The 57,671-nt window shown below is 72.5% G+C and carries 41 protein-coding genes and 2 pseudogenes (1 of these 43 only partly in view); 19 read left to right on the top strand and 24 right to left on the bottom strand.

The window, feature by feature from the left end:
- Positions 1–1,058, top strand: partial view of a GH92 family glycosyl hydrolase gene (locus tag ACZ6KF_RS05005; protein WP_469237585.1) — the final stretch only. The gene continues 2,698 nt to the left of window position 1, outside the view; the window shows 1,058 of its 3,756 coding nt (coding positions 2,699–3,756); the start codon falls outside the window, past its left edge; the stop codon is at positions 1,056–1,058.
- A gap of 88 nt (positions 1,059–1,146) precedes the next feature.
- Here ACZ6KF_RS05005 and ACZ6KF_RS05000 read toward each other — a convergent pair whose 3' ends face one another.
- Entirely contained in the window at positions 1,147–3,942 is a 2,796-nt protein-coding gene (locus tag ACZ6KF_RS05000) for an aconitate hydratase (RefSeq protein ID WP_469237335.1), read from the bottom strand.
- Between the two features lie 270 nt (positions 3,943–4,212).
- On the opposite strand from ACZ6KF_RS05000, the gene ACZ6KF_RS04995 reads away from it, so the two are divergent.
- Both ACZ6KF_RS04995 and ACZ6KF_RS04990 read left to right on the top strand, forming a co-directional pair.
- Complete coding sequence (locus ACZ6KF_RS04995) at positions 4,213–4,410, top strand: DUF4236 domain-containing protein (protein ID WP_356634604.1); 198 nt, start codon at positions 4,213–4,215, stop codon at positions 4,408–4,410.
- A gap of 64 nt (positions 4,411–4,474) precedes the next feature.
- Positions 4,475–6,004: a helix-turn-helix domain-containing protein gene (locus tag ACZ6KF_RS04990; protein WP_356634602.1), complete on the top strand. Its 1,530-nt coding sequence runs from the start codon at positions 4,475–4,477 to the stop codon at positions 6,002–6,004.
- Positions 6,005–6,510: 506 nt separating this feature from the next.
- On the opposite strand, the gene ACZ6KF_RS04985 is transcribed toward ACZ6KF_RS04990, so the two are convergent.
- From ACZ6KF_RS04985 to ACZ6KF_RS04935, 11 genes are all read right to left on the bottom strand, one after another.
- Complete coding sequence (locus tag ACZ6KF_RS04985) at positions 6,511–8,856, bottom strand: penicillin acylase family protein (RefSeq protein WP_469237333.1); 2,346 nt, start codon at positions 8,854–8,856, stop codon at positions 6,511–6,513.
- A complete protein-coding gene (locus ACZ6KF_RS04980; RefSeq protein ID WP_356634598.1) occupies positions 8,843–10,129 on the bottom strand; it encodes an MDR family MFS transporter in 1,287 nt (428 codons plus the stop codon). The genes ACZ6KF_RS04985 and ACZ6KF_RS04980 overlap by 14 nt, the downstream gene beginning before the upstream one ends.
- Complete coding sequence (locus ACZ6KF_RS04975; protein WP_469237330.1) at positions 10,126–13,095, bottom strand: amino acid adenylation domain-containing protein; 2,970 nt, start codon at positions 13,093–13,095, stop codon at positions 10,126–10,128. The genes ACZ6KF_RS04980 and ACZ6KF_RS04975 overlap by 4 nt, the downstream gene beginning before the upstream one ends.
- Before the next feature lie 36 nt (positions 13,096–13,131).
- Complete coding sequence (locus ACZ6KF_RS04970; RefSeq protein ID WP_469237328.1) at positions 13,132–19,905, bottom strand: amino acid adenylation domain-containing protein; 6,774 nt, start codon at positions 19,903–19,905, stop codon at positions 13,132–13,134.
- A 22-nt stretch (positions 19,906–19,927) separates the two neighbouring features.
- Positions 19,928–23,338 (bottom strand): fatty acyl-AMP ligase, encoded by a 3,411-nt coding sequence (locus tag ACZ6KF_RS04965; protein WP_469237326.1) that lies wholly within the window; start codon positions 23,336–23,338, stop codon positions 19,928–19,930.
- A complete protein-coding gene (locus tag ACZ6KF_RS04960) occupies positions 23,335–25,644 on the bottom strand; it encodes a pyridoxal-phosphate dependent enzyme (protein ID WP_469237324.1) in 2,310 nt (769 codons plus the stop codon). The genes ACZ6KF_RS04965 and ACZ6KF_RS04960 overlap by 4 nt, the downstream gene beginning before the upstream one ends.
- 2 nt (positions 25,645–25,646) lie before the next feature.
- Positions 25,647–26,672, bottom strand: coding sequence for a GHMP family kinase ATP-binding protein (locus ACZ6KF_RS04955; protein ID WP_469237322.1), 1,026 nt, complete (start codon positions 26,670–26,672; stop codon positions 25,647–25,649).
- 36 nt (positions 26,673–26,708) lie between these two features.
- The gene (locus ACZ6KF_RS04950) at positions 26,709–28,211 is read right to left on the bottom strand and encodes a lyase family protein (protein WP_469237320.1); all 1,503 of its coding nucleotides are present in this window, start codon (positions 28,209–28,211) and stop codon (positions 26,709–26,711) included.
- Positions 28,208–29,137, bottom strand: a complete 930-nt coding sequence (locus tag ACZ6KF_RS04945) for an isopenicillin N synthase family dioxygenase (RefSeq protein WP_356634584.1) — start codon at positions 29,135–29,137, stop codon at positions 28,208–28,210. The genes ACZ6KF_RS04950 and ACZ6KF_RS04945 overlap by 4 nt, the downstream gene beginning before the upstream one ends.
- A 364-nt stretch (positions 29,138–29,501) precedes the next feature.
- Entirely contained in the window at positions 29,502–30,941 is a 1,440-nt protein-coding gene (locus ACZ6KF_RS04940; protein ID WP_469175284.1) for a sensor histidine kinase, read from the bottom strand.
- 13 nt (positions 30,942–30,954) lie between these two features.
- The gene (locus tag ACZ6KF_RS04935) at positions 30,955–31,641 is read right to left on the bottom strand and encodes a response regulator transcription factor (protein WP_469237318.1); all 687 of its coding nucleotides are present in this window, start codon (positions 31,639–31,641) and stop codon (positions 30,955–30,957) included.
- 311 nt (positions 31,642–31,952) lie between these two features.
- Here ACZ6KF_RS04935 and ACZ6KF_RS04930 point away from each other — a divergent pair, with 311 nt between their 5' ends.
- The 11 genes from ACZ6KF_RS04930 (at position 31,953) to ACZ6KF_RS04880 (ending at position 44,446) form a co-directional block, all read left to right on the top strand.
- Positions 31,953–32,075, top strand: coding sequence for a hypothetical protein (locus tag ACZ6KF_RS04930; RefSeq protein ID WP_356634578.1), 123 nt, complete (start codon positions 31,953–31,955; stop codon positions 32,073–32,075).
- Positions 32,076–32,206: 131 nt separating this feature from the next.
- Positions 32,207–33,445 (top strand): cytochrome P450 family protein, encoded by a 1,239-nt coding sequence (locus tag ACZ6KF_RS04925; RefSeq protein ID WP_469237316.1) that lies wholly within the window; start codon positions 32,207–32,209, stop codon positions 33,443–33,445.
- Between the two features lie 13 nt (positions 33,446–33,458).
- Entirely contained in the window at positions 33,459–36,491 is a 3,033-nt protein-coding gene (locus ACZ6KF_RS04920; RefSeq protein ID WP_469237314.1) for a non-ribosomal peptide synthetase, read from the top strand.
- 13 nt (positions 36,492–36,504) lie between these two features.
- Positions 36,505–37,314 carry a leucyl/phenylalanyl-tRNA--protein transferase gene (locus ACZ6KF_RS04915; RefSeq protein WP_469237583.1) on the top strand — a complete coding sequence of 270 codons (810 nt, stop codon included), beginning with the start codon at positions 36,505–36,507 and terminating at the stop codon, positions 37,312–37,314.
- Positions 37,315–37,426: 112 nt separating this feature from the next.
- Complete coding sequence (locus ACZ6KF_RS04910) at positions 37,427–38,179, top strand: N-acetyltransferase (RefSeq protein ID WP_356634572.1); 753 nt, start codon at positions 37,427–37,429, stop codon at positions 38,177–38,179.
- A 156-nt stretch (positions 38,180–38,335) separates the two neighbouring features.
- Entirely contained in the window at positions 38,336–39,394 is a 1,059-nt protein-coding gene (locus ACZ6KF_RS04905) for a methyltransferase (protein WP_469158302.1), read from the top strand.
- The gene (locus ACZ6KF_RS04900; protein ID WP_469237312.1) at positions 39,391–41,202 is read left to right on the top strand and encodes an acyl-CoA dehydrogenase family protein; all 1,812 of its coding nucleotides are present in this window, start codon (positions 39,391–39,393) and stop codon (positions 41,200–41,202) included. Before ACZ6KF_RS04905 ends, ACZ6KF_RS04900 begins: the two co-directional genes overlap by 4 nt.
- Entirely contained in the window at positions 41,192–41,899 is a 708-nt protein-coding gene (locus ACZ6KF_RS04895; protein ID WP_356634566.1) for a thiaminase II/PqqC family protein, read from the top strand. The genes ACZ6KF_RS04900 and ACZ6KF_RS04895 overlap by 11 nt, the downstream gene beginning before the upstream one ends.
- The gene (locus ACZ6KF_RS04890) at positions 41,896–42,441 is read left to right on the top strand and encodes a pyridoxamine 5'-phosphate oxidase family protein (protein ID WP_356634564.1); all 546 of its coding nucleotides are present in this window, start codon (positions 41,896–41,898) and stop codon (positions 42,439–42,441) included. The genes ACZ6KF_RS04895 and ACZ6KF_RS04890 overlap by 4 nt, the downstream gene beginning before the upstream one ends.
- 169 nt (positions 42,442–42,610) lie before the next feature.
- A complete protein-coding gene (locus tag ACZ6KF_RS04885; RefSeq protein WP_356634562.1) occupies positions 42,611–42,904 on the top strand; it encodes a heavy-metal-associated domain-containing protein in 294 nt (97 codons plus the stop codon).
- A gap of 183 nt (positions 42,905–43,087) precedes the next feature.
- Positions 43,088–44,446, top strand: coding sequence for an alkaline phosphatase PhoX (locus ACZ6KF_RS04880; protein WP_356636961.1), 1,359 nt, complete (start codon positions 43,088–43,090; stop codon positions 44,444–44,446).
- 116 nt (positions 44,447–44,562) lie between these two features.
- Here ACZ6KF_RS04880 and ACZ6KF_RS04875 read toward each other — a convergent pair whose 3' ends face one another.
- From ACZ6KF_RS04875 to ACZ6KF_RS04865, 3 genes are all read right to left on the bottom strand, one after another.
- Positions 44,563–45,126 carry an RNA polymerase sigma factor gene (locus ACZ6KF_RS04875; protein ID WP_356636963.1) on the bottom strand — a complete coding sequence of 188 codons (564 nt, stop codon included), beginning with the start codon at positions 45,124–45,126 and terminating at the stop codon, positions 44,563–44,565.
- 113 nt (positions 45,127–45,239) lie between these two features.
- On the bottom strand, positions 45,240–45,440 hold the full coding sequence (locus ACZ6KF_RS04870) for a DUF397 domain-containing protein (RefSeq protein WP_469237310.1): 201 nt from the start codon (positions 45,438–45,440) through the stop codon (positions 45,240–45,242).
- Positions 45,437–46,324 (bottom strand): helix-turn-helix domain-containing protein, encoded by an 888-nt coding sequence (locus tag ACZ6KF_RS04865; protein WP_469158307.1) that lies wholly within the window; start codon positions 46,322–46,324, stop codon positions 45,437–45,439. The genes ACZ6KF_RS04870 and ACZ6KF_RS04865 overlap by 4 nt, the downstream gene beginning before the upstream one ends.
- Before the next feature lie 158 nt (positions 46,325–46,482).
- Between ACZ6KF_RS04865 and ACZ6KF_RS04860 the strand changes: the two genes are divergently transcribed.
- On the top strand, positions 46,483–46,935 hold the full coding sequence (locus tag ACZ6KF_RS04860) for an ATP-binding protein (RefSeq protein WP_356636969.1): 453 nt from the start codon (positions 46,483–46,485) through the stop codon (positions 46,933–46,935).
- 38 nt (positions 46,936–46,973) lie between these two features.
- On the opposite strand, the gene ACZ6KF_RS04855 is transcribed toward ACZ6KF_RS04860, so the two are convergent.
- From ACZ6KF_RS04855 to ACZ6KF_RS04845, 3 genes and pseudogenes are all read right to left on the bottom strand, one after another.
- The gene (locus ACZ6KF_RS04855; protein WP_469158308.1) at positions 46,974–47,726 is read right to left on the bottom strand and encodes a DNA alkylation repair protein; all 753 of its coding nucleotides are present in this window, start codon (positions 47,724–47,726) and stop codon (positions 46,974–46,976) included.
- A 17-nt stretch (positions 47,727–47,743) separates the two neighbouring features.
- Positions 47,744–47,884, bottom strand: a pseudogene (locus tag ACZ6KF_RS04850) (TetR family transcriptional regulator); the annotation flags it as partial.
- 168 nt (positions 47,885–48,052) lie between these two features.
- Positions 48,053–48,880 (bottom strand): Rossmann-fold NAD(P)-binding domain-containing protein, encoded by an 828-nt coding sequence (locus ACZ6KF_RS04845; protein WP_469175569.1) that lies wholly within the window; start codon positions 48,878–48,880, stop codon positions 48,053–48,055.
- A gap of 95 nt (positions 48,881–48,975) precedes the next feature.
- On the opposite strand from ACZ6KF_RS04845, the gene ACZ6KF_RS04840 reads away from it, so the two are divergent.
- Positions 48,976–49,404 carry a winged helix-turn-helix transcriptional regulator gene (locus ACZ6KF_RS04840; protein WP_356636976.1) on the top strand — a complete coding sequence of 143 codons (429 nt, stop codon included), beginning with the start codon at positions 48,976–48,978 and terminating at the stop codon, positions 49,402–49,404.
- Between the two features lie 125 nt (positions 49,405–49,529).
- On the opposite strand, the gene ACZ6KF_RS04835 is transcribed toward ACZ6KF_RS04840, so the two are convergent.
- The 3 genes from ACZ6KF_RS04835 to ACZ6KF_RS04825 all read right to left on the bottom strand — a co-directional run bounded on the left by ACZ6KF_RS04835 (position 49,530) and on the right by ACZ6KF_RS04825 (position 51,498).
- Entirely contained in the window at positions 49,530–49,964 is a 435-nt protein-coding gene (locus ACZ6KF_RS04835; RefSeq protein WP_356636978.1) for a VOC family protein, read from the bottom strand.
- Between the two features lie 116 nt (positions 49,965–50,080).
- Positions 50,081–50,821 (bottom strand): DJ-1/PfpI family protein, encoded by a 741-nt coding sequence (locus tag ACZ6KF_RS04830; protein ID WP_356636980.1) that lies wholly within the window; start codon positions 50,819–50,821, stop codon positions 50,081–50,083.
- Between the two features lie 23 nt (positions 50,822–50,844).
- The gene (locus ACZ6KF_RS04825) at positions 50,845–51,498 is read right to left on the bottom strand and encodes an HD domain-containing protein (RefSeq protein ID WP_469237307.1); all 654 of its coding nucleotides are present in this window, start codon (positions 51,496–51,498) and stop codon (positions 50,845–50,847) included.
- An 89-nt stretch (positions 51,499–51,587) separates the two neighbouring features.
- On the opposite strand from ACZ6KF_RS04825, the pseudogene ACZ6KF_RS04820 reads away from it, so the two are divergent.
- Positions 51,588–52,526, top strand: a pseudogene (locus ACZ6KF_RS04820) (GlxA family transcriptional regulator); the annotation flags it as partial.
- A gap of 148 nt (positions 52,527–52,674) precedes the next feature.
- Here ACZ6KF_RS04820 and ACZ6KF_RS04815 read toward each other — a convergent pair.
- Positions 52,675–53,121 carry a DUF6299 family protein gene (locus ACZ6KF_RS04815; protein ID WP_356636986.1) on the bottom strand — a complete coding sequence of 149 codons (447 nt, stop codon included), beginning with the start codon at positions 53,119–53,121 and terminating at the stop codon, positions 52,675–52,677.
- A 202-nt stretch (positions 53,122–53,323) separates the two neighbouring features.
- On the opposite strand from ACZ6KF_RS04815, the gene ACZ6KF_RS04810 reads away from it, so the two are divergent.
- The gene (locus tag ACZ6KF_RS04810; RefSeq protein WP_469237305.1) at positions 53,324–54,136 is read left to right on the top strand and encodes a PaaX family transcriptional regulator; all 813 of its coding nucleotides are present in this window, start codon (positions 53,324–53,326) and stop codon (positions 54,134–54,136) included.
- Between the two features lie 308 nt (positions 54,137–54,444).
- Entirely contained in the window at positions 54,445–54,927 is a 483-nt protein-coding gene (locus ACZ6KF_RS04805; RefSeq protein WP_356636990.1) for an ATP-binding protein, read from the top strand.
- A gap of 48 nt (positions 54,928–54,975) precedes the next feature.
- Here ACZ6KF_RS04805 and argF read toward each other — a convergent pair whose 3' ends face one another.
- Together argF and ACZ6KF_RS04795 are read right to left on the bottom strand one after the other, a co-directional pair.
- Complete coding sequence (argF, locus tag ACZ6KF_RS04800; protein WP_356636992.1) at positions 54,976–55,983, bottom strand: ornithine carbamoyltransferase; 1,008 nt, start codon at positions 55,981–55,983, stop codon at positions 54,976–54,978.
- Between the two features lie 145 nt (positions 55,984–56,128).
- On the bottom strand, positions 56,129–57,352 hold the full coding sequence (locus ACZ6KF_RS04795; protein ID WP_356636994.1) for an arginine deiminase: 1,224 nt from the start codon (positions 57,350–57,352) through the stop codon (positions 56,129–56,131).
- Positions 57,353–57,671: the final 319 nt, after the last annotated feature.

Genomic DNA, 57,671 nt, shown 5'->3' with positions numbered 1-57,671 from the left:
ACGACTACACGGAGACCAACGGCTGGGGCTACGCCTTCACCGCCCCGCAGGACAGCCGGGGTCTGGCCAACCTGTACGGCGGCCGGGCGGGCCTCGCGGACAAGCTGGACGAGTACTTCGCCACGCCGGAGACCGCCTCGCCCGAGTTCGTGGGCTCCTACGGCGGCGTGATCCACGAGATGACCGAGGCGCGGGACGTGCGGATGGGCATGTACGGCCACTCCAACCAGGTCGCCCATCACGCGATCTACATGTACGACGCGGCCGGGCAGCCGTGGAAGGCGCAGGAGAAGGTCCGCGAGGTGCTGTCCCGCCTCTACACCGGCAGCGCGGTGGGTCAGGGGTACCACGGCGACGAGGACAACGGCGAGCAGTCCGCCTGGTATCTGTTCTCCGCGCTGGGCTTCTACCCGCTGGTGATGGGCAGCGGCGAGTACGCCGTCGGCTCACCGCTGTTCACCAAGGCGACCGTCCACCTGGAGAACGGGCGGGATCTGGTGGTGCGGGCCCCGGAGAACAGCGCGAAGAACGTCTACGTGCAGGGCCTGAAGGTCGACGGCCGCACCTGGACGTCGACTTCGCTGCCCCACGCGCTGCTGGCGAAGGGCGCCGAGCTGGAGTTCGCGATGGGCCCGAGGCCCTCGTCGTGGGGCACGGGCGAGGACGCGGCGCCGGTGTCGATCACCAAGGGCGACCGGGTGCCCGAGCCGCGCGAGGACGCGGTACGGGGCGAAGGGGCCCTCTTCGACGACACGTCGGCGACGGAGGCGGAGGTGACGACGGTCGACCTGCCGGTGGAGGGGCGCACCAGGGCGGTGCAGTACACGCTGACGTCGCCGGCGGACCGGACGGCCGCCCCGACGGGCTGGACGCTCCAGGGCTCGGCGGACGGCACGACGTGGCGGACGCTGGACGAGCGGGCGGGTGACACGTTCCGCTGGGACCGGCAGACCCGGGCCTTCTCGATACGGAAACCGGGCGCGTACGCGCACTACCGGCTGGTGTTCGCGCAGGCCGGCGGCGCGGCGCGGCTCGCTGAGGTGGAGCTGCTGGCGTAGGCGGGGTCTCGCCGGCAACGCCGAGGGCCGCACCCCCGTCGCCGGGGGTGCGGCCCTTTGTCCGGTGCCGGCTGCCGTGCCGGACCGCCTACTTGCGGATCAGGCTGCGCAGCACGTACTGCATGATGCCGCCGTTGCGGTAGTAGTCGGCCTCACCGGGGGTGTCGATGCGGACGACCGCGTCGAACTCGACGCCCGTGTCGGTGCCGACCTTGACCGTGCGCGGCGTCCGGCCCTCGTTCAGCTCGGTGACGCCGGTGATGGAGAAGGTCTCCTCGCCGGTCAGGCCGAGGGACTGCGCCGAGGCGCCCTCCGGGAACTGCAGCGGGAGCACGCCCATGCCGATGAGGTTGGAGCGGTGGATGCGCTCGTAGGACTCGGCGATGACGGCCTTGACGCCGAGGAGCGCGGTGCCCTTGGCCGCCCAGTCGCGGGACGAGCCGGAGCCGTACTCCTTGCCGGCCAGGACGACCAGCGGGATGCCGGCGGCCTGGTAGTTCTGCGAGGCGTCGTAGATGAAGGCGACCGGGCCGCCGTCCTGGGTGAAGTCGCGGGTGTAGCCGCCCTCGGTGCCCGGCGCGATCTGGTTGCGCAGGCGGATGTTGGCGAACGTGCCGCGGATCATGACCTCGTGGTTGCCGCGGCGCGAGCCGTAGCTGTTGAAGTCACGGCGCTCCACACCGTGCTCGGTGAGGTACTTGCCGGCCGGGGTGTCGGCCTTGATGGCGCCGGCCGGGGAGATGTGGTCGGTGGTGACCGAGTCGCCCAGCTTGGCCAGGACACGCGCGCCGGTGATGTCCTCGACCGGCGTGGTCTCCATGGTCATGCCCTCGAAGTACGGGGGCTTGCGGACGTAGGTGGACTGCGGGTCCCACTCGAAGGTGTCGCCGGTCGGGATCGGCAGCGCCTGCCACTGGGCGTCGCCCGCGAAGACGTCGCTGTAGGACTTGGAGAACATGTCCTCGCCGATGGCGCCCGCGACGACGTCGTTCACCTCGGCCTCGGAGGGCCAGATGTCCTTCAGGTAGACCGGGTTGCCGTCCTGGTCGGTGCCCAGGGCGTCCTTGGTGATGTCCACCTTCATGGAGCCGGCGATCGCGTAGGCGACGACCAGCGGCGGGGACGCCAGGTAGTTCATCTTGACGTCGGGGTTGATGCGGCCCTCGAAGTTCCGGTTGCCGGACAGGACCGAGGTGACCGCGAGGTCGTGGTCGTTGACGGCCTTGGAGACCTCCTCCGGCAGCGGGCCGGAGTTGCCGATGCAGGTGGTGCAGCCGTAGCCGACGAGGTTGAAGCCGACCTTGTCGAGGTACGGGGTCAGGCCCGCCTTGTCGAAGTAGTCGGTGACGACCTTCGAACCCGGGGCGAGGGTGGTCTTGACCCACGGCTTGCGGGTCAGGCCCTTCTCGACCGCCTTCTTGGCCACCAGGGCGGCGGCGACCATGACGTACGGGTTGGAGGTGTTGGTGCAGGAGGTGATGGCCGCGACGGTGACCGCGCCGTGGTCGATCTCGTAGGTCGAGCCGTCGGGGGCGGTGACGGTGACCGGGTTGGACGGGACGGCCGCACCGGTGCCCTCGGCGTGCTGCGGGGCGCCCGCGCCGTTCTCCTGGTGGCCATAGGCCGGGGCGTCGGAGGCCGGGAAGGACTCGTCGCTCGCCTCGTCCACCGGGGAGGCGGCGGTGCCGGCCCGGGTCGCCGGGACCTCGACGTAGTTGAGGACGTCCTTGGCGAACTGCTGGGCGGCCTCGGCCAGGACGATGCGGTCCTGCGGGCGCTTCGGGCCGGCGATCGACGGGACGACCGTCGACAGGTCCAGCTCCAGCTTCTCGGAGAAGTCCGGCTCGGCCTTCGGGTCCAGCCAGAGGCCCTGCTCCTTGGCGTACGCCTCGACGAGCGCGACCTGCTGCTCGCTGCGGCCGGTCAGCTTGAGGTAGTTCAGGGTCTCGTCGTCGATCGGGAAGATCGCGGCGGTGGAACCGAACTCCGGCGACATGTTGCCGATGGTGGCGCGGTTGGCGAGCGAGGTGGCGGCGACGCCCTCGCCGTAGAACTCGACGAACTTGCCGACGACGCCGTGCTTGCGCAGCATCTCGGTGATGGTCAGCACGAGGTCGGTGGCGGTGGTGCCGGTGGGCAGCTCGCCGGTCAGCTTGAAGCCGACGACGCGCGGGATGAGCATGGAGACCGGCTGGCCGAGCATCGCGGCCTCGGCCTCGATGCCGCCGACGCCCCAGCCGAGCACGCCGAGGCCGTTGACCATGGTGGTGTGCGAGTCGGTGCCGACGAGGGTGTCGGGGTACGCCTGTCCGCCCCGGACCATGACGGTGCGGGCCAGGTGCTCGATGTTCACCTGGTGGACGATGCCGGTGCCGGGCGGGACGACCTTGAACTCGTCGAAGGCGGTCTGGCCCCAGCGCAGGAACTGGTAACGCTCCTTGTTGCGGCCGTACTCGAGCTCGACGTTCTGCGCGAAGGCCTCGTTCGTGCCGAACTTGTCGGCGATGACGGAGTGGTCGATGACCAGTTCGGCCGGGGCCAGCGGGTTGATCTTCGCCGGGTCGCCGCCCAGCTCCTTGACGGCCTCGCGCATGGTGGCGAGGTCGACGACGCAGGGGACGCCGGTGAAGTCCTGCATGATCACGCGGGCCGGCGTGAACTGGATCTCCTGCGAGGGCTGCGCCTGCGAGTCCCAGCCGCCGAGGGCGCGAATGTGGTCGGCGGTGATGTTCGCGCCGTCCTCGGTGCGGAGCAGGTTCTCCAGCAGGACCTTAAGGCTGTAGGGGAGCCGGGCCGAGCCCTCCACCTTGTCCAGGCGGAAGATCTCGTACGACTCGTCGCCCACCTGCAGCGTGCTGCGGGCGTCGAAGCTGTTCGCCGACACGACAGTCTCCTTCATTCATGTGCGCGTTCCACCGCATCCTGCCGCCACGCCTTCTCGGCCCATCCGCTAAGGTCAGGCTAAGTTAGGTAACCCTTACAGGGCGGGCGACCGCAGTGCGCCTCGGCAGATATCTCGATGTCGAGATAACTCTAGTACATGCGGGCCGACCGGTCATGCCCCGACCCTTCCCCTCATCGTCCGGCCGGAGCCATCGAGCCGCCGGACGGGGGTATACGGCTGCGAAAGGACCCGAACCGGGAAGGTGACCCCATGCCGCTCACGTTTCGTAAGAGTTTTCGCATTTTGCCCGGAGTGCGCCTGAACATAAACCGCCACTCCTGGTCCATCACGACCGGCGGGAAGAACGGCCCGCGGCACACCCACAGCAGCACCGGACGCCGTACGACGTCGATGGACCTGCCCGGACCCTTCGGATGGCGCAGCACCCGTTCGGCCAAGCGGCGCTGACACGGCGTCACCCGAACGGACCCCCCGGGAGGCGCCATCTCATATCTGAGATAACCTCAGCCTCATGGCAGACGACTACCTCGTACGCATCGGCAAGCTCATCCGTGACGCCCGTCAGCACCGGGGCTGGACACAGGCGCAGCTCGCCGAGGCGCTCGGTACCAGCCAGAGCGCCGTCAATCGCATCGAACGCGGCAACCAGAACATCAGCCTTGAGATGATCGCCCGTATCGGTGAGGCCCTGGACAGCGAGATCGTCTCGCTGGGCTACGCGGGCCCCATGCATCTGCGGGTGGTCGGCGGGCGCCGGCTGTCCGGGGCCATCGATGTGAAGACCAGCAAGAACGCGTGCGTGGCCCTGCTGTGCGCCTCGCTGCTCAACCAGGGGCGCACGGTGCTGCGCCGGGTCGCCCGCATCGAGGAGGTGTACCGCCTCCTGGAGGTCCTCGGCTCCGTCGGCGTGCGCACCCGCTGGATCAACGACGGCGTCGACCTGGAGATCGTGCCGCCCGCCGACCTGGAGATGGGCGCGATCGACGAGGACGCGGCCCGCCGCACCCGTTCCATCATCATGTTCCTCGGCCCGCTGCTGCACCGCATGGACCGCTTCCGGCTGCCCTACGCCGGCGGCTGCGACCTCGGCACCCGGACCATCGAACCGCACATGATCGCCCTGCGCCGGTTCGGCCTGGACATCGCGGCGACGGAGGGCCAGTACCACGCGGTGGTCGACCGCTCGGTGCGCCCCGACCGCCCGATCGTGCTGACGGAGCGCGGCGACACGGTGACCGAGAACGCGCTCCTGGCCGCCGCGCGCCACGACGGCGTCACCGTCATCCGCAACGCCTCCTCCAACTACATGGTCCAGGACCTGTGCTTCTTCCTGGAGGCGCTCGGCGTCGAGGTCGAGGGCATCGGCACCACCACCCTCACCGTGCACGGCAGGCCCGTCATCGACGTCGACGTGGACTACTCCCCCTCCGAGGACCCGGTCGAGGCGATGAGCCTGCTGGCCGCCGCGGTGGTCACGGAGTCGGAGCTGACGGTGCGCCGGGTCCCCATCGAGTTCCTGGAGATCGAGCTGGCGGTCCTGGAGGAGATGGGCCTCGACCACGACCGCACGCCCGAGTACGTCGCCGACAACGGCCGCACCCGCCTGGTGGACCTGACCGTCCGGCCCTCCAAGCTGGAGGCGCCGATCGACAAGATCCACCCGATGCCGTTCCCCGGCCTGAACATCGACAACGTCCCGTTCTTCGCGGCGATCGCGGCCGTCGCCCAGGGCAAGACCCTGATCCACGACTGGGTCTACGACAACCGCGCGATCTACCTCACCGACCTCAACCGTCTCGGCGGCCGGCTCCAGCTCCTGGACCCCCACCGCGTCCTGGTCGAGGGCCCGACCCGCTGGCGCGCCGCCGAGATGATGTGCCCGCCGGCCCTGCGCCCGGCGGTGGTCGTCCTCCTGGCGATGATGGCGGCGGAGGGCACGTCGGTGCTGCGCAACGTCTACGTCATCAACCGGGGGTACGAGGACCTGGCGGAGCGGCTGAACTCGATCGGGGCGCAGATCGAGATCTTCCGGGACATCTGATGTGAGGATGCCGCCGCACCCGGCCCGACCTGCTCGGCATCTGCAAGAAGTTGCAGAAGATTGCGGAAGGGTGCGTGGCGTCCTTTGCCGGCGGCAGTGGGTCCGGGCGATGGTCGAAGCCAGACCCCCACAGGGCGAGTGAGCCGCTCGTCCGGCCCGTCGCGAGACCCGTTCCCCGGGCCGGTGGCGCCGTGTTGCTATGAGGGTGCGGCCGCTTGCGCGCTACCGGCCGTCAGCGTCGGGACCGGCCGTTGCGGCGCATGCGTGCCGGCCGATGGCCGACCGTGGAGGCGGACAGGTGACGGCACTGCTCCGGCGGGCTCATGACCCACTGCGAGTCCGGCCGGCGCAAGGCGCGGAGGGCCGGTGATGGGCTCGGTGAAAGCGCTCGACGCAAGGCTCTTCGACGAGACCGTGGCGGCGATCGCGTTGTTCGCGGGTCGGCCCCACGCCCGGCACGCGAGGCCCGCCGGCTCGCACCGGACGGGCCCGGGGTGTCGATCGGGTCACCGGGGCCGCAGGCGCAGCAGGACCGGCGTCGCGTCCGGGGAGGACGGGAGCTGCACCCCGTAGTGCCGTCCCTCGGTGTGGGCCGGGGTCTGGTCGTCGTAGTGCGGGGAAGCCGGGTTGCCCGAGGCGCCGTGGCGGAGCACGTCCCACAATCGCGGTCCGTGCGGGGAGAGTTCGGCCACGAACCGCCACGGTGCTCCGTCGACCACCTTGCCGCTCGGGTCGGAAGAGGTCAGGGCGACCGTGTGGGAGCTGCCGCCGGCCGGGGTCGACGGTGCGCCGAAGAGCGGGGCGAGTGCGGGGACGGCCCTGCCGATCGGATGCTGGTCGGTGATCCGGTGGACCCGGTCGTACCGCCAGCGCGACGGATCCTCGCCCTGCTCCCCGGCGATCCGTCGCGCCGTCGCGGTCAGCGCGCGTCGCGCCACGGCCGGCAGCGTCTCCCGCTCTCCCAGCGCCGTTCTGGCGTCGGGGTCGAGCACCAGGTGATCGACCTGGAGGGCCGCGTCCGGCATGGCCGCGGCCAGCTCCTCCCCCAGCCGGCTGCCGACCCAGTGGTCCGTGAGGGCCTGCATGAACCGGAAGAACACCAGGGGCGCCGCCAGGTGTCCGTGGTCGTGTCCGTCCCAGTCGGCGAGCAGTCGGTGGCATGCGGCGGTGAGCGGTTCGTCCGGCGGCTCCCGGTCCAGCGCGTCGAGCAGGGTGGGGAGCACGCGGCGGGCGCGCCCGTCCAGGACGTCGGACTGCCACCGGGCGCATGCCGCCGCGGTGACGACCCCCTCCGTGGTGATCAGCTCCTCGATCCGCTCCGCCCGGTAGGGCGGCAGCCAGTCCACCCCCACGTCGAGCGGAGCCCCGGCGGGCAGCAGCCGGTGGTTGGCGGACACGATGTACCCCTCGGACGGGTCGACCACCTCCGGCAGGTCGTCGAATGCGAGGAAGTCCTCCCAGGAGCGGGCGGCGTCGGCGTACCCGGCCGGGACTCCCCCGCTGCTGCCCGGCGCCCGGGCCGGAACGTTGCCCGCCGTCCTCAGGGCGATGGTGCCGTCCTGGCAGGCCACCACCACGTTGAGCACCGGCACGCCGAACGCCCGCAGGGTGTCCCGGAGTTCCGGGTAGTCACGCGCTCGCCACATCCGCTGGCACGCCTCGATCTCCGCCGAGGGCTCCAGGCCGCTCCAGAACAGGCCGTACCGGCCGGCCCCGTCCGAGCCGGGCAGGTCCAGTTCGACGTGGCGGGCGCCGCCGGCCGCGCGTACCGGGACCGGCTCCGCGCCCCGCACCGTGATCACGCTCTCCTCGGTCCACCTCTCGGCCTCCTCGGAGCCCGCGGTCGGCGCGAGGGTGCACAGGTCCTGTGTGTCGACGGTGGAGTTGGTGATGCCCCAGGCCAGGTGGCGGTTGGCGCCGGCGATCAGGCCCGGCAGACCGGGGACGGTGACCCCGTAGCCGGTGGCACCGTCCTCCTGGCCGTCCAGCCGCAGGCCCATCTGGTACCAGAGGCTGGGCTGGGTGAGGACGATGTGCGGATCGTTGGCCAGCAGCGGGTGCCCGGAATCCGTGTGCGCGCCGGAGACGGCCCAGGCGTTGGAGCCGAGTGGGTGCTCGCCCCCCAGCAGCGCGTCGAACCAGGCCCGTGACGCCGTCGGCAGGTCGGCCGGGGAGGGCTCGTCCGCCCCTGTCGCACGCCTCTCGCCCGGCGGGGCGGCGGGGCGGGTGCGGATGGTCACCGCTCCGTCGGCGGGATACTTCGGCGTGCTGAAGGCGGCGGCGTGTTCCGGGCGTTCCTGGGCGAGCCTGGCGCGGAACGCCTCGTTGGCGAGATTGCGGCCGAGGTCGAAGCCCAGGTATTTGACGATGACGATCGAGTCCAGGGGGGTCCAGGGCTCGGGGCGGTAGCGCAGCAACCCGAACTCCAGGGGGAGGCCGGCCCGTCGCCGCATCCGCCGTGCCGCCGCGTCGACTCCGTCGCTGAACGCCACCAGGTTCGCCCGGTGTTCCGGGGAGAGCAGCGCCTGCGACCGGCGGGCGACCCGCTCCAGCGCGAGCTTGCGGGCCCTGACGTCCTCGTCGACCACGACCGCTCCGAAGATCTCGGCCAGCCGTCCTCGGGCCCGGCGCCGGAGCACGTCCATCTGCCAGAGCCGGTCGGTCGCCTGGACGTAGCCGACGGCGAAGTAGAGGTCGCGCTCCCGGGCGGCCGCGACGAACGGGACGCCGCGATCGTCACGCCGGATGTCGGCGCCCTCGATCAGCCCGCGCAGCCGGAGCCGACCGCGGCTGCGCTGGGCGTGCAGGCTGGGCAGTGCCGCCGCTCGCAGGCAGCGTTCACGCCAGGTCATCGGCGTGCTCCTCCTTCGGGCGAGGTGCGGAGCGTTCCGGTGCGGGGGCCGCCAGCCCGGGGACGCGCCGGCCGACGAGCAGGTAGATGACGACGGCGGCCAGGGCGAACGAGCCGACGCCGAGGAACATGGTGGTGCCGTCGTAGGCCGCGAGCAGCAGGCCGCCGGTGAACGGCCCGATGAACACGCCGAGTTGTGCGAAGGTCTGGGCGCCGAAGTAGGCGCCACGGCGTTCCTCCGGCGCGATCCTGTCGATGATGGCGAACTCCGCCGGGTAGATGAGGATCTCCCCGAGGGAGAACACCACCATCGCGGCGACGAAGTGCCAGATCTCCCCCGAGTACGCGAAGCCGGCCATGCCGAGGACGGTCAGCAGGCCGCCGACCGTGATGGACGTCACGGGGTTGCGCTTCTCCATGAACCGGGAGACGGCCAGTTGCAGGACCACCACGGTCACCGCGTTGGTGGTCAGCACGTAGCCCAGGATCGTGGTGCCGTCGGCGAATCCGTCGGAGAGGTGCTGCGCGAGCAGCGAGGAGACGCGTCCGTGCACGGCCTCCAGCAGCAGTCCGGCGAGGATGAGGAAGAGCAGGCGCGGATCGGTCGCCACGACGCGCGCGCTGTCCGCGAGCCCTCTGAGGACGCCGCCGAGGTGCTGCGCCGCTTCCTCGCCGGTGGCCGTCCGGTCGGGCGCGACGGACGGCGCGGAGCTCCGCAGCAGGACTGCCGCCAGGCCGATCAGGTAGACGCCGTAGCCCAGCGCTCCGACCAGGAAGGCCGATCGGCCGCCCGCCAGTCCGACCGCCGCGCCGACGACGGGTCCGACGGCGAAGCCCATGTTGGTGGCCATGTACTGGTACGAGAAGACCTTCACCCGGCGTTGCGGCGGGAGCAGGTCGCTGAGCAGGGCCTTCCCCACGGGTCCGAAGGAGCTGCTGCTCAGCGCCATCGTCGCGTTGAAGGCGAACACCGCCGGGACGTCGTGGCTGAAGTAGAGGCCGACGAAGGAGCCGATCACGCCCAGGAGGGAGATCACCAGCAGCCGGGTGCGTCCGAGGAGGTCGGAGAGCGATCCGCCGACGAACCCGGCGAAGATCGAGAAGAACACCGACGAGCCGATGATGAAGCCGATCATGCCCGGTTCGAGTCCGAGTTCCTTGCGGAGGAACACGGCGAGGAAGGGGATGGTGACCGAGTTGGCGAGGCTCATGATGCCGGAGCCGACGATGAGCACCCGGGCGAGGACCGGCGTTGCTGCGGTGGTGGGGGTCATCGCGGTGTTGCGCCCTTTCCTGGTGCGGACTGTGTGCCGGACGTCCCGGTCTCGTGGGGAACGTCGTGCTCGGTGAGGAATCCTTGCAGGAGTTCGGCCAGGCGCCGGGCGTGCGGGTTGCGCAGCATGCCCTCGTGGTCCGCTTCGACGCGTTCCACCCGCAGGACGCCGGGCAGGAGCCGTGCCCATTCCGACGGGTGGTCCGCGCCGGCTGCGCCGTCCTCCCCGCCGGCCCGGACGAAGAGCGTCGGAAGACCGGCCGGCCGCGGTTCCGGCCAGCTGCGGTCGCACATCCACCGGTAGGTGCGGAACGCCGCCTCCAGGCCGCCCTGGAAGAACTCCACGGCCGAGGGGCCGATGATGCGCGCCGCGCGTGCGAGGACCATCGCGGTGGACTCGGTGCGCAGCAGCTCCGGCAGGTCGGTGTCGCGGTGCCGGGCGAGGTCGGGGAAGAGACCGGCGAGCGTGGCGAGGAACGCCAGGAGCTGGTCGTCGTGGCCGCCCGAGAGCTTCTTCTCCAACGCGGCCGGGTCCAGCGCGTCGAGCAGGACCAGGCCGGCGACCGGTACGCCGAGCTCGCGCAGTCTCCCGGCGACGTAGAAGCCGAGGGAGCCACCGTAGGAGTGGCCGACGAGGTGGAGGGGTCCGCCGTCCACCGCTGCGGCGATGATCCGCGCGCACTCCTCGGCGAGGGCCGTGGCGGTCTGCTCGCCGTCGCTCGCCCGTACCAGGCGGGCGGTGGAGAGCGCGGAGAAGGAGCGGTCCCGGAAGTGGGAGGAGAGCTGGGCGAAGGACTCGCCCAGCCCGAGAACTCCGGGCAGGGCGAACACGGGCGGGGCGCCCGCCGGGTGCTGCCGGAGCCGCAGGAGGGCGGGATGGCCGCCGTGGGTGTTCCTCGCCGTGTGGACGGCGTGGACCGGCCCGGTGGGCCGTCCGGCGTGGGCCGGCGGTGCCGGTGCGGCCCCGGTGTCCCCGCCCGGCCGGGTCGGCGGCCGGCCGGACTCGCCGGCCGGGCCGGGGGTCGCGTCATGGCCGGGCTCCCTGCCGATGCCCGCCGCCCGGTCGCTGTCGCCTGACGGCTCCGCCAGGCGCTCCCGGACGACGGCCGCCAGCGCGCGTGCGGTCGGCTCGCGGAGGAACTCGCGCAGCGGCACCTCCACGTCGAACGCGGTCCGCACCCCGGCCAGCAGCCTGGTGGCCAGCAGCGAGTGGCCGCCCAGATCGAAGAAGCCGGCGGTCGGATCCGCCCGGTCGAGGTGCAGCAGACCGGTGACGATCCGCAGGACGCGCTCCTCCACGGCGTCGGCCGGCTCCTCCCCTCGGCCGGTCCCCCGGAGGGTGAGGGTCGAGGCACCGGCCGGGTCGGGCAGGGCCTTGCGGTCGGCCTTGCCGTTCTGGGTGAGCGGCAGCCGGTCCAGGCGCACGAAGACCGTGGGGACCATGTAGCCCGGGAGCGTCGCGGCGAGTGCCACCTGCAGTGACTCCACCGACAGGCCCGCCCCCTCGGCGGGCACGACGTAGGCCACCAGGCTGGTCCCGCGTTCGGGCAGGTCGCGGGCGACCACCGCGGCCTCGGCGAGAAGGGGCAGGGCGCGCAACGCCTGCTCGATCTCCCCGAGTTCGATGCGGAAGCCGCGGATCTTGACCTGGTCGTCCTTCCTGCCGTGGTACGCGAACACGCCGGAGGGGGTGAGCCGGGCCAGGTCGCCGGAGCGGTAACCACGGCCACGGCCCCCGGGCAGTTCGACGAAGCGGTCGCGGTCGAGCTCGGGCCGTTTGAGGTAGCCGAGGCCGACCCCTGGGCCGGTCACCACGATCTCGCCGGTCCCGCCCGGCGGCACGGCCGACAGGGCGTCGTCCACCAGCAGGAACTCCGTGCCGGCGATGGGGCGGCCGATCAGCGACCCGGTCCCGCCGAGTTGGTCCTGCGTCACGCGGTGGAAGGAGGAGATCACCGTCGTCTCGGTGATGCCGTAGGCGTTGAGCAGGCGGGGCGAGTCGTCGCCGTACTTGGCGAACCACGGCGCCAGGTCGGAGAAGTACAGGGGCTCCCCGCCGAAGACCACCCAGCGCAGGGGCAGCCGGTCGGCGAAGCGGTTGTCCTCTGCGGCGAGTTGGTGGAAGGCCGTCGGGGTCTGGCACAGGACGGTGATCCGTTCGTCTCGGAGCAGCCGCCACAGCGCCGCCGGATCCTGCGCCGTCTGCGCCGGTACGACGACCAGCCGGCCGCCGTGCAGCAGGGCGCCCCACATCTCCCAGACGGAGAAGTCGAACGAGAAGGAGTGGAACTGCGTCCACACGTCCTCGGCTCCGAAGGCGTACGTCTCCTCGACCGCCGCGAAGAGACTCAGCAGGTTTCCGTGGGAGACCTGCACGCCCTTCGGACGGCCGGTGGTCCCCGAGGTGAAGATGATGTAGGCGCGGGTGTCCCGGTCGATCCCGGTCTGCGGCGCGTCCGCGCCGGGCTCGGGCAGCGGATCGTCCACGAACACGGCGGGCAGGCCGCCGGGCACCCGCCCGGCGAACGCCCTGGAAGTGATCACCGCCGCGGGCTCGGCGTCGTCGACGATCAGCTCCAGACGCGCCCGGGGCGTCTGCGCGTCCAACGGCGCATAGGACGACCCCGTGCGCAGCACGGCCAGCGCCGCCGCCACCATCCACACCGAACGCTCCAGCAGAATCCCCACCGGACGTCCGGGGTCCGATGTCACCGCACGCAGTGCCGCGGCCAGCCGGTCGGCGGTCTCGTCCAGTTGACGGTAGGTCCAGCTGAGCCGTCCGTCCTGGACGGCGATCCGGTCCGGGAACTCGGCCACCACCGCGGCGAACGCCTCCCCCAGGTGCGCGGCCCGGTTCAGGACGGAGTCGGGCCGGGTGGCGCCGGCCGCCAGGAGGGTCCGCGGGGCGGGTGGCCGACTGCGCAGCGCGACGCGCCGCCGGAGCTGCTCCGCACGGTCTTTGTTCATCGATTCATCCTTCACTCGCGTCGCGCGTCCGGCGGGTCAGAGGGTGAGCAGGAGCGCCGGCAGCAGTCCCCGGGCCTCCACACGGTCGAGGAACGCCGGCCAGTGGGCGGAGTCGGCGACCGTGCCCGTCCGCGCCGCGTCGGAGAAGTGCAGCGTGTCCCCCGTGACGTCCGCCCAGATGCGGGCGAGTTCCGCGCTCTCCTCGGCGGTGGCCAGCGGCACCGTCCCCAGGCTCCGGTCCGGCTCCTCCAGGAAGACGTCGAGGACCCGGGCGACGGCGTCGATCAGCCGCTCCACGGTGGCCGTCGTGAAGAGGGTGGCGTCGTACTGGACGTCGAGCCGCAGCCGGTCGCCCTCCAGGAAGCGGAAGAGCAGGTCGAAAAGGCTCGTCTGCGCGGGCATCTGTTCGAGGGTCGCGGTCAGTCCCGGCAACTCGCCCAGGCCCAGCGGGTAGTTGTCCACGGTGACGATCACCTGGACCAGGGGCGGCGTGCCGGGCCGGCGGGGCGCCTCCACGGACCTGACGATCTCCTGGAACGGCGTCAGCTGGTGCTCCAGCGCGGTCAGCGCGCTCGCCGTGACGGATTCGAGCAGGCCGGCGGCGGTGTGGTCGGGGTCCACCCGGTAGCGGCAGGGCAGCGTGTTGGCGAAGAAGCCGAGCAGGTGTTCCGTGCCGGGGACGGCGCGGCCGGCCACCCCGGTGCCGAGCACGACGTCCGGCTGCTGGGCGAACCGGGCCATGACGACCGCGGTGGCGGCCTGGACGAGCATGAAGAGGGTCGTCCGGCGCTCACGGGTGAGGTCGGCGAGCCGCCGGGTGGCGTCCTCGTCCCAGGTCCGGGTGGCGTGGCCCGGGGTCCGGGCGCGGTCCTCGGCGCGTTCGTGATCGGTGATGAGGGGGAGTTCTCCCGGGTAGCCGTCCAGGTAGGAGCGCCAGAAGGCCCGCTCCTGGTCGGCGGAGGACGCCAGTTGCTCCTGCTGCCAGGCGGCGTAGTCGCCGTACTGGACGGTGAGTTCCGGCAGCCGCGGCCTGCGCCCCTCCTGGTGGGCCAGGTACGCCTCGGTGATCTCCCTGATGGCCACGTCGATCGACCAGCCGTCGGAGACGACGTGGTGGTTGCTCCACTCCAGGATGTGCTCGGTGGCGGAGAAGGAGTACAGCCGGATCACCGCCAGCGGGCCGCGTTCGAGGTCGAAGCGCCGCTCGGCGGCCCGCTGCCAGACGTACGCCCTGCGGGCCTCGAAGTCCCCGCCGACGTCGGCGGTCACCTCCACGGCCTCCAGTCGGACCCGGGCCTCGGGCGCCGGCGTCTGGTAGGGGACGCCGTCCCGGACGAGGAAGCGCACGGAGAGGATCTCGTGGCGGTCCACCAGGGTGTCCACCGCGTACCGGAGTGCTTCGAGGTCGACGCGACCGGACAGGGCCAGCAGGGTGACGCCCTCGTAGGAGCGGTCGTCGGGGTCGACCTGGTGGAGGAACCACAGGCTGGCCTGGTTGCCGGCGAGCGGGAACTCCACCGTGCCGTCGGGCTGCCTGGGGATCCGGACGGCCGCCAGGGAGGCGGGCCGGTCCGGCGAGGCGCCGCGCTCGATGAGGGAAGCCAGCGCCCGGGGCGTCGGGTTCTCGAAGAGCGTCCGCAGCGGGAGGTCCACCCGGTACCGGTCGCGCAGCCGGGCCATCACCTGGGTGGCGTGCAGCGAGTGCCCGCCGAGCTCGAAGAAGTCGGAGGTCGCGCCGGGGCGGCGGTCCAGCCGCAGAACGGACGCCCAGGTGTCGATCACCGCGGCCTCGGTCGGCGTGGCGGGTGCGTCCTCCCGCTCGGTCGACGCCGTGACCAGACTGCCCACGTCCCGGGTGGCGAGCACCTTGGTGTCGACCTTCCCGTTGGTGTTCCGGGGAAGTTCGTCGAGGCGGATCAGGAAGTCCGGGACGGCATAGCGGGGCAGCACCCTGGCCAGCCGGTCACGGACGGCGGACGGCGGGACGTCGAGGCGGATCACCGGCGCGTCCTGCGGGACCGGAGCGCCGTCGCCGGCCGTGCCCTCGGCCACCTTCGGGACGTAGAAGGCCACGAGCTGTTTGCCGCGGCCTTCCTCGAAGGTGCGGGCGATGACCGCGCTCTCCTGGAGGTCGTCCAGACCGGCCAGGGCGGCCTCGATCTCGCCGAGTTCGACGCGCTGGCCGCGGATCTTCAGCTGGCTGTCGATACGGCCGAGGAACTCGTAGCCGCCGTCGGCGAGCTGGCGGGCGCGGTCGCCGGTGCGGTAGGCGAGGACCCGGGGGTCGTCGGCGAAGGGGTCGGGCACGAACGCCTTGGCGGTCCGCTCGGGGTCGTTGAGGTAGCCGGCGCCGACGACCAGACCGCCCACGTACAGCTCTCCCGGGGTGCCGACGGGCACCGGCTCCCGGTCGTCGTCGAGGACGTAGACGGCGCAGTTGCGGATCGGCCGGCCGAGCTGGACCGAGGCGACCTGCTCGTCGACGTCCTCGACGACCTCGTAGTGCGTGACGTCGTCGGAGATCTCGGTCGCGCCCCACATGTTGAGGAAGCGCACCTCGGGCAGCAGCCTCCGGAAGGTGTTCACGGTCCTGGGCGTCAGCGCCTCGCCGGCGCACACGACCCAGCGCAGTGCGAGGCCGGGGAAGTTGTCCACGCCGTAGTAGGCGAGTTCCGCGTTGATCACGCTGAGGACGGACGGGGAGACCTCCAGGATCGTGACACCGTCGTCGGCGAGCGCGCGCAGCAGCCGGGGCGGGTCCTGGCTGATCTCGTCCGGGTAGATCACCGTGGTGCCGCCGACGGTGAGCGGCGCCAGCATCTGCCACACCGAGATGTCGAAGGTGGCGGCGGCGTCCTGGGACACCAGGTCGCCGTCGGCGATGTCGAGCGCGGCGATCTTGGCTTCGATGTGGTTGAGCATCCCGTCGTGCCGGATCAGCGCGCCCTTCGGCTCTCCGGTGGATCCGGAGGTGAAGGTGACGTAGGCGCTGTCCCGCCCGGTCGGCACCGGGCCCGTGTACGGCTCGCGGCCCGCGGACTCGGCGAGCACCTCGCGCAGGTCGAGGACCGGGATCGGGGCGGCTTCGCCCGCGGCTTCCGCGGCCGCGGCGGTCAGCGTCCCGGTGAACGTCCCGCCGCTGAGCAGCAGGGCGGCCTCGCTGGTGCGCAGCATGGCGGCGACGCGCGTGGTGGGGCCGCCCGGCAGGGGCAGGTACACCGCGCCGGTTCGCATGACGGCCATCGCGGCGGTGAGGAAGTCGAGGTCCCGGCCGGCGCCCAGCCCGACCACCGTGCCGGGTCCCGCGCCCAGTTCGGCCAGCCGGCCGGCAAGTCTTCCGACGCGCCCGGCCAGTTCGAGGTAGGTGAGGGTGTCCTCGCCGCACCGGGCGGCGGTGTTGTCCGCGTGTGCGGCGACGGCCTGCTCGAACACCTGGAACCAGCCGTCCGCCGACAGGGGTTGCGGCGTGGGGTCGCCGAAGCCGGCCAGCAGCTGCCGCCACTCCTCCTCGCCCAGCAGCTCCCGCCGGGTGGGCACGTGGTTGACCCCGGCCGCGATGCTCTCCAGCGTGCTGCGGTACAGCCCCGCGATCCGCCGCAGCTGCTGCTCGGAGACCCGCTTCATATTCCCTTCGAGGTCCAGTGCGAGCAGTCCGCTGAAGGGGTCCCTGTTGAACTCGGCGCGCAGCGTGAAATTGGTGTGGATGTACGCCTTGGCGTCCAGGACTTCCAGGCCGGTCTGCGCGGCGAGCCGCTGGTAGCTGTGGAAGTGGGTGTAGTTGAAGCTGATGTCGGTCAGCTCCCGTGTGCCGACCAGCCGCTGGATCTCCGCGAGGGGGTAGCGCCGCATCGGCAGCAGCGACGTCTCCTTCTCCAGGGCGGCGCGGATCAGGTCGCTCCAGCGGGCGCCACCGCTGCGCAGCCGGTACGGGACCATGTTGAGGTGCAGTCCGTAGACCTCGGTGCCGCCCTCGTCCTCGGAGCGGCCGTTCGACATCACGGACAGGACGATGTCGTCCCGCCCGGTCAGGGTCGCGACCACCCGGGCGTGGGCGGCGATCAGGACATGCCTGACGGTGACGCCGCAGGCCCGGGCCGCCCGGTCGAGGGCGTCGGAGAGCCCGGGGTCGATGTCCACGCTGAGGAAGCCCATCGTGCCCTCGTGGACGTCCGAGGACCCGCTGACCAGCCTCGGCAGGAGGGTGGGCTCCACGCCGTCCAGTTCGGCGGCCCAGAACGAGCGGGCCTCGGGGTCGCGCAGCGTCCGCTGCTCCAGGGCGATGAAGTCGGCGTAGCGGCGCGCCGTCCGAGGGGCGGGCGGCCTGTCCTCACCGTGCTTGATGGCCCAGTAGTCGCTCAACAGCTCGGTCATCAGCGAGGCTTCGCTCCACCCGTCGAGCAGGGCGTCGTGGAAGCTCATGGAGAACAGGAACTCCCGCTCGCCCAGGACGTGCGTGTGGAACCGGGACAGGGGCGGGCTGGCCCAGTCGTAGGGGACGCGTTCCTCGTGGGTGTGCCATGCCTCCAGCGCCGCCTGCTGCTCGGTGGCCGACAGGTGCGTCAGGTCCGTGGCGCCCAGGTGGACGGTGGCCGTCCTGTGCACCAGCTGCAGCGGTTCGCAGTAGCCGGTGAGGTCGAAGGAGGTGCGGAGGATGTCGTGGCGGTCCACCAGCCGGGCGATGGCCCGTTCCATGGCGGCGTGGTCGTAGGCGTCCTTGAGCCGGAACGAGAACACGTCGCAGTACATGTTGACGCCGGGCTGGTACACGCTGTGGAACAGCAGCCCGGCCTGCAGGGTGCCGACCGGGTAGGCGTCCTCGATCCCGGCGGCGTCCCGGAGCCGTTCCCGGTCCTCCGCGGAGAGCAGGCTGAACGGCGCGACGGGCTCCTCGGCGGCCGGCTCCTGCTCGGCGACGGCGGCGAGGGCCTTCGGCGTCTGCAGCGCGTAGATGTCCGCGAGGTCCAGGGACAGGCCGCGCTTCTCGGCGTTCGCCCGCAGATTGAGCGCCAGGATGGAGTCGCCGCCGACGCTGAAGAAGGAGTCGTCCGCGGTCACTCCCTGAACGCCGAGGACCTCTTCGTAGAGGCCGACGAGAGCGCGGACGGTGGCTTCCGCACCGGCTTCGGGCAGGCCGTCGCCGGCGTGGGCCGCGGGGGCGTGCTCGCGCAGGCTGTTGGCCACCGTCGCGGCGGGCAGACGGGTCTTGTCGACCTTGCCGTTGAGGTTGACCGGCAGGGCGTCGACCGGGACGACGAAGGCGGGGATCATGTAGTGCGGCAGGCGTTCCCGCAGGTGGCGGAAGAGCCGCTCCGGGTCGAACTCGTCGCCTCGCACGATGTAGGCGGTGATCCGGGGCGTGCTGTCCGCGGATGCGGCACGGGGCCGGTCGCCGCCCCGGATCAGGTCCCGGATGCGGGTGATCTCCGTGGAGACGGACCGTTCCTTCACCACCGGGCTCGCCGGCGCCTTCGGCGTGGCGGCGGTGACGGCGGCGTGGCGGACACCGGGGACGTCGGTCAGCGCGGAGCGGATCTCGCCGAGTTCGACCCGGAATCCGCGGATCTTGATCTGGTCGTCCCTGCGGCCGAGGTACTCGTACTCGCCGGTGGAGGTCAGCCGGGCGAGGTCGCCGGAGCGGTATCCCCGCCCGCGGCCGCCGGGCAGCTCGACGAAGCGCTCCCGGTGCAGCTCCGGGCGATTGAGGTAGCCGAGGGCGACGCCGGGGCCGGTCACCACGATCTCGCCGGTCTCCCCGGGCGGCACCTCGGACAGGCCGTCGTCGACCAGGAGGAAGCCGTAGTCGGGCAGGGGGCGGCCGATCAGCGAGGCGCTCTCCCGGAGGTCCTCGCTGCGGACCCGGCGGAAGGAGGCGTGCACCGTCGTCTCGGTGATCCCGTACATGTTCACCAGGCGGGGGGCGTCGTCCCCGTACTTGCCCACCCAGCCCCGCAGATCCGAGAAGTACAGAGGTTCTCCGGCGAAGACCACCCAGCGCAGCGGCAGCACGTCCGTGTGCCGGCTGTCCTCGGCCCACAACTGCTGGAACGCGGTGGGCGTCTGGGTCAGCACGGTGACCCGCTCGTCCCGGAACAGCTGCCGCAGCGCCACCGGATCCTTAGCCGTCCGTGCCGGTACGACGACGACGGTGCCGCCGTGGAGCAGGGCTCCCCACATCTCCCAGACGGACAGGTCGAAGGCGAAGGAGTGGAACAGCGGCCACACGTCCTCGGGGCCGAAGTCGTACCCCTCCTCGCAGGAGGTGAAAAGGCTCAGCAGGTTGCCGTGGGAGACCTGCACGCCCTTCGGCCGGCCCGTGGTGCCGGAGGTGAAGATGATGTAGGCGCAGGTGTCCCGGCCGGTGACGGCGTCGGGCTCCTTCGCGGCGGTCGCCGGGACGGGATCGTCCACATGGACGGCGGGAACGCCGTCGGGTACCCGCCCGGCGAGGGACCGTGACGTGATGACGGCGCCGGGCTCCGCGTCCTCGACGATCAGCTCCAGACGCGCGGGGGGCGTCTCGGCGTCCAGCGGAACGTACGCGGAACCGGTGCGCACCACTGCCAGCGCCGCCGCCACCATCCAGGCCGAACGCTCGAGCAGGATCGCCACGGGGCGCCCCGGATCCGGCGCCACCGCACGCACGGCTGCCGCCAGTCGCCCGGCGGCCTCGTCCAGCTGGCGGTATGTCCAGCTCCGGTCCCCGTCCCGTACGGCGATCCGCTCCGGGAACGCCTCGGCGGCCGCCGCGAATGCCTCCGCCAGCCCGTCCACGGAAGACGAAGTGGTGCCCTGGGACTCGTCCCGCTTCATTGCGAACCTCCTGAAATCCGTGTCATTTCGGGGGAAGACCGATCAGGTCGTGCAGGCCGGCCCGGAACTCCTCGCCCACCCGCGTCGCCACGCCGTGCGTGACGAGGTCACGCTGGTACTGGAGGCGGAACACCAGACGGTCGCCGTGGCGGGCGCCGTAGAGACTGAGCGCGAACGGCACATCGCGGGGCGGTATGTCGAAGGCCTCGAGTTCGACGCCGCCGAAGCTCTGGCGGCAGCCGCTCCACGGAATCGCGAATCCCTCGTCGAGCCAGCCGCCGGCCGACTGCTGGAACGTCAGCGTCGCCTGGAAGAGCGGGTTCTGTCCGTGCCGCTCCGGCGCCAGGCTCCTGATCAGGCGGGACAGGGGAAGGTGCGCGGTCTCCAGGCCGGTGCGCAGTTCCCGCCAGGTGCGCTCCGCCAGTTCGTCGGGGGCGTCACCGCTGCTGAAATCCCCCAGCAGCGGCAGCATGTTGACGAGGTATCCCACGGTCCCCGCGTAGCGCCAGTCGCCGCGTCCGTGGTGGGGCGTGCCGATGACGATCCGCCGGTGTCCGGTGACCCGGTGCAGCGCGCGCAGGTAGGCCGTGGCGAAGAGGACGAACGGGGTGCGGCCGCGCGCGCGGGCCTGCTCGTGAACGCGCCGCGTGGTCGCGGCGTCGACTGCGAAGTCGGCGATCCCCGCCGGATTGCGCCGGCGCCTGGCCGGCCGCTCGTGCGGGAACAGCAGGTGGTTGCGCAGCGGGCGCCACCGCTCGGTCAGGGCGGCGAGGTGGGCCTTCGCCGCGTCGGAGTCCAGCGCGCCCGTCTGGGCGGCCGCCCACTCGGCCGCGCCGGCCGGCGTGGTGACGGCGGGTTCGGCGCCGGGTCCGGGTGCGTCGTCGACTCCCAGGAGGTCGGCCAGGATCTCGGCCATCACGATCCGCAGGGACCAGTGGTCGACCACCGCGTGGTGGCAGGCGAGCATCAGCACGGTGCCGGTCGGGGTGAGAACGGCGGCGGCCCGCACCAGAGGACCCGACGTCAGGGCGAACCGCCGGTAGGCGACGTCCTCCAGGAAGCGGCGGGCCGCTTGGGGATCCTCGCTCTCCTCCTCCCGGTGCCGGAAGTCGAGCGGGACGCTGTCGTGCACGATCTGGGTGCCGGTGCCCAGGGGGCCCAGCGTGGTCCGGAGGGCGGGGTGCCGGGCGACGGCGGCGGCGACGGCCGCGCGGAGGCGGTCCGGGTGCAGCCGCCGGGCGATGCGTACCGCCGTGGGCAGGATGTTGGCGGTGTCCTCCGGGTGCAGCTCGTCGTGGAAGGCGAGTTGCGTCTGGGCCTCGGACGCCGGAAACGTCCCGGCGCCGTCGCCCGGTGTCCCGGTGGAAGCCGCGGCGGGGGGCGGCGTGGCGGCGGGGGGCGGCGGGGCGGCGAGTTCTTCGGCTATCTCCGCGAGGGAGCGGTCGCCGTAGAAGAGGCCCGCCTCCACGGGTCGGTCCAGGTGACGCTCCACCGCGCCCTTCAGCGTCACCAGTTTGAGCGAGTCCAGACCGAGCGCCGCCAGCGGCAGCTCCTGGTCCTCCGGGCCCGGCTCGTATCCCAGGTGGCCGGCGGCGAGCCGGCCGAGTGTGCCGCGCAGCGCCTCCCGGCCGGTCTCCCGCTTTGCCGGGGAGGGCGGCGCCGGTTCGGCCGCACCGGCGGCGGGGGGCGCGGGCCGGGACCGCCGGACGGTCCGCAGGGCGCCGTCGAGGTGGCGCTGCCTGGTCTCCGACCGGCGGATCTTCCCGCTGGACGTCTTGGGCAGGGACCCCGGGAAGACGAGGACCACGTCGGCGAGGTGCACGTCGCACTCCGTGCCGACCTCTCGTCGCACGCCCTCGGCCAGCAGGCGCGCCGCACTGTCGTCGGTGCGCAGCGCGGCCAGCCCCTCGCGGGTCACCTCCAGCACCAGGACGACGTCCCGCTCCTGCGCATCCGGCTGGAAGGCCGCGGCGGCGCCCGGGCGGAAGTACGGGGAGGTCCGGGAACCGACGCTCTCGATGTCATGGGGGTGGAAGTTGCGTCCGGCGACGATGATCAGGTCCTTGCTCCGCCCCACCGGGTAGAGCTGTCCGTCGTGGACGGCGCCGAGGTCCCCGGTGCGCAGGAACGCCCCCTGCCGCCCGGCGACGCGGGCCCGGAAGGTCTCCTCGGTGGCAGCCGGGTCGCCCCAGTAGCCGTGCGCGACGCCCGGGCCGCGCACGCAGATCTCCCCCACCGCCCCGTCCGGCAGGCTCTCCCCGTTCTCGCCCCGGACGACGACGGTGGTCCCGAGGGCCGCGCTGCCCGAGGAGACGATCGCCACGGTGTTCGCCGCCCCTTCGGAGGCGGCCCGGAGCGTCCCCTTCTCCAGGGCGCTCCGGTCGAACCGCCCTGCCCGGTACCCGGCCCCGCGTTCGGATCCGGAGACGAAGAGCGTGGCCTCCGCCAGGCCGTAGCAGGGGTACACGGCGCCCGCGTCGAAGCCGTGCTCGGCGTACCGGGCGGTGAAGCCGCGAAGCGTCCGTTCGCTGACCGGTTCGGCCCCGTTGAACGCGACCCGCCAGGAGCCGAGGTCGGCTCCCGCCAGCCGCGCGGGGTCGTACCGGTCGACGAGGAGCTGGTAGGCGAAGTTGGGCCCGCCGGAGCAGGTGGCGCCGAAGCGAGCGATCGCGAGCGGCCAGATCATCGGATCGTGGATGAAGGCGAACGTGTTGAGCAGCACCGACGGGATGCCGAGGAACAGCGGCAGCAGCGCGGTGCCGATCAGCCCCATGTCGTGGTACATCGGCAGCCAGCTCAGGACGACGTCGTCGGGGCGGATGCCGAAACCGTGCGTGATCGCCGTCTCGTTCTCCACCAGGTTGCCGTGGCTGACCATCACGCCCTTGGGCAGCCCGGTGGATCCGGAGGTGTACTGGAGGAAGGCGAGGTCCGCGCCGTCGAGCCGGACGGGCCGGAACCGCTCGTGGCCGGTCGCCGGCATGGATTCGACGGTGCGCACCACGGGACCGCCCGCCGTGCCCTGCGGCCAGAGCGTCTCGCTCAGCTTCCCGGCGATCTCCTCGGTGGTGAGGGCGTGCGTGGGGCGGCAGCTGCGGGACACCGCCGCGATGCGGTCGAGCCTGGCGCCCGGCCGGGGTGCGTACAGGGGCACCGCGACCACGCCGGCGTACAGGCAGCCGAGGAATGCCGTCAGGTAGTCGGGGCCGGGCGGGAAGAGCAGCAGGACCCGGTCGCCCGGACGTGCCGTGCGCTGCAGGCAGGCCGCGATCCCGAGCGCCGACCGCTCCAGCTCGCGGTAGCTCACCCTCCGTTCCACGGCGAGCTCGGGCCCGACGAACGTGTACGCGGTGTCGTCCGGCCGCTCACGGGCCCAGTGGGAGAGGGCGGCGGGGATCGATGCGAAGCCCGGGCGGGCCGTCGGTTGCGTCACCGTGCCCTCCCCCCGTCCGCCGTCCGGCGGGCGCCCTGCGACGGCGCGTCCTGGATTCCGGGGGCCAGTCGGCCGACGGCGTCGGCGCACGTCCTGGCGACCTGGGCCGGGGAGTCGCCGCGGGCGATGACGTAGCCCAGGCGGTCGAGTGCGTCACGGGGCGGGCGCACCGGGGCTCCCGGGCGGGCGGTGACGACGACGCGGTCCACGCCCTCGATGGCGCGCGCCTGCTCGACGCCGCCGACGCCGGTGAGTTCGCCCTCCCGGCCGGCGAGCAGGAACTCGATGCCCGCGTAGCGGTCCGGCTCGGCCATGGGCTCCGGGGGCTGGCCCAGGACGACGCGCAGCTGCTGTTCGAGGAGTTCCGTCCCGGTGGCCAGCCGGATGAGTTCCGGGATCATGCCGCCGGCCATCCGGGCGTTGATCTCGACGACGGCGGGGCCGTCCTCGGTGAGCCGTATCTCGGTGTGGGTGGCGCCCAGTTCGATGCCGACGGACTGCACAGCGCGGCGCGCGACGTCCTCCAGCCGGCCCGCGACGGCGGGCGGGAGCGGGGCCGGGAAGAGGTGGCGGTGCTCGATGAAGTACGGGGAGCCGGTGAGGCTCTTCTCGGTGATGCCGATGCAGCGCGTCTCGCCCTTCCAGCTGAACATCTCCACGCTGAACTCGGGGCCCTCCAGGTAGTGCTCGACCAGGGCGACACCGGCCGTGGGCAGGCCCCGGGCGTTGACCCGGACGGCGAGGATCTTCCGTACCTGGTCCTCGGCCTGTTGGCGGGTGGTGCACAGCAGCACGTTGGTGGAGCCCGATTCGTCGGCCGGCTTGACCACGCACGGCAGGCCGGTGGTGTCGACCGCCCCGGCCACCGAGGCGACGTCGGTGACGGCGGCGAAGCGCGGCTGGTGCACCTTCGCGGAGCGCAGTATCCGCCGCAGCGCCGACTTGTCGCGGCAGGCGGCCACCGCCTCGACGGGGTTGCCCGGCAGCCCCAGCCACGCCGTCAGCTCGGCGACCAGCGGGACGTAGAAGTCACTGGTGGTGGTGACGCCCGCGATCTCCTCCCGACGGAAACGGTCCTGGATGCCGCGGCGCAGTTCGGCCAGGGAGTTGGTGTCGCAGACCAGCACCTCGCACTCCGCCTCGGCGAGCCCGGCGTACCTGTCGGGCCTGCTGGTCAGCAGGACGGGTTCGTATCCCAGCCGGCGAGTCGTCTCCAGCGCGAGCATGCCGGTCCCGGTGGTGTTGGACTCCACGAAGACGAGGTGCCGGCTCAGCCCGTCCGTGCCGTCGCCCTCCCGTGCCGTGCGGGACCACTGGTGCACGACCCGGCCCGGTTCCACGACCTGGGGCCGGGGGGCCGTGGCCTGCTCGTGCAGTCCTTTCCGCTCCCAGTACGCGTCGTTGTAGATGGTGTCGGCGTACCGGTCGCCGCGGTCCGGGAGGATGCCGACGATGCGGGTGCCCGGCTCGGCCCGGGCGGCGAGGTCGCCCAGCACCCGGTACACGGACCCCGAGGTGTTCCCCGCGAAGATCTGCTGCTCACGGGCGAGGGCACGGGTGGACTCGAACGCCTCGGCGTCGTTGAGCCAGTGCACCTCGTCGATCAGACGGCGGTCGAGGTTCTTCGGCAGCAGGCTGTTGCCGAGACCGCTCTGCAGCCGGCTCGGCATGTCGGGCTGCCCGAAGAGCACGCTGCCCACGGCGTCGACGCCGACCACGGTGAGGTCCGGCAGGGTCTCCCGCAGGGCACGGGCGGTGCCGCACAGGGATCCCCCGCTGCCCACCGATCCGACGAGTACGTCGATCGGTCCGAGGTCCTCCAGGATCTCGTCGGCGAGCAGGCGGTAGGCGCCCGGGTTGTCCGGGTTGCTGTACTGCTGCGGCCAGAAGGCGCCCGGCAGGTCCGCGATCAGGCGGTCCAGCAGTTCCAGCCGTGCGCTCTGCCACCCGGCCTCCCCCATCGCCTCTACGACATGCACCTGACATCCCAGTCCGCGCAGCTTGGCCAGGGTGACCTCGTCGATACGAGGGTCGGTGACGATGTGCACGTCATGGCCGAGGGCCGTTCCGACGATGCCGATGCCCAGCGCCATGGTGCCGGAGGAGCTCTCGATGATGGGTGCCCCGTCGCGGAGGGCGCCGGTGCGCTTCGCCTCCAGGATCATGTTCCGGGCGACGCGGTCCTTCATGCCGAACAGGTTCTGCAGTTCCAGCTTCGCGTAGACCTCGGCGCGCGGCGCGCCGTCCATGCGGAGGCGCACCAGCGGCGTGTGTCCGATCGTGTCGACCACGCTGTTGAAGAGCATGTTCAGATCCCTGGGTGGTTGCCGACGGAGGTGGTGGCGGAGGTGGTGACGGAGCCTTCGGGTCTTTCCGGACGTCCGGATGTCTCCGGCCCGTCGGATCGCCGGCTTTCGGGACCCAACGAGCGGTAGACGGACACACTCCCTGTGAAGGCGGCGCATGATTTGCGGACGTACTCGACTTCCTCCGCGTGCTCGTCCACATCGCCGGGGAGGAGGATGCCGAGGTTCGTCCCGCTGTGGGCGAGCACGAGTCCGAGTCCGCCGATGTCCCGGCACATGCGCAGCAGATCGCCGAAGTGCTTTCTGGGCGAGAGCGTGGAGTTCATCTCCGCGCTGCGGGTGGAAATACCGCCGACCGCCTGGAGGTCACCCGCCCGGACCGCGTCCGCGAGTCGTGCCAGGAGCGCCGCGTACTCGCGTTTCTCGGCCGAGCCGCGCGGTTTCTTCGTCCGATTGAACCGGACGGTGTCCACCATTCCCCCGACGTCGTGGGCGACGATGGTGAGAGGCGGGAGGAACCCGAGTCTCTCCCGCAGCCTCACTTCCCGGTGGTAGAAGGCCACGATTCCCGGGTACATCACGCCGTCCGACGGCTCGATGCCGCGCAGCAGCGACTCGATCCGCTCCTCGGTGAGCCGCAGGCCCACCGCCTCGCCGACGGCGCGGGCGGTGGCCACCAGATCGGCGGAGGAACTGGCGAGCCCTTTCCCCTCGGGCAGGGTGGTGGTGATGCTCAGTGAGCCGCCGCCGCGATATCCGTGGGCCAGCAGCAGGCGTTCCGCGAGCAGACGGGACTTGGTCTTGTGCGCCGGCTGGACCACCACCTCGCGGTGGGACGGGGTGAGCCGGAACTCCGCCGTGGAGGTGCGGGTGATCGGGAAGGTGACGAGGAAGTCCAGGTCGCCGTCCGGCAGCATCCCCTGGAGCAGTTCCCCGAAGGTTCCGTTCGCGACACCGCGGCCGACGCCGTCTTCCCCGTCGGAGCCGTACGGCGATGCCCCCTGCTGTTCATCCGGTGGTCCGGTCATCCGCTCCCCCCGAGTCCGTTCCGGTCCATGCCGCCGTCAAATGCCCAGCTGCCGATCGATTTCTCCGAGCGCGCCACGCAGACGCCCACCGCGTCCCTCCCACTGGGCGCGCTGCTCGTCGAGGTGAGCGGCCTGCTCGGCCAGCACCTCGCGCACCGCGTCGGGGTGTGCGGACCCCGCCGACCGTTTCCGGCGCAGGCTCTCCTCCACGTCGAAGGCCACGGCCAGGGCGCGGCCGGGCTCCGCGAGTGCGAAGCCGTGCGCGAGGGCGACCTCGCGCAGCAGGTCGGGCGCGGTCTCGCGCGGCGACAGCCCGCGTCCGGAGGCGGCGACGATGTACTGCCCGGCGATGACCTGGGCCCGTCGCCAGGGCACGTCCTCGTCCAGCGTCAGCAGGTTGGCCAGGGTGAAACCACCGAGGTACTCGCGCTCGCACACCTCGAGCATCCGGTCCTTCCGGAACCGCAGGTTGTCCAGTACGGCGCCGAGCAGGCGCAGCACGCTCCGTACGGCGGTGAAGGCGTGAAGGAGGTGAGCGCCGGCTTCCTTCGACACCTCGACCGAATTCGAGTAGGGCGTGTTGCGCTGACCGAGGACGAGGTCGAGGTGGAAGGCGCTGAGATGCGCGGTCCTGCCCCGGATGCGTTCCAGGACCGGGAAGTTCTTCTTCTGCGGCATCGCGGAGGAGATGCCGCTGAGGCCGTCGGGCAGGTCGATGAATCCGTACTCGCTGCTGCCCCAGCTCATGAGGTCGGTGGCGAAGCGACTCAGTGAGACCCCGAGGACGGAGAACTCGGCGGTGATCTCGACGGACCAGTCGCGGGAGGCCACGGCCGCGAGTGCGTGCGGCCGGGCTTCGCGGAACCCGAGGAGTTCGGCCATGCGGCCCCGGTCCCAGGGCAGTTCCTGTCCCGCCATGGCGCCGGCGCCCAGCGGGCAGACGTCGATCCCGTCGTAGGTGGACAGCAGTCGGGTCAGGGAGTGGATCGCCTGCTCGCACAGGGCCGCCAGGTAGAAGCCGGGCGTGATGACCTGGGCGGTCTGGAGGTGGGTGTAGCCGGGCATGGGGATGTCGAGGGTGCGGGAGGCCAGGCGGTGCACGGTGCGGGCGTATTCCAGGAGCTGCTCCGCGGTACCGAGCAACTGCTCCCTGCCGAAGAGCAGCTGGGCGCACGCCTGGAGGTCGTTGCGACTGCGGTCGACGTGCCATGCGGGCACGGGTCCGGCGAGTCGCTCCTCCACGAAGCGCTCCAGGGCGAACGCGATGTCGGACATGTTGCCGGCCGGGCTCGCCCGGATGCGTTCGGCCGTGGCCCCCGAGAGCAGGCGCCCGATTTCCTGGACGCGCGCCCGGGAGACGATGCCCATCCGCCCGTACTCGAGGGCGAGCACCTTTTCGATGGCGACGTACCAGGGCAGGAGGTGTTCCGCCTCGTACTGGAACTGCGGAGCGAGTATCTCGTCGTGGAGCAGAGCGCTCGGGGGCGAGGTGATGCGTCCGCTGATCGGGGTCGCGCAATGCCCCGGCTCCGGACTCATGAGGCGGCCTGGTAGGTCGTCCGCATCTTCCACGAGAACCACTGCCCGACGGTCACCCGGTCGAGATCCGCCTCGGTGGCGCCGGCCGCCGGCGCCCGCATCGGTTCGATCGAGGTGTCGTGGTTCGGCAGGTAGAAGAACGGGATGGAGATCCGCGACGTCGCTCCCTCGGCCTCGGGATTGACGACCCGGTGCACCGTCGACTTCCAGCGGCCGCCGGTCCAGAAGGCCATCAGATCGCCGATGTTCACCACGAAGCTGCCCGGGACGGCCGGGACGTCCAGCCAGTCGTCGTCGCCCCGGAGCACTTGCAGGCCGCCCAGCGCGTCCTCCACGTACAGCACGGTGAGACTGCCCCAGTCGGTGTGGGCGTCGCGGCGGAGCCGGTCGGGCTCCGGGTCCGGGTAGTAGTAGTTCGCCAGCAGCAGCGACACGTGCTCGTCGAACTTCCGGTCGAAGAAGTCCTCGTCCAGATCGAGCGCCAGGGCGAACAGCCGCATGATGTCGGCCGACAGCTCCGTCATGGCGGCGATGTACTCGTACCAGACCGCCTTGAAAGCGGCGTCCGGCCAGATGTTGGCCGCCTTCCAGGTCGCCGGGTAGTCGCCGAGCCTCGCGCGCTCCTCCTCGCTCAGGTCCCCGGTGACGTGCGCCGCGAACGCCTCGTACGGCCCGCCCGGGCGGCGCAGGCCGGACACCCCGGCGCCCTGGTTCGCGCTCAGCTCCTTTTCCGCTTCCGGCAGGGTGAAGAAGCCCTTCGTCGTGGTGTACATGCGGTCCACGAGGTCCTTCGGCACGCCGTGCCCGACGATCGTGAAGAACCCCGAGGTCTCGCACGCGCGCCGGATCGCGGCGGACATCTCCGCGCGGCCGGCTTCGGTGTCCCGGTCCGACAGGTCGATGACCGGTACAAAGTCGTCTGCCATGGCAGCTCCATCGCTCGGGCGGCGTTCGGTGCCGCGCTCGTCTGCTCGGCCGTGACCGCTGCGGCCTCGGCCGACTTCCGTACCTGCGTCGTGCGTTGCGCGCCGGGCAGTCCTCGGTCCGCCCCCGGCGCCACGGAGGGCGGGGCGGGGAGCGGAGCGGGGAAGCAGGAGAGCAGGCCGTCCGGGCCCGCGCCGAGGGCGATGCCCTTCCAACAGTGACGACCGTAGGGGGGCGCGGATCAACGGCTGTGCAGCAGAACGTCAAGGGGAGGGCAAGAGCCCGGCAAGGCCGGGAGGTCTGCACTGTGCCAAGAAGCCGGCGACGGTCCTCCGGACAGGACCGCCTGTCCTCCACCGCCGGGCCTCAGTCCGTGGTGGCCGGAGGGCACGCGGGCACGAGTACCCGGCTCTCGGCGGCCGGCGCCGTCCGGGGGCAGAGCGGCATCTCCACCCGGGCCTCGATGCCGTGCGGGGTCGCGGGCAGCAGCCGCAGCGACCCGCCGTTGGCCTTGGCGAGCGTGGCGGCGATCGCCAGTCCCAGCCCCGACCCGTCGCGCTTGGCGGAGTTGTCGCCCCGCCAGAACCGGTCGAGCGCCCGCCGGCAGTCCTCCGCCGACATGCCCGGGCCCTCGTCGATCACCTGGATCCGCGCATGCGCTCCCGCCGCCCGGTGGCGGATGGTGATGGATCCGCCCGCACCGGACGCGTGGATCGCGTTGTCGATGAGTACGTCGAGAATCTGCTCGAGATGGCCCGGCACACAGGCCGCGACGGTCCCGTCCGGGTCGGGGGCGAGCAGCGTGACACGCTTGCGCGCCGCCGCCTGCTCCCAGGCGTCCACCCTGGCAGCGACGACCTCGGCCACGTTCACCGGTTCCACGGACTGGTCCCGGCCCTCGGCCCGGGCGAGCCGCAACAACTGGTCGAGCAGCGAGGAGAGGCGCTCGATCTCCTTCACTGCCTGGTGGAGTTGCTTCCTGGACTCCGGCCGGACGGCCGGTTCCAGCGTCTCGACCCGCAGGCGCAGCGCGGTGAGCGGATTGCGCATCTGGTGCGACGCGTCGGCCACGAACGCCCGCTGGGTCTCCAGCAAGGTCACCAGATGATCGGCCATCCGGTTGAACCCCCCGGCCAGTCCGCGCATTTCGGGCGGCCCTCCCTCGCACCGCACGCGCACGTCGTACGCCCCGTCGAGAATGGAGTGCACCGTGTCGTCGAACTGCCGGATGGGCCGCAGCAGCCACCGGGACAGGGGCACGCTGGCCACGCCGACCGCGGTCAGCGCCAGCACCGCCGCACCGAGCAGCAGCAGGATGTGCTGGTCCAGGTCCCGTTCCACCGCGGTCCCCGAGGCGACGGACCCCACGGCGCCGATCACCTCGTCCCCCTGGAGGACGGGCTCCGCGATGATCGCATCGCCCGGACGCAGGGCGTGACCCCCGAGCCGGGACGGGCCGGGGAACTCGCCGCGCAGCGCCTGGGCCAGCGGCGAGCGGAGCACGGCCGCGACGCCGTCGACGTCGGTGTGCGACGCCGCGGCCACCCTGCCCCGGACGTCCACGACGACGACCTCGGTCCGGTGGCTTTCCGCGTAGCGCCGCAGCCGCTCCTCGAAGGAGGCCGCCGCTGCCCCGTCGGTCAGGACGTCCCTGGCGTGCACCGCCAGTACACGGGCTTCCCGGGCTCGTGCCGAGGCCAGTTGGTGGTAGGCGTTCAGGGAGTGGCCGAGGGCGAGAGGGATCTCCAGCATCAGCAGGACGACGGACGTGAGGGTCAGGTAGGTGAGGAGCAGTTTTCTCCGCACTGGCCCGCCCTCCTCAGCCGCACGGGTCGGTCAGCCGGAAGCCCACACCGCGGACGGTCTCTATCCATCCTTTGTCGCCCAGCTTGTTGCGCAGGGCGCCCACGTGGACATCGAGTGTCCGGGTCGAGCCGAACCAGTTCTCGTCCCAGACGGTCTCGATGAGCCGCTCCCTGGTGAGCACCGCGCCGCCCTCGGTGGCCAGCAGTGCCAGGAGGTCGAACTCCTTGGCCGTCAGGGACAGCGGTCGGCCTGCCATGGAGGCCTTGCGTGCCCGGACGTCGATGCTGAGCGGGCCGATCCCCAGCGCGGAGCCGGCCGCCGCCTGGGAGGGCACGGGGGGCGCGGCCTGCGTGGTGCGCCGCGTCACGGCCTCGATGCGGGCCAGGAGTTCACGGAAGCCGTACGGCTTGACGACGTAGTCGTCCGCGCCGGCCTGCAGGAGCATGACCCGGTCGATCTCCTCGGACCGTGCCGTCAGCACGATGATGGGGACCGTCGACGTGCTGCGGATGCGTCGGCAGACCTCGTAGCCGTCGAGTTCGGGGAGGCCCAGGTCGAGGAGGACGAACTCGGCCTGCTCCACCGTCCGCACCGCCTCGACGCCGTCGGCCTTGCACAGGACGGTGTGACCGTGCTGCCGGAGCGCGTCCGCCAGCGCGTCCGCAACGTGCTCGTCGTCCTCAGCCACAAGTATGCGCACGTGGTGAACCCCCCGTCACAGGCTGTCGGCAGACCCGCGGTCGGGATTCTAACCACCGTAGTCGCGATAGTCAGTAGGGCCTGATCCGCCGACCACGGAAACAGGCCACAGGAGTCCCACCGCGCCCCTTCGGCCCCATTCCGTGCCCGTCCTCGGTCGACTCCATGCCCGAAGCTGAACGATCCCCTGCACTGGACTTGACGGTCCGCTGCAGATGCGCCGCCTAGCGTGAGTGCCGAGGTTCAGTGATCCACGGAGCGACGAGGAGTCGCGACCGCCCCGGCATCCGCAATGCCCGCAGGAGGTCCACCATGCGGTTCAGGAACTGGCTCCTGATGACCGTCGCGTTCCTCCTGCTGCTCACGGCCTTCTGGCTCCTGTACAACTCGACGAACCGCCCACCGTCCGGAGTCCCGTCGCCCGAGATCTCCTGACCCCGCCTTCCCCCGTCCGGGGTGGGGGCCGGCCGGAGAACTCTGGCCTGAACGCCCTCCCCGGACCGCGGCAGCGCGGCGGTCCCGGTCCGCTCCAGCCAGCAAAGTCCGGAATCCCACAGGAGTATGACGTGATCGCTTTCAGCACCACGCCCACCGTGGCCCTCGACAGTTCCGGCGGCCGCTGCATGTACGACCAGGTGGACCGACTCAGGGACATGGGACCGGCCGTCCCCGTGCAGCTGCCCGAGGGGGTCGCCGCCTGGTCGGTGAGCCGCGGGGACGTCGTCAAGTCGCTGCTGACGCATCCCGGCGTCTCCCGGGACCTCAAGGGCACCGTTCCCGGGTACGAGCCGGGCTCGGTCGCGTGGCTGTCGCCGTGGGTGGACATCGACCACATGGCCACCGCGGACGGCAAGGAGCACGCCCGGCTCCGACGGCTGATCACACCCGCCCTCAGTCCCCGTCGCGTGGCCGCCCTGCGGCCCCAGATCGAAGCGCTCGTCGCGCATCTCCTCGACGACATCGAGGCCCTTCCGGCCGACGAGCCGGTCGACCTGCACTCCGCCTTCTCCTACCGGGTGCCGACCGAGACGATCTGCGACGTCTTCGGCGTCCCGGACGAGCAGCGTCCCGAGCTGCTGCGCCTGTTCCGCGCCGTCGGGGAGACGGATGTGGCGAGCGAGGAGGAATCCGTCGCCATCAGCAACGGCCTGGTCGCCGCGATGCACGCGCTGATCGACGCCAGGCGCCGCGAGCCGGGCGACGACCTCACCAGCTTCCTCATCGCCGCCCGGGAAGAGGGCAGCGCCCCCCTGACCGAGGACGAGCTGATCGCCACCCTGCTGCTGATGATCGGCGGGGGCAGCGGCACCACCATCAACCTCATCGACCACACGGTGCGCGAACTGCTCGCGAACCCCGACCAGTTGCGCCTGGTGCAGGACTCGCCCGAGCGCTGGGACGAGGCCATCGAGGAGTCGCTGCGCGTGCACTGCCCCGTCATGCATCTGCCGATGCGGTGGGCCACGGAGGACATCGACCTCGGGGAGGGCGTGGTCATCCGGGCCGGCGACGCCATCCTCATCTGCTACGGGGCGCACGGCCGTGACCCCGGCGTCCACGAGAAGCCGGACGTCTTCGACGTCGGCCGCGAGAACAAGGACCACGTCGCGTTCGGGCTCGGCCCCCACTTCTGCCCCGGTTCGCGGCTGGCGCTCCTGGAGGCGAGAGTCGCCCTGTCGGCCCTGTTCGAGCGCTTTCCCGAGATGCAACTCGCCGTCGCCCCGGACGAGGTCGAGCCCGAGCACACCTTCATCGGCAACGGCGTCGCCTCCCTGCCCGTCCTCCTGCACCACCGGTCGCGGTAGAGGGGGCAGGGGGATGCGCGCAACGTCTTTGGTCCACGAACGCTTCGCCGCCGTCGCGGCCGGACACCCCGACGCCGTCGCCGTCGTCCAGGGCGAGCGGCGGATCACCTACGGGGACCTCGACCGGCGGGCCGACCGGCTGGCCCACGTGCTGAGCCGGCGGGGCGTACGACGCGGCTCCGTCGTCATGGTGCACCTGGAGCGTTCGATCGACCTGATCGTCTCGTTCCTCGCCACGCTGAAGGCCGGGGCGGCGTACCTGCCGGTGGAGCCCGATCTGCCCGGCCGGCGCGTGGCACGGTATGTCGAGGAGGCCGGCTGCGCGGCGGTGCTCACCCGCCGCGGCGCCGTGGAGCTCTTCGCCGGCCTGCCGGTGACCGCCGTCGCCGTCGACGAGCTGCCGGCGGACGACGCCCCGGCCACTGCCTCGCGGACCGCGGTCGACGGCACGGACGGCGCCTACGTCATCTACACCTCGGGCTCGACCGGCGTCCCCAAGGGCGTGCGGGTCGACCACGCCTCCCTCGCCCGGTTGTGCGACGAGATCAACGCGCGGTACGGGATCGGTCCCGCCGACCGTGTCCTGCAGTTCGCGGCCGTCTCGTTCGACACCTCCGTCGAGCAGATCCTGGTGACGCTGCTGAACGGTGCGACCCTCGTCCTCCCCGACCATCTCTGGGCGCCGAGCGACCTCGCGGACCGCCTCGCGGCTTACGGGGTCACCGTGATGGACCTGACCCCTTCCTACTGGCGGGCCTTCCTGTCCGAGCTCGGTCGGGCGCCGGCCGACCTGGCGGTACGCCTGACCATCGTGGGCGGAAGCGCCGTGTACGCCGAGGACTGCCGGACGGCGCTGCGTCTGATGCCCGGCTCACGCCTCGTCAACGCCTACGGCCTGACCGAGACCACCATCACCTCGTGCACCATGGAGGTGACCCCTCAGTCGCTGCCCGCCCAGGGCCCCGCGCCGGTCGGCCGCCCGCTGCCGGGCACCACGGTCCACGTACTCGACGACGATCTCCAGCCCGTGCCGCCCGGCCGGCAGGGCGAGATCTACATATCCGGCGCCGGCGTCGCGCACGGCTACCTCGGGGACACGGCGGACCGGTCCAGGTTCCTGCCCGATCCCCACGCGGACCGGCCCGGCACCCGGATGTACCGCACCGGCGACATCGGCGGCTGGACACCCGCGGGCGACCTGGAGGTCACCGGGCGGGCCGACCGGCAGCTCAAGGTCCGTGGGTTCCGCGTCGAGCCGGCCGAGATCGAGGCGGCCCTCTCGGCCCACGAACTGGTCGTGGACACGGCCGTGGTGCCGTGGGCCCGGGGCGCGGAGACGAGGATCGCCGCGTACTTCACCGCGGCCCCCGCGCAGGACGGCCGCCCGCCCACCGCCGGTGAGCTGCGGGCGTTCCTCGCGGGCCGGCTGCCCGGCCACATGATCCCCTCGGCCTTCGTCCAGCTGCCCGGCATGCCGATGACGAGCAACGGCAAGGTCGATCTCCAGGCGCTGCCCGAACCGGACCTCTCCACGGCTCACGCCGCACCGGCAGCCGACGGCCGACCGGACCGGAGCGCCGGGCTGGTCGAACGGGTGGTCGCCGGAATCTGGCGTCAGGTCCTGGACGTGGACCACCTCGAGCCGCACGACAACTTCTTCGGCCTGGGCGGCGATTCCCTGAAGGCGGCCCAGCTGCTCGCCCGGCTGCGCGAGTCGCTGGGCATCCTGATCACCCAGATCCGCCCGCTGATCCGGCTGCTGCTCGACGACGCGACGTTGCGCAGCTTCGCCGCCGCCGTCGAATCGGCGAGGGCGGGCATGCTCGCCGAGGACGCCCGGCCCGTGGACTTCGCCGCCGAGTCCGAACTGGGCGTGCCCATCCGGCGCACCCCCGTCGAAGCCGCCTCGTGGGAGAAGCCGGCCCACATCCTCCTGACCGGGGCCACCGGTTTCCTCGGGGTCTATCTGCTCCGGGAGTTCCTGACCACCACCGACGCCACCGTGCACTGCCTGGTGCGGGCGGGCGACCGGGACGCCGCGATGGCGCGTGTGCAGGCGAACGCCGCCCACTACTTCCAGGACGACCTGGAGCGCTACCGCGCGCAGGGCCGGATCCGCGCCGTCCCGGGCGATCTCGCCGAGCCCCGTCTCGGTCTGACGGAGGACGAGTTCGACGGGCTGGCCCGGATCGTCGACGTCATCCACCACCCCGGCGGGCTCGTCAACTTCATCTATCCGTACGCGCACATGCGGGCGGCCAACGTCGAGGGAACGCGCGAGATCATCCGCATGGCCGCGCGCTACCGCAACGCCCCGGTCCACTACACCTCCACCATGGCGGTGGTCTCGGGCTTCGGGACCGCCGGGGTGCGGCAGGTGAGCGAATCCACTCCGGCGGCACACGCCGATCACCTGTCGGTGGGCTACGTCGAGAGCAAGTGGGTCGCGGAGGCCCTGCTGCTGGAGGCCGCCCGCCAGGGACTTCCGGTGGCGGTCTACCGGGCCGCCGACATCTCCGGCGACCGGCGGACCGGCGCCTGGAACACGTCGACGGAGATGTGCGCGATGAAGAAGTTCATCGTGGACACCGGCCTGTCCCCCGTCGCCGAACTGCCCCTGGACTACACGCCGGTGGACTGCTTCGCCGCGGCCGTGGCGCACATCGCCGCGTCACGGCTGCCGCGGGGGGAGGTCTACCACCTCACCAACCCGGGCAAGGCGAACGTCTCCGTGCTCGCCGAACGGCTGCGGGCCCATGGCCACAAGGTGCGTGAGGTCCCGTGGGACGAATGGGTGGAACGGATCGCCGAGATCGCGGTCGAGCAGCCCGGCCACCCCATGACGCCGTTCGCTCCCCTGTTCATCGACCGCTGCTCCACCGGCGAGATGAGCGTGGCGGAGATGTACCTGGAGACCACGTTCCCCGTCTTCTCCCGGGACAACGTGGAGGCGGCGCTCGAGGACAGCGGCATCGAGATCCCTCCGGTGGACACCGAGATGCTCGACCGCTACATCGGCTACCTGACCACCGTCGACTTCCTGTGAGGCCCACGTGCTGATGCGAAGCCCGGTGCGGCCCCGGTCCGCATGGGGACGCCTGGATCCGACCACCGCGCCCGCCGAGGGCCCGGTCGCGTTCGGCGGTGACCTCAGCCCGCGCAGCCTGCTGGACGCGTACCGGCAAGGGCTCTACCCGTTCCCCGCCACCACCATCGAGCACCGGCTGCTCAACGAACTCACCTACGAGTCCGACGTGGCCGCCGGACGGATCGCGCTGCGGACGAGCGGCCGGGATCCGTACGGCATCGCCTGGTGCTCGCCCGACCCCCGCCCGGTCATCTCCGTCGCCCGGGCCCATCTCCAGCGCAGCCTCCGGCGGCAGTTGCGCGGCGTCGACTGGACGACCACGGTCGACGTCTGCTTCGAGCGGGTGGCCGCCCAGTGCCGCGAGGGGCGCTCCGAGCACTGGCTGACCGACGAACTGCTGGCGAGCCTGACCCGGCTGCACGAGTGCGGCTACGCCCACAGCGTCGAGGTCTGGGACGGGGGCGAGCTGATCGGCGGGGTGTTCGGCATGCGGATCGGCGCCGTCTTCAGCGCCGATTCGCAGTTCACCCTGCGCAGCGGCGCCGGCAAGGCCGCCGTCGCCGAGCTGACGCGCCGCTTCGGGGAGGTGGGCGGCGTCGCGGTCGACGTCCAGCGCGACAGCGACCACGCCAGGCTGCTCGGGGCCCGGCCCGTCCCCCGCGCCCGGTACCTGGAACTCCTCCGTACCCCCCACCGGCCGACGCCGCTGCGCACCGGGCGCAGGCCGGTCCGACTGCTGACGGACCGACGAGGGACCGACGACGGACCGGCGACGGACTGACGACGGACCGAGACGGACCGACGACGGACCGACGACGGACCGACGACCGATGGAGAACGGACCGACAGGACCGGGACCACACGACCACACGACCACACACCGGAGACCCGCCATGGTTCAGAGCACCGCCGGAACGGGACTGCACGTCGCGAGTCTCGCCGAACGCCCCGACCTGGAGACGGCCATGCTGACGATGGAGTCGACCTGGCCGGCCTACATACGCCCCGATCCGACCCTGGTCCACTGGATCTTCGAGCGCCACGCCGGGCACCAGCTCGTGGTGCTGGACGAGACGGAGACGGTCGTCGCCCGCGCGGCGAGCGCGCCGCTGAGCTGGGACGGCCGAACCGACAGCCTGCCCGACACCGGCTGGGACGAGGCGCTGCGCCAGTGCATGACCGACACCTACAGCGGTCACCGGCTCAACGCGCTGTGCGCCCTGGAGATCGCCGTGGTGCCCGGCCTCCAGCTGCGCAACCTCTCGGGCCGCACCCTCGACGCGCTGAAGGACCATGCGCGGGGCCAGGGCTTCGGCGATCTCGTCGCTCCGGTCCGCCCCAGCCTCAAGCACACCGCTCCGCGGCTGACCATGGCCGCCTACGCCGCCCGGACCCGCCCGGACGGGCTGCCGGAGGACCCCTGGCTGCGCGTCCACGTGCGCAGCGGCGGCGAGATCCTCAAGGTCTGCCCCGCCTCCATGACCATCTCCGGAAGCCTGGCGCAATGGCGCAAGTGGACGGGGCTGCCGTTCGCCGCCGACGGCCCCGTCGAGGTGCCCGGCGCGCTGACCCCGGTGGTGGCCGACGTGGAGCAGGACCACGCCGTCTACATCGAGCCCAACGTCTGGGTCCGCCACCGCCTCTGAGGACGCCTGCTCCGCTTCCCGGGCCGGCTCCCGGCCCCCGCCCGCCCTGCGTCGGCCGCCCTGCGTCGGCCGTCGGCCGTGGCCGAGTGGCTCACCGCACTGCTCCACAACCTGTTCAACCTGTTCCGTACCGACCGAATGAGAAGGACGAACACCATGAGCATCAGTGGACCGGACCAGGACACCACCGAGCGCATCCGGCTGCGCGGCGCCCTGATCGAGCGGATCGGCGGCTACATGACCGCGCACGCCCTCGGGGTGGTGGCCGATCTCGGCATAGCCGACCTGATCAAGGACGGGGTGCGAGGCAGCGACGAACTGGCCGCCGAGACGGGGGCGCACGAGCCGTCGCTGCGCCGGGTGCTGCGCCTGCTCGCGGCGGTCGGGGTCACCACGGAGCCCGAGCCCGCCCGCTTCGGTCTGACCGAGGTGGGGGCCCAGCTGCGCTCCGACCACCCCGATTCCCTGCGCTCCTTCACCCGGGTCTTCTGCAGCCCGATGTGGTTCACCGCGTGGCAGGGCCTGGGCCGGGCCGTCGCCACCGGCGAGCCGGCCTTCGGCGAGGCCGAGGGCTCCGACTTCTACACCGCCCTGGCCGCGGACACCGAGTTCAGCGCCCTGTTCCACGAGGCGATGGGCGAGGAGTCGCGGATCGCGGCCGCACGGGTCGCCGCCGCCTACGACTTCTGCGGCGTCACCAAGGTGGTGGACCTCGGCGGCGGTGACGGAACGCTGCTCGCGGCCGTCCTCACCGCCCACCCCCACCTGCGCGGCACCGTCTTCGACAGCCCGAACGGGGTGGCCGACGCCCCGGCGGTGCTGAGCAAGGCCGGCGTCGCCGACCGGTGCGAGGTGCGGCCGGGCGACTTCTTCCAGGACATCCCGGGTGACGGCGATCTCTACATCGTCAAGAGCGTCTTCCAGGACTGGAACGACGAGGACGCGCTGGCCCTGCTGCGCTCCTGCCGGAGCCGGATCCCCGACACCGCGACCTTGCTGATCGTGGGGACGGTCCTGCCCGAGACCCCCTCCGCGGACCAGTCGATCGCGTACTTCACCGACGTGAACATGATGGTCATGGCCGGCGGCCGGGAGCGGACCGAGTCCGAGTTCCGGGCGATGCTGTCGGAGACCGGCTTCACGGTGCGGTCCGTGCGGTTCGGCGCGGCCGGGCCGCTGTCCATGATCGAGGCCACGCCCTCGGCAGCCCGGTGACGGCGTCCGCCTTCGGTGCGGAGCTGTTCCTCGGACGGCTCCGCCCCGGCCTCCTCACCCCGCCTCCCGGCGATCCGAGGCGCCTCGGGGAAGCGGACGAGCGATTTCTGCGCGCGCTGCGGGAGTTCTGCGAGACCGAGGTCGACAGCCACCTGATCGAACGCGAGGACCGCATCCCCGACCAGGTGATCCAGGGTCTCGGGTCGCTCGGCGCGTTCGCCATCAGGATCCCCCGGGAGTACGGCGGACTCGGGTTGTCGGGGCGGTGCTATCTCCGCGCCCTGATGATCGTCAACAGCACGCACTCGGCGCTCGGCGAGTTGCTGGCCGCCCATCAGGCCATCGGTCTGCCGCAGCCGCTCCTGCTGTTCGGCACCGAGGAGCAGAAGCGCTCCTTCCTGCCGCGGTGCGCACAGGAGATCTCCGCGTTCGCCCTGACCGAGCCCGACATCGGCAATGACCCGTTCCGGATGCACACCACCGCCGTCCCCGACCGGGCCGGCGCCTCGTACACGCTCAGCGGCGTGAAGCTGTGGACCACCAACGGCACCATCGCGGACCTGCTGGTGGTGATGGCCATGGTGCCCCCCGCCGAGGGCCGCGCCGGGGGCATGACGGTGTTCGTGGTCGAGGCCGACACCCCCGGGGTGTCGGTGGAGCATCGCAGTTCCTTCCTGGGGCTGCGCGGCCTGGAGAACGGCGTGATCCGGCTGCACGACGTCGTGGTCCCGGCGGCGAACCGCATCGGCGACGAGGGCGAGGGCCTGGACATCGCCCTCGCGGCGCAGGAGACCGGGCGGCTCTCGCTGCCCGCCGTCTGTGCCGCCGCCGCCAAATGGAGCCTGCGGATCGCCCGTGAGTGGGCCGGGGTCCGCGTGCAGTGGGGGCGGCCGATCGGCGAGCACGACGCGGTCGCCGGAAAGCTGGCCCGCATCGCGGCCACCGCCTTCGCCCTGGAGGCGATGGTCGAGCTGACCGCGAGCCGTGCCGACCGCGGCGCCGACACCGCCCTCGAAGCCGAACTGGCCAAGCTCTTCGCCTCGGAGCACACGTGGCTGATCGCCGACGAGCTCCTGCAGCTGCGCGGCGGCCGCGGGTACGAGACCGCGGAGTCGGCCGCGGCGCGCGGCGAACGCGGAGTACCGGTCGAGCGACTGCTGCGCGACCTGCGCATCGGGCGCATCTTCGACGGGTCGACGGAGGCTCTCCGGAGCTTCATCGCGGATGCCGTCCTCACCCACCACCGCGCGGTGGCCGGCGCGGAGCACGACGGGGCCCCGGAATCCCGGGCCGGCGTCCCCGGCGGCGGTGACGTCCTCGCCGGGCACCTGCTCTTCGCCGAGGAGGCGGCCGGGAGGATCGCGGGAGACTTCGCCGCGTTCGCCCGCCGTCCCGATCAGGAGCTCTCCGCGCACCAGCGCCACCTGGGCCGGCTCGTCGACATCGGCGCCGAGCTGTACGCGATGAGCGCGGCCTGTGCCTACGCCGTCGCCCTCGCCGGCGCCGGCGACACGCCCGTCCGGCTGGCCGACGCGTTCTGCCGGCAGGCCCGGCTCAGAGTCGCGGAGTTGTTCGCCCGGTCGGCCGCCAACACCGACGACCACGACCGGACCGTCGCCCGCGCGGTCCTGGCCGACGACTTCACCTGGCTGGAGGAGGGTGTCGTCGACCCCTCCATCGAGGGCCCCTGGATCGCCGAGCCGAAGCCCGGCCCGGCGACCGGCCCGAATCTGCGCCGCCGCACGGCCACGGGCGGCGGCGCATCACCCGACCCGGCCGAGTGCGAGGGAGCACACGATGGACGATGAGACCGGCGCCGTCCTCAGGGCGGCACGGCTGCGGATGGACGAGCAGCGGGTGCCGAACCGCTTCATCGCCCTGCTGGAGGCGGGTGAGGTGCCGCACGACCATCTGCGCGCGCTGGCAGGCGAGCTGTACCACCTGGTGGAGAGCGACCTGCGCAGCTTCGCCCTGCTCGCGTCGCGTTTTCCCTCGGCTCCCGCCGGCGACCTGTTCCTGACCATGGCCCAGGGCGAGTCGCAGGCCCTGCGACTGCTGCTCGACTTCGCGTCCGCGCTCGGGATGGACGGGGCGGACCTGGCAGTGTACGAGCCACGGCCGCTCGCCCAGGCGTACCCCGCCCATCTGACCCGGACCGCCCTCCACGGCACCCGCAGCGGTATCGCTCTCGCCCTGCTCGCCAACGCGGCCGAGTCGGGTGAGCAGTACATGCGGGTGGCCGACGCGCTGAGCAAGCGGTACGGGTTCGACGAGCAGGCCGTCGGGCACTTCCGGTTCTTCGCCGACACGCCTGCGGAACTGCTGGACCAGGCGGCGAGAACGCTGCGGACCGGTCTGGCCGAGGGGGACGACCCCGGCGAGGCCGTCCGGACGGCGTGGATGGTGCACGCCTACGAACTCGCCTTCTGGCGCACCCTCGCCGAGGACGTCGTGCCCGGACGGGGAGGCGCCGATCACTCACGGACGACGAAGGACGGCCGATGACGACGACCGACGGCACACCACTCGGCAGAACGCGTCGTCTTCTGCGCGAGGCGCGTTACCTGAACCTGGCCACGGTGTCCGCGGAGGGCCGGCCGTGGATCGCCACGCTGGAGTACGCCTGGCTGGCCGACCCGCTGCGGTTCGTGTTCGGCTCGGCGGCGCTGTCCCGGCACGGGCGGAACGTCGCGTCGAATCCGCACGTCGGCGGAGCGCTGTTCATGGCGCCGGGCACTCCCGGTCTGGACATCGGGGCGGTCGACGGCGCCCAGTTCACCGGGACGTGCGGCGAGATCCCGGCGGGCGAGCTGGACGAGTACTACGCGGACTTCTACCGGGCCGTGTTCCCCGACCCCGACGAACGCGCCCGGTTCAGTCTCCGGCGGTCGCAGCTGTGCCCTCCGGAGCCCCACCGGCTCTACCTCGTCGTGGTGGAGGAGTGGTGGCTGATCGACACCCGGAACTGGGAACGCGACAGGATCGACCGCCGGATGGAGGTGCCGCCGGCCGATCTGAGACGGCTCGCCCCTGCCGAGGCGCGGTAGCCGGCCCGGGGATGCGGGATCCGACTTGAACATACGGGGCGGGGGTATATAGCCTACCCCCAGGGGGTATGCCGGTACACCGGTCCCGGCGATCGGTGACCGGTGATCGGCCACCTCATGCGGCGTGCCGTGGACTTCCGTATCAACACATCGACATCCGAGGTGAACCATGACCGACGAGAAGAGCTCCGGCTCCTGCTGCTCCACCGACGGTTCCTGCTCCGGTGCGGCCTCCGAGGCCACGGCGGGTGAGGTGACCACCGTCTACAAGGTGTCCGGCATGACGTGCGGCCACTGCGAGGGCGCGGTCTCCGAGGAGATCTCCGCCATCGACGGCGTGTCCTCGGTGAAGGCGGTCGCCGCCACCGGCCAGGTGACGGTCGTCTCCGCCGCCCCGCTCGACGAAGCGGCCGTCCGCGCCGCCGTCGACGAGGCGGGATACGAACTCGTCGGCACGGCCTGAGACCGTCCACGACCGTTGCGCCGGCTCCCGGCCCGCACACCCGCGCGGGCCGGGAGCCGGCGCTTTCCGGCCATGTCCGGCAGAGGTTCTCCCAACGCTCACTTCCCGTTGGGAAACGGAACAAGGGTTTCCTCCTAGGGTGACGGTCGCCGCCCCCCGGTCCGTTGCATCGAGAGGACTCCCATGTCAGGCACGTCCGCAGGCACACCGACCGGTCCCGGTTTCGAACGACGCTCCCTGCTGCGCGGCGCCGCGGCGGTCGCTGCCGCGTCCGTTCCCTTCCAGGCCCTCGCCGCGCGCACGGCGGCCGCCGAGCCGGCCAAGTTCCCCTTCGACTCCGGGTACGGCCCGCTGAGCCCGGTGAAGGACCAGGCGACCGGTCTGGAACTGCTGCACCTGCCGCGCGGCTTCGAGTACATCTCGTACGGCTGGACCAACGACCTCATGGACGACGGCGTGCGCACCCCGGGCGCGCACGACGGCATGGCGGCCTTCCGCTACGGCGACCGGGTCCACCTCGTGCGCAACCACGAACGCGGCGCCGGTCCCGCCTTCACCGCCCCCGCCTACAACCCGGAGGCCGGCGGCGGCACCACCACCCTGGTCTTCGACCCGGACGCCGGCCAGTGGCTGGAGTCCTACGGCAGCCTCGGCGGCACCCTGCGCAACTGCGCCGGCGGTCCCACCCCCTGGAACACCTGGCTGACCTGCGAGGAGACCTTCTCCACGACCGCCGGCAAGCGCCACGGCTACATTTTCGAGGTGGCCTCCGAGGGCAAGGGCAATCCCGAGCCCTACAAGGCCATGGGCCGGTTCAACCACGAGGCGGTCGCCGTCGACCCGGCGACGGGTTACGTCTACGAGACGGAGGACCGCGGCGACGCGTGCCTGTACCGCTTCGTTCCGGCCGTCGCGGGGGACCTGTCCAAGGGCGGCCGGCTGGAGGCCCTGCGCATCGGCGGCGCGGCGTACGACACCCGCCTCGACGGCGAGAAGGCGTACGGCACCGTCTCCTGGGTGCCCGTGGAGGACGTCGACCCGGCCACGGACACGGTCCGGTACCAGGCGCAGGCGAACGGCGCCGCGGTGTTCAGCCGCCTGGAGGGCGCCTGGTACGGCAACGACCGCATCTACGTGATCACGACCGACGGCGGTCCCGCCCGTCAGGGCCAGGTCTTCGAACTCGACCCGGCCACCGACGAGTTCCGGGTGCTGTTCGCCTCGCCCGGCGCCGAGGTGCTCAACGCTCCCGACAACATGTGCGTCAGCCCGCGCGGCGGCCTGGTGCTCTGCGAGGACGGCGGCGGGACCGAGTACGTCCACGGACTGACCACCGACGGCGAGATCTTCCGCTTCGCCGCCAACAACGCGGACCTGCGCGGCGGAACCGCCGGCAAGGACGTCCCCGCGGCCGACCACCGGGGCTCGGAGTGGGCCGGCTCGGTGTTCGAACCGAAGAACGGCAACTGGCTGTTCGTGAACATCCAGACCCCGGGCATCACCTTCGCGATCACCGGGCCCTGGCGCCGGGGCGCCCTGTAGCCCCGGGCGCGGAACGAGGGACGCGTCGAGGCTCCGTACGCCCGGCCCGCCGTCACCGGGTCCGGTGCGCCGGTGGCCTCGACGCGCTCCCGCGACGCCGTCCAAGGCCGCCGGCGTCAGCACCATGAGCAGGCCCACTGCTCCCGGGGCGCGTCGGGGAACGGACGGGAGGCGAGACAGCTGTCCACGAGCCGCAGGGCGTGGTGCGCCGTCGACCGCACGGACGGGGCCGTGGTGTCGAGGACGCGTGCCGCCGCCGCGTCGTCCAGACCGACGGCGACGCGCAGCAGCAGGGCGTCCGCCAGGTCCGGCGGCAGCGCCGACAGCACGTGCTGGACGTCGTCGGCGAGGCCCGCCCGGTCCGGGGCGGGGGCCGGCCGCGGCCGGTCGGGGATGCGGCGGCGGGCGAGGGACACGGCCCAGACACGGAGGTCGGTGCCGTCGCCCCGGAAGCCGAACACCCCGTTCGCGATGTCCCGCCACACGGCCGAGGCCGCCGCCGCGGCTGCCGTCTCGTCGCCCAGCCGGGTGGTCAGGTAGCGGGCCAGCGCCGGGTGCAACTGCCGGTAGAGGGCCTGGAAGGCCCTCTCGTCCCCCTGTCTCGCGCGGGCCAGGGCGGCGGTGAGCCGTGCGTCGCCCGGCTCGCGAAGCTGCCCTGCCCTGTGCTGGTTCGCCGCCACGCCTGCCTCTCGGTCCGGTTGCGCGGCCCGCGGGCCCCCTGCCGCGCCCGTACGCCGCCCCATGTGTTCTGCGCGTGGACGCACGGGTTCGTCACAGAGGGCTCGGCCAACGCTTACCCGTTCGAGACGTCCGACACGAACCGTACGAAGGGAGCCCAGCCCTCACGGCCCACGGCGAAGGGCGTGCGGGCGAGGTCCTTGGAGTCCCGTACGTGAACGGCTTCTTGGGCGACGGCGATCTCCACGCAGTCGTCGCCCTGGGTGCCGCTGTAGCTCGACTTGAACCAGGCGAGTTCTGTCGTACCGCTACTCATAGCTCTCCTCGCATTCGCTCCAACAGGTCCCTGGATTCCTTGGGGTTCAGGGCCTGCGAGCGCAGTGTTTCATAGCGGCGGCAGAGCAAGCTCATCTCTTTCGGGTCGGAGATTAGCCGTCCGTTCTGCTGCCCCTCGGAGTAACCGAGCCGACGTCCCGCAGGGGTCTCCAAGATCCGGACCGGCCCATCCAGGCACCCGTGGAACTCCAACTCCAGCGGCACCAGCTGGAGCGTCACGTTGCGCGGAGCGGTGAGCGCAAGCACATGCTCCAGCAGGCTCGCGTGCACCTCCACCCCACCCAGCCTGCGCCGGAACACCGACTCCTCGACGATGAAGCTGAACGGCACGGTCGGCCGCTCCCACATCATCCGTTGCCGTTCCATTCGCGCCGTGAGCTGCGCTTCCGTCTGCTTGTCGGTCAGCAGCGGGATGCTGTTGTCGAACACCGCCCGCGCATACGCCTCCGACTGCAACAGCCCCGGCACCAACCGGCATTCGTAGGTGCACAGACTCACCGCCTGCCGCTCCAGCCGGGCCCACCGCCGGAACCAGGCCGCCAGCCCCGCCTCCCCCCGGCTGATGTGGTTGGCGGCCTTGCGCAGCGCCCCGGTGTTGCCGGTCGCCTCCTCCGCGCGCTCGATGAACGCCTCGTCGGGCATGCGGCGGCCCAGCTCGACGGATTCGACGGTGTGCCGGGAGTACTGGACGAGGCCGGCGAAGGCCGTGCGGCTGAGCCCCTTGTACTCGCGTAACGCCTGGACGACCGCGCCGAAGGTGCGCAGACTGTCCGAGGGATGGGGTTCCCGCTCCCCCGCCGGAGTCGTCGCGGCGTCCGCGTCGGTGTCCGCGTCCGTGGCCGCCTCCGTCTCGACGATGTCCATCCGTCGCTCCTCTCTCCGGCCGCTCGGGCCCGCAGGGCGTTCGGCACACAGCGTGACGGCGCGCGACCCGTACTGTCCACTCACTGTGCCCGTACGCTGACTGCGCGTACGGGGTCCGGGGCTCGCACGAGGGCCTTCACGGACGCCACCCTGGCGTCATGAACCACGCAACTCCCCACGTCACGGCCTCCCCCCTCACCTTCACGCAGCTGCTGTCGTCCACGCGGCGCGGCGCGCGGCTCGCCCGGCTGCTCGCGGTGAGCCAACTGCGGTCCTGGGACGCCCCGCAGGACCTCACGGAGCGTGCCGAGGGCGTCGTGGCGGAGCTGGCCGCCAACGCCGTACTGCACGGCAGCGTGTCGGGGCGCAGCTTCCGGCTGTCGCTGGCGTTCGAGGCGTCGGGCGGTCGGCTGTGCGTCGAGGTCACCGACGCGCGGGGGGACAGGTGGCCGCAGGGCCGTCCCGCGGGGGCGGCGCCGGACGGGTCGCTGGACACCGGCGGGCGCGGCCTCGCGCTCGTCGCCGCGCTGGCCGACCACTGGCAGACGCTGCCCTACCCGCCCAGCGGCAAGACCGTCCGGGCGGTGCTGACGACGCCGGTGCGGGGGTGACCGTCCGCCCGGGAGACGACGCGGTTCGTCGAGTTCGGTCACGCATGAGGGCGAGCGGCGTTCTCCGGAGGACCGTCCTTCGTCTTCTCCGTCGCGTACCGGAAGGTCTCGCGCCGCATCTCGCCCTTCCACTCCCCCAGGAACGCCGCCACCTCCTCCGGGTGGACCCGCCCGGCGACCTTCAGCAGCCAGCCGACGCTCTTCTGCACGTACGCGTCGTCGTCGTGCAGGAGCCGGACGCAGTTGTCGAAGACGTGGGAGAGCGGCAGCTCGAAGGTCGTCGCGCCCACCGTGCGCCGTACGAACTTCACCACCGCCACGTTGGCGGCGCGCCGGGCCCACGGGGAGGGGGAGCGGGTCCACGGCCGGGTCCGCGGGATCAGGTCGAGGTGGCCGAGGAAGAAGGGGTAGAGCAGTTTCAGGCAGAGGTCGTCGCACTGGGCCCAGTTGGAGACGCGGTGTTCGAGCCAGTCGAGGCTGCGGTCGAGGAGTTCGGGCCCCAGGTCGCGTCTGGCGGACTTGTGCAGCAGGGCGAAGGCCAGGAGGACCTCCTCGTGGTGCGTCGCCCGGGACAGCACCTCCTCGGCCAGCAGGAGCCGCGTCGCCGCGGGCACGTCCGGCCGCTCGCGGACGTGGGCGTGGGCGAGGGCGGCCACGGCGGCGTTCGGGACGCCGAGCGCGGCGACGCCGTTCGGGAAGTACCGCCGCACGCGCTCGGCGAAGGCGGGGTCGGCCTCGGCGGCGAGCAGTGCGAGGAGCCGGCCGGCGGCCTCCCCGACACCGTCCGTCACGGCGTCGGCCCTTGCTCGATGTCACGCACCGGGGCCTTCCCACCCGACTCCTCGAAGACCGCGGCCGCCGCGTCGAGCAGCGCCTCCTGACGGCGCCGCCCGTCCGCCCGCCTGCCCCGGACCACGCGCCCCGCGCCTTCGTCACCGCCGCCGCTCACCGCGCCGCTCCCTCCGTGCCGACCCGTCGTTCTCGAACCTGTCTTCGGAAACCCGTTCCCGAACGCCGTTCCACTCCCATCGTGGCAGACGGAGGTGCGACGGTCGCCCGGCTGCCGCCGAGGGGCCGCCCGGTCGGCACGGCCGGTCGTCCGGGTCGGCCCGCCCGGTCAGCCGACGACCGACTGGGCCGGCCGCGTCGCGGACGCCGCCGCCACCGCCGTGGCCAGGCAGTCGCGCGGCGGACGGCCGAGCAGGCGGGCGAGGTCCGGGCCGGCGCCGCCGAGGAAGCCGTGCCGGATGCCCGTCGCGATGGACGCCAGCATGGGGGGCTGGAAGGGCAGCAGGCCCGGCGTCTCCTCCAGGAGCCGGCGCCGGTACTCGCCGAGCCCGATCACGCGGTGCGGCACGCCGAGCCGGCCGGCGACCTGTGCTGCCGTGATCGGCGGGCCGGTGAGGTCGTAGGTGCGCCCGCTGTGTGCCGCGGGGTCGGCCGCGACGACCGCCGCGGCCTCGGCGAGGTCCGCGCGGGCGACCGCGGCCAGGGCGCCGTCGCCGAACGCCGACTCCAGCCCGTCGCCGGCCCAGGTCAGCAGGCCGCCGAAGAGTTCGGCGTACAGCCCGTTGCGCAGGATCGTCCAGGCGAAGTCCCCGGCGCGGACGAGCCGCTCGGTCACCCGGTGCGCCGCCGCGAAGGCGAGGTGGTCGCCGGCGCCGGTCAGGCTCGTGTAGACGACGTGCCGTACGCCGTCCCGGGCGGCGGCGTCGAGCACGGCCGCGTGCCGGGCCACGACCCGGTCGTCCTCGGCGTAACCGGCGGAGACCAGCAGCAGGGTGGACACGCCCGCGAGGTCGAGACCGGCGGGGTCGTCGAAGTCGAGGCGCCGCATTCCGTCGCCGGGGGTGCGGCTGCCGCCGCGTGCGGCGACCCCGCGGGCGTGCAGCGCGGCGAGCGCCGCCGCGCCGAGGTTTCCGTTGGCTCCGGTCACCAGGATCATGGGGTCACGGTCTCCCGTCGTGGTTCTCATCGGTAACTAGGCTGGGCTCCGGTGATCCTCATCCGCCCGGGCACCGGCCACAAGGAGGCAGTTCCATGTCACCCACGCACACGGAGGTAACCCCCGAGGTCTCAGCCGCCGACCTCGAACCCTGCGGGCGCAAGGAGCATCCGGACTGCGGGATCCGCGACGTCCTGGACCGCATCGGCGACAAGTGGTCGGTCCTCGTGATCGTCGAACTCGCGGGCGGCCCACGCCGGTTCCGGGAACTGCAGCGCGCGATCGACGGCATCTCCCAGCGCATGCTCACCCTCACGGTGCGCAGACTCGAACGCGACGGCCTGGTCCTGCGCACGGTGTACCCGACCGTCCCGGCCCAGGTCGACTACCGCCTGACCCCGACCGGGACGGGTCTGACCCACCTGGTCAAGGCCCTCGCGGACTGGTCCCTCGCCCACCGCCCGCTCATCGCCGAGGCGCGGCGGGAGTACGACCGGAACCACCCGGGGCACGACATCCGGTGACGCCGGTCGACCGACGCGGCCGGCGTTTCGGCGGCGGAGACGCCGGTCGACCGGCGGGGCCACACGACAGGTGGCGACCGCACGGCCGGCCGGAGCCGTCCCGGGGACGTGGCCGGGCGCCCCGCTCAGCCGCCCACCGCCCCCGGCACCTCCTCCGTCACCCCGTTCCACGCGGAGCCCGGATCGCTGCCGTACGGGCGGGTGATGACCTCCAGGCCGTGTCCGGCGGGGTCCGTGAAGTACACGCCCCGGCCGCCGTCGTTGCGGTTGATCCGGCCCGGGCGCCTGCCGTGCGGATCGGCCTGGACGGGGACCCGGCCCGCGACGAGCCGGGCGAGAATCGCGTCGAACTCCTCCTCCGAGACGAGGAACGCGTAGTGCTGTACGGGGATGTCGACGTCGACGGTCGCGAAGTCGAGCGTGACGCCGTTGGCGGTCGTCACCGGCAGGAACATCCCGGCCGGCTCGCCGACCTCCAGGCCGAGGATCCCGGCGAGGAAACGGGCGGACTTCTCCCGGTCAGGGGTGAGAACGATGGTGTGGTTGAACTCGACCGACACTGGTCAATGCCTCCATGGGCATCCGCGGCGCCTCCATGCCTCACCCGGCCGGTGACCGACACGCGACGCCGCGCCGTGGATCGTAGACGCCGCCCGTCCGCCGCGTCGACCCGTTTTCACCGGCCGGAACGCGCCCCCTCCCCCGCCGTCCACACCGTGCCGCGGGCCTCGTACTCCAGCATCTGCTCCAGGCCGACGGCCGCGTCCGCGCCCAGTTCGCGGCGTACGAGCCACAGGGCGAGGTCGAGTCCGGAGGTGACCCCGCCCGCGGTCACCAGGTCGCCGTCGTCCACGACGCGGGCGTTCTTCAGGACGCCGCCCTCGCGTTCGAGGTCGGCGCGCGCCCGGTGGTGGGTGGTGCAGGGACGGCCGCGGGTCACGCCGGCGGCGGAGAGCAGCATCACGCCGGTGCACAGGGCGGCGACGGTCAGGTCCGGGCGGGCCGCCGCCTCGGCGAGGGCGCGCGGCAGGTCGCCGCGGCGGATCTCGGCCCAGACGCCGGGGTCGTCGCGGCGCGCGTATCCGCCGCCGGGCACGACGAGGAGGTCCGCCTCGGCGGGGGCCCAGCGGCGGTCGGCGCGGAGCCTGGTGCCGTAGGCGGCCGTGACGGTGCGGGGGCCGTCCAGGATGACGTAGTCGACCTCGACCCGCCGGTCGGTGAAGTAGTCGGAGGCGGACAGCACCTCGTAGGGCGCGGCCAGATCGAGTTCCTCCACGCCGTCGAACAGGACCACGTGGACGCGGAGCGGGCCGGTGGGGGCGGTCGATTCGGCGGCGGCGGCCGTGCGGGCGCCCAGGGCCGTGGCGCCGGCTGCGGCCGTCGCGGCCGTGGCGGTCAGGAGGGTGCGGCGGTTCATGCGGGCGGTTCTCCTTCGCTCGGTCAGTTGCCCCAGCGGGCGGCGTCGGTCATGGTCTCCAGGCGGGTGACGTGCGGAGGGGTCGAGCGTTCCCGGAGCAGTTCGGCGGCGAGGGAGTAGGGCGGGGCCTTCCGGGGGCGGCGCCGGGCCTGGGCGACCACCTCGTCGACGAGCGTCGTGGCCATGGACAGCCGGGGGTACGCGGCGTGGACGGCGGCGCCGGTCTCGTCGCTGACGAACTCGGTGCCCACGCCGAAGTCCATGCCGATCCCGCCGCGGACCAGGGCGCACAGCGTGCCGCGGCGCTCGGCGATGCCCACCGAGGTGTGCAGGGCGATGGCCTCCCACACGGCGTCCACGCCGGCCGCCGGCAGGCCCTGCGCGGTGAGGAACTCCGCCGCCGCGTCCGCGCCGTCGACCTCGAAGCGCTGGTCGCGGTCGCCCGCCTCGGTGAGGCCGAGGTCGTGCAGGACGCAGGCCAGGAAGAGCAGTTCGGGGTCGTAGTCGCGGCCGGGGCGCGCGCCGCGGTGGTCGGCGAGGAGGCGGGCGAACAGGGCGGTGCGGACGCTGTGGTGGGCCGCGGCGGCGGACTCCGCGTCCAGGACCAGCTTCAACGCGCTGCGCGCCAGGGGTGTTTCGGGGATCGGCGGAACGCCGGCCGTCGTCATGGGTTCCATGGCCTCCATGCTCGGCAGGAAGGCGCGTCGCCGACAGTGGCAGAATTGCCGTTATGCGGAAGGAAGCTGCCTCAGAGGGAGTCGAGGGCATGAGGCCGCCGCACCGGGTGGCGGTGCTCGTGCTCGACGGCGTCCTGCCCCTCGATCTGGGCATCCCCGCCCAGGTGTTCATCGCCGTGCCGGGAAGGCCGTACGAGGTGACGCTGTGCGGGATCTCGGGGCGGCCCGTGGCGACCTCGGCGGGGTTCGAGGTGACGGTGGCCGCCGGGCTGGAGGCGGTGCGGCGGGCGGACACCGTGGTGGTGCCGGGGTACGCGCCCCATCTGCGGAAGGTCCCGGGACCGGTGCTCGACGCGCTGGCCGGGGCGCACGACGCCGGGCGGCGCCTGGTCTCCATCTGCACCGGCGCGTTCGCGCTCGCCGCCGCCGGGGTCCTCGACGGCCGCAGGGCCACCACGCACTGGCTCTACGCCGACGAGCTGGCGGCGCGGCATCCGGGCGTATCGGTCGACCCGCGGGTGCTGTACGTGGACGAGGGCCAGGTGCTGACCTCGGCCGGCGTCGCGGCCGGCATCGATCTGTGCCTGCACCTGGTCCGCCGCGATCTGGGCGCCCGTACGGCCAACCAGGTGGCGCGCACCCTCGTCTCCGCGCCGCACCGCGACGGCGGACAGGCCCAGTACATCCGGCGGCCCCTGGCCGTCGAGGCGGGCGGCTCCACGCTCGCGCCGACCCGGGAGTGGGCCCTGGCCCGGCTGCACGAGCAGCTGACGGTGCCTCAACTGGCGGCGCGGGCCCACATGGCGCCGCGCACCTTCGCCCGGCACTTCGTCGCCGAGACCGGCACCACGCCGCTGCGGTGGCTGCTCTCGGCCCGGCTCGACCGGGCGCGGGAGCTGCTGGAGAGCACCGGCCTCGGCATCGACCAGGTCGCCGAGCGGTGCGGCCTGGGCAGCCCCGCCAACCTGCGGCTGCACTTCCGCCGGGCTCTGGGGACCACACCCACCGCCTACCGCGCGGCGTTCGCGCCACCGGAAGCGGGAACGGCGGAGTCGGGACCGGCGGCCTTGGGTCCGGCGGAAGCAGGGCCGCCCGAGGCGGGTCCGGCGGAACCAGGGCCGCCGGTTCCGGAGTCCCCGGAACCGGGCGGCGGCGCGCCGCCCGGCGCCCTGGCCGTCAGCGCGCGACCAGGCGGACCTCGCGCTCGTGCACGGCGTGGAAGTGCGGCAGCGGCAGGCCGCTCGCGGAGTTCAGCTCCATGACCGCCGCCTCGACGCCCGCGGCGCCCGGGCGTACCGCGTCCTCGGCGACGCGGCCGGTGTTGCGCCAGCGGTGGACCTTGCCGTCGCACACGGCCCGGGTGCCGCCGACGGAGTGGCGGGTGTCGGAGCCCTGCATCACCGAACTGCTCACGAACGCCGGGCCCTTGGAGCCGACGCAGGCGTAGGTGCCGGAGAGGACGACCGTGCCGTCGGGGGCGAGTCGGGCCTGGCGGTCGATCGTGACCATGCCGGTCGGTCCGGCCGACGCGGGCGCGGCGGGGGCGGCGGCGAGCAGGGCGAGCGCCGCGGTCGCCGTGGCGGCCAGGGCCGGCCGCCGGGACAGCAGAGTACGCAGTGACATGAGCGGAACCTCCTATTGTGTGGGGATTCCACAGGTACCTGCCGTACCCGGCCGCCGCCGGGACCGTCACCCCAACGGTGGCGAGTCCCCGCCCCGGCCACCGGTCGGCGACGAAGCGGCCGGGCGGCCGGCCAGGCCCGGCGTGTTCCCGCCGCGCCCACCGCGCAGCCCCCATGACCAGCGACGATCCCGGCGACCTAAGATGATCAACGTGTCCGAGCACCACACACCCCGGTCCCTCATCGTCACCCTCTACGGCGCGTACGGCCGTTGGATGCCCGGGCCGGTGCCCGTGGCGGAGCTGATCCGGCTGCTGGCCGCGGTCGGAGTGGACGCGCCCTCGGTGCGCTCGTCGGTGTCCCGGCTCAAACGGCGCGGGCTGCTGGTGCCCGCCCGCACCGACCGGGGCGCGGCCGGCTACGAACTCTCCCCCGAGGCACGCGAGTTGCTGGAGGACAGCGACCGGCGGGTGTACGCCACCGCGCCGCCCGGGGACGAGGGCTGGGTGCTCGCGGTGTTCTCGGTGCCGGAGTCGGAGCGGCAGAAGCGGCACGTACTGCGCTCCCGGCTGGCCGGTCTCGGCTTCGGCACGGCGGCGCCGGGCGTGTGGATAGCCCCGGCGCGGCTGTACGAGGAGACCCGGCACACGCTGCGGCGGCTGCGCCTCGACCCGTACGTCGACCTGTTCCGCGGCGAGCACCTCGGCTTCGCCGCCACCGTCGAGGCCGTCGCCCGCTGGTGGGACCTGGCCGCCATCGCCAAGCGGCACGAGGCGTTCCTCGACCGGCACGAGCCCGTGCTGCGCGCGTGGCGGCGGCGCGAGGACCGGCCGCCCGAGGAGGCGTACCGGGACCATCTGCTCGCCCTCGACTCCTGGCGTCACCTCCCCTACGCCGACCCCGGACTCCCGGACCGGCTGCTCCCGGCGAACTGGCCCGGACGGCGCTCGGCGGAGGTGTTCCGGGAGCTGCACGAGCGACTGCGCGATGCGGGGGCGGTGTTCGCCGGGCTGTGATGCGGCATCCGGCGGCTCACGCCGCGGGGGCCGCCGGCCGTTCCGGCACGCCGGGACGCGGTCTTCGCCCGGCTGTGATCCGCATCGGCGGCCCGTCCGTCCGGGGCGCCGCAGTCGGGCAGCCGGTGTGGTCCGGTCACCGTGTCACCGCTCGTCCACAAGCCCGTAACGGCGGGATCGGCGGGGAGCGGCGGGGCGTTCGTGCGGGTAGGCCGTCGACGCCGGGACGGAGGTCCCGGACGGCGCCCGTCGTGCGAGTTCCGGGGCGGGGGCCGTACCATTTCCGCCATCGAAAGCAGGACACCCTGATGCCGGCCCACGGGACCTGCAGCACGAACGGATCCGCCTTGCACGAACGCCCTTCCGGCGCCGCCTCCTGGCGCATAGCGCTGCCGCACACCACCGCGGCCGTGCCCGTGGCCCGCGCACTGGTCCGTACCGCCCTCGCCGAGCTGGAGCACGGAGCCGACAGCGACACCGCCGAGCTGCTCACCGCCGAACTGGTGGCGAACGCGGTCGAGCACACCGCCGGCGACGCCCCGATAGAGCTGGTGGTGGAGCTGGTGCCGACGGGCTGCAAGGTCGAGGTGCACGACCCCGACCCGGCGCCGCCCGGCCGGCTGGTCCACCCGGCCGACGGCGAGCCCGACCCCTGGCAGGAGCACGGGCGGGGCCTCCTGCTGATCCGCACGCTCAGCTCGTCCTGCGGCCACCGCCCCACCGAGTCGGGCAAGGCGGTGTGGTTCCGGCTGGCCGCGGTGCCCCGGCAGTGGCGGCCCCGCCCGGCGTGACGGACGCGGGCAGGGCTCCGGCGCGTCGCCCCACCCGCGCGGCGCGGTTCAGGCCAGCGTCGCGACCAGCACCGCCTTGATCGTGTGCAGCCGGTTCTCCGCCTCGTCGAAGACCACCGAGTGGGCCGACTCGAAGACCTCGTCCGTGACCTCCAGGGACTCCAGCCCGTGGGTCTCGTGGATCTCGCGCCCGACCTTGGTGCCCAGGTCGTGGAAGGCGGGCAGGCAGTGCAGGAACTTCACGTCCGGGTTGCCGGTGGCGCGCAGCACGTCCATGGTCACGGCGTACGGCGCCAGGGCCGCGATCCGCTCGTCCCAGACCTCCTTGGGCTCCCCCATGGACACCCACACGTCCGTGGCGACGAAGTCGGCGCCCGCCACGCCCTCGGCGACGTCCTCGGTGAGCGTGATGCGGGCCCCGCTGGTCTCGGCGAGGGCCCGGGCGCGGTCCACGACGTCCTGCGCGGGCCAGTAGGACTTGGGGGCGACCAGCCGTACGTCCATGCCGAGCAGGGCGCCGGTGACCAGGTAGGAGTTGCCCATGTTGAAGCGGGCGTCGCCGAGGTAGGCGAAGGCGATCTCGCCGAGCGGCTTGGCGCAGTGCTCGGTCATCGTGAGCACGTCCGCGAGCATCTGGGTGGGGTGCCAGTCGTCGGTGAGGCCGTTGTAGACGGGCACGCCGGCGTGGGCGGCCAGTTCCTCGACGTTGGCCTGGCTGTCGCCGCGGTACTCGATGGCGTCGTACATCCGGCCGAGGACGCGCGCGGTGTCCCGTACGGACTCCTTGTGCCCCATCTGCGAGCCGGAGGGGTCGAGGTACGTGGTGGACGCGCCCTGGTCGGCGGCGGCGACCTCGAAGGCGCAGCGGGTGCGCGTGGAGGTCTTCTCGAAGATCAGCGCGATGTTCCGGCCGCGCAGGTACTGGGTCTCCGTCCCGGCCTTCTTCGCGGCCTTCAGCTCGGCGGCCAGCTCCACCAGGCCGCGGAACTCCTCCTGTGTGAAGTCGAGCTCTTTGAGGAAGTGGCGGCCGGCGAGGGCGGTCGGGACTGTCGCCATGAGGGGCGCTCCAGAGGTGGACGGGACGGTCACGGGACGGATGGAACTCTATACGAAGTTCAGAATTTATATACGCCCGGGTGGTGTTTGTCCATGGAGGCGGAGGAACGGAACCGTCGGTATCGGGTCCTACCGCCCCATGCGGTTATACGGCGTCCCGCTCCACCGGGCAGCTCATGCACCGCGGGCCGCCCCTGCCCCGCCCCAGCTCGCTGCCCGGGATCTCTATGACCTCGATGCCCTGCTTGCGCAGGTGGGTGTTGGTGGTGGCGTTGCGCTCGTAGGCGACGACGACGCCCGGCTCGACGGCGAGGACGTTGCAGCCGTCGTCCCACTGCTCGCGCTCGGCGGCGTGGACGTCCTGGGTCGCGGTCAGCACCCGGATCTCGCTCAGTCCGAGGGCGGCGGCGATGGCGCGGTGCATGTGCTCGGGCGGATGGTCGGTGACCTTCAGCTCCTTCTCCCCCACGCCCGGCTCGATGGTGTACGAGCGGAGCATGCCGAGGCCCGCGTACTGGGTGAAGACGTCGCCGTCGACCATCGTCATCACCGTGTCCAGGTGCATCAGCGCCCGCCGCTTGGGCATGTCGAGGGCGACGATGGTCCGCGCGGAGCCGGCGGCGAACAGCTTGTGCGCGAGCATCTCCACGGCCTGCGGCGTGGTCCGCTCGCTCATGCCGATCAGTACGGCGCCGTTGCCGATGACGAGCACGTCCCCGCCCTCGATGGTCGACGGGTAGTCGGCCTGCCCCTCGGACCACAGGTGGAACGGTTCGGCGCGGAACAGCGGGTGGTGCCGGTAGATCGCCTCGAAGTGCACGGTCTCGCGCTGCCGGGCGGGCCAGCGCATCGCGTTGATCGAGACGCCGTCGTAGATCCAGGCGGAGGTGTCGCGGGTGAACAGGTGGTTCGGGAGCGGGCGCAGCAGGAAGTCGTCCAGGTCCATGACGTGGAAGCGGACCGAGGTCGGCTCCGCGTGCCCCTCCAGGAACTCCCGCTTCGTCATGCCGCCGACCAGCGCCTCGGCCAGCTCCCGCGTGGGCAGGCCGTCGAAGGCGGCGCGCAGGTGGCCGGCGGCGAGGGGGCCGTACTCCTTCTCGTCGAAGACCCGGTCCAGGACGAGGGCGCGGGCCTCCGGGATCTCCAGTGTCTCCGCGAGCAGGTCGCCGAAGAGATGCACCTCGACGCCCCGGTCGCGCAGCACGTCGGCGAACCCGTCGTGCTCGGCGCGCGCCCGGCGCACCCACAGCACGTCGTCGAAGAGCAGGGCGTCCTTGTTGCTGGGCGTGAGCCGCTTGAGTTCGAGATCGGGCCGGTGCAGGATGACGCGGCGCAGCCGCCCGGCCTCGGAGTCGACGTGGAATCCCATGCCTCCATCCTGACCATTCGAGCCCGGGTTCATCCTCCTTCGGCGGGGGGACGGCGCGCCCTGCGGGTGGGGGCCGCCCCTGCGGGCGGGGGCGGGGGCGGGTGTGTCGGGGCGGCGCGCGTGCGTCGGGGCGGGGTGGGGCGCGTCATGAGCGCCGCCGCCCCGCCCCCTCCGGAAACCCTCACGTGGGGTCGCGGGGGGGGGGGGGGGGGGGGGGGGGGGGGGGGGGGGGGGGGGGGGGGGGGGGGGGGGGGGGGGGGGGGGGGGGGGGGGGGGGGGGGGGAGAACAAAAAGGGAGGGGGGGAGAAAAAGGAGGAAA

This window comes from Streptomyces sp. NPDC046379, from assembly GCF_055587785.1.
This window is presented reverse-complemented; position numbering and strand designations above follow the sequence as displayed.

Bases quoted from the DNA above. Each gene is read 5' to 3' on its own strand.
- ACZ6KF_RS04995 (WP_356634604.1), top strand. From the start codon at position 4,213: ATGCCGCTCACGTTTCGTAAGAGTTTTCGCATTTTGCCCGGAGTGCGC.
- ACZ6KF_RS04970 (WP_469237328.1), bottom strand. From the start codon at position 19,905: ATGAAGCGGGACGAGTCCCAGGGCACCACTTCGTCTTCCGTGGACGGG.
- ACZ6KF_RS04905 (WP_469158302.1), top strand. From the start codon at position 38,336: ATGAGCATCAGTGGACCGGACCAGGACACCACCGAGCGCATCCGGCTG.
- ACZ6KF_RS04915 (WP_469237583.1), top strand. From the start codon at position 36,505: ATGCGAAGCCCGGTGCGGCCCCGGTCCGCATGGGGACGCCTGGATCCG.
- ACZ6KF_RS04860 (WP_356636969.1), top strand. From the start codon at position 46,483: ATGAACCACGCAACTCCCCACGTCACGGCCTCCCCCCTCACCTTCACG.
- ACZ6KF_RS04795 (WP_356636994.1), bottom strand. From the start codon at position 57,352: ATGGGATTCCACGTCGACTCCGAGGCCGGGCGGCTGCGCCGCGTCATC.
- ACZ6KF_RS04945 (WP_356634584.1), bottom strand. From the start codon at position 29,137: ATGGCAGACGACTTTGTACCGGTCATCGACCTGTCGGACCGGGACACC.
- ACZ6KF_RS04880 (WP_356636961.1), top strand. From the start codon at position 43,088: ATGTCAGGCACGTCCGCAGGCACACCGACCGGTCCCGGTTTCGAACGA.
- ACZ6KF_RS04910 (WP_356634572.1), top strand. From the start codon at position 37,427: ATGGTTCAGAGCACCGCCGGAACGGGACTGCACGTCGCGAGTCTCGCC.
- ACZ6KF_RS04895 (WP_356634566.1), top strand. From the start codon at position 41,192: ATGGACGATGAGACCGGCGCCGTCCTCAGGGCGGCACGGCTGCGGATG.
- ACZ6KF_RS04960 (WP_469237324.1), bottom strand. From the start codon at position 25,644: ATGCTCTTCAACAGCGTGGTCGACACGATCGGACACACGCCGCTGGTG.
- ACZ6KF_RS04950 (WP_469237320.1), bottom strand. From the start codon at position 28,211: ATGAGTCCGGAGCCGGGGCATTGCGCGACCCCGATCAGCGGACGCATC.
- ACZ6KF_RS04810 (WP_469237305.1), top strand. From the start codon at position 53,324: ATGATCAACGTGTCCGAGCACCACACACCCCGGTCCCTCATCGTCACC.
- ACZ6KF_RS04975 (WP_469237330.1), bottom strand. From the start codon at position 13,095: ATGAACAAAGACCGTGCGGAGCAGCTCCGGCGGCGCGTCGCGCTGCGC.
- ACZ6KF_RS04865 (WP_469158307.1), bottom strand. From the start codon at position 46,324: ATGGACATCGTCGAGACGGAGGCGGCCACGGACGCGGACACCGACGCG.
- ACZ6KF_RS04815 (WP_356636986.1), bottom strand. From the start codon at position 53,121: ATGTCACTGCGTACTCTGCTGTCCCGGCGGCCGGCCCTGGCCGCCACG.
- ACZ6KF_RS04955 (WP_469237322.1), bottom strand. From the start codon at position 26,672: ATGACCGGACCACCGGATGAACAGCAGGGGGCATCGCCGTACGGCTCC.
- ACZ6KF_RS04825 (WP_469237307.1), bottom strand. From the start codon at position 51,498: ATGGAACCCATGACGACGGCCGGCGTTCCGCCGATCCCCGAAACACCC.
- ACZ6KF_RS04870 (WP_469237310.1), bottom strand. From the start codon at position 45,440: ATGAGTAGCGGTACGACAGAACTCGCCTGGTTCAAGTCGAGCTACAGC.
- ACZ6KF_RS04990 (WP_356634602.1), top strand. From the start codon at position 4,475: ATGGCAGACGACTACCTCGTACGCATCGGCAAGCTCATCCGTGACGCC.
- ACZ6KF_RS04980 (WP_356634598.1), bottom strand. From the start codon at position 10,129: ATGACCCCCACCACCGCAGCAACGCCGGTCCTCGCCCGGGTGCTCATC.
- ACZ6KF_RS04845 (WP_469175569.1), bottom strand. From the start codon at position 48,880: ATGATCCTGGTGACCGGAGCCAACGGAAACCTCGGCGCGGCGGCGCTC.
- ACZ6KF_RS04920 (WP_469237314.1), top strand. From the start codon at position 33,459: ATGCGCGCAACGTCTTTGGTCCACGAACGCTTCGCCGCCGTCGCGGCC.
- ACZ6KF_RS04885 (WP_356634562.1), top strand. From the start codon at position 42,611: ATGACCGACGAGAAGAGCTCCGGCTCCTGCTGCTCCACCGACGGTTCC.
- ACZ6KF_RS04830 (WP_356636980.1), bottom strand. From the start codon at position 50,821: ATGAACCGCCGCACCCTCCTGACCGCCACGGCCGCGACGGCCGCAGCC.
- ACZ6KF_RS04985 (WP_469237333.1), bottom strand. From the start codon at position 8,856: ATGACCTGGCGTGAACGCTGCCTGCGAGCGGCGGCACTGCCCAGCCTG.
- ACZ6KF_RS04840 (WP_356636976.1), top strand. From the start codon at position 48,976: ATGTCACCCACGCACACGGAGGTAACCCCCGAGGTCTCAGCCGCCGAC.
- argF (WP_356636992.1), bottom strand. From the start codon at position 55,983: ATGGCGACAGTCCCGACCGCCCTCGCCGGCCGCCACTTCCTCAAAGAG.
- ACZ6KF_RS04805 (WP_356636990.1), top strand. From the start codon at position 54,445: ATGCCGGCCCACGGGACCTGCAGCACGAACGGATCCGCCTTGCACGAA.
- ACZ6KF_RS04890 (WP_356634564.1), top strand. From the start codon at position 41,896: ATGACGACGACCGACGGCACACCACTCGGCAGAACGCGTCGTCTTCTG.
- ACZ6KF_RS04930 (WP_356634578.1), top strand. From the start codon at position 31,953: ATGCGGTTCAGGAACTGGCTCCTGATGACCGTCGCGTTCCTCCTGCTG.